49 protein-coding genes (1 of these 49 running past the window's edge) are annotated in these 57,671 nt (G+C 70.9%); 14 read left to right on the forward strand and 35 right to left on the reverse strand.

Features of this window, described 5'->3' with window-relative positions; genetic code table 11:
- The 14 genes from RAN62_RS15365 to RAN62_RS15430 all read right to left on the reverse strand — a co-directional run.
- On the reverse strand, window positions 1-2,268 hold a 2,268-nt coding region (locus tag RAN62_RS15365; protein WP_305785313.1), incomplete at its 3' end, for a DNRLRE domain-containing protein.
- A gap of 144 nt (window positions 2,269-2,412) precedes the next feature.
- Window positions 2,413-4,764: an ATP-binding cassette domain-containing protein gene (locus RAN62_RS15370; protein WP_305785314.1), complete on the reverse strand. Its 2,352-nt coding sequence runs from the start codon at window positions 4,762-4,764 to the stop codon at window positions 2,413-2,415.
- 80 nt (window positions 4,765-4,844) lie between these two features.
- Window positions 4,845-5,696, reverse strand: coding sequence for an FG-GAP repeat domain-containing protein (locus RAN62_RS15375; protein ID WP_305785315.1), 852 nt, complete (start codon window positions 5,694-5,696; stop codon window positions 4,845-4,847).
- A gap of 90 nt (window positions 5,697-5,786) precedes the next feature.
- Window positions 5,787-6,251, reverse strand: coding sequence for a hypothetical protein (locus tag RAN62_RS15380; protein ID WP_305785316.1), 465 nt, complete (start codon window positions 6,249-6,251; stop codon window positions 5,787-5,789).
- Between the two features lie 11 nt (window positions 6,252-6,262).
- Window positions 6,263-6,604, reverse strand: a complete 342-nt coding sequence (locus RAN62_RS15385; RefSeq protein WP_305785317.1) for a hypothetical protein — start codon at window positions 6,602-6,604, stop codon at window positions 6,263-6,265.
- Window positions 6,605-6,651: 47 nt separating this feature from the next.
- Window positions 6,652-7,185, reverse strand: coding sequence for an Rv1352/Rv1906c domain-containing protein (locus tag RAN62_RS15390; RefSeq protein WP_305785318.1), 534 nt, complete (start codon window positions 7,183-7,185; stop codon window positions 6,652-6,654).
- A 303-nt stretch (window positions 7,186-7,488) separates the two neighbouring features.
- Window positions 7,489-9,852 carry a galactose oxidase-like domain-containing protein gene (locus tag RAN62_RS15395; protein ID WP_305785319.1) on the reverse strand — a complete coding sequence of 788 codons (2,364 nt, stop codon included), beginning with the start codon at window positions 9,850-9,852 and terminating at the stop codon, window positions 7,489-7,491.
- A 2-nt stretch (window positions 9,853-9,854) separates the two neighbouring features.
- Window positions 9,855-11,921, reverse strand: a complete 2,067-nt coding sequence (locus RAN62_RS15400) for an alpha-amylase family protein (RefSeq protein WP_305785320.1) — start codon at window positions 11,919-11,921, stop codon at window positions 9,855-9,857.
- Between the two features lie 87 nt (window positions 11,922-12,008).
- Window positions 12,009-12,473, reverse strand: coding sequence for an SRPBCC domain-containing protein (locus RAN62_RS15405; protein WP_305785321.1), 465 nt, complete (start codon window positions 12,471-12,473; stop codon window positions 12,009-12,011).
- Window positions 12,474-12,482: 9 nt separating this feature from the next.
- Window positions 12,483-13,127 carry a dihydrofolate reductase family protein gene (locus RAN62_RS15410; protein WP_305785322.1) on the reverse strand — a complete coding sequence of 215 codons (645 nt, stop codon included), beginning with the start codon at window positions 13,125-13,127 and terminating at the stop codon, window positions 12,483-12,485.
- A 1-nt stretch (window position 13,128) separates the two neighbouring features.
- Complete coding sequence (locus RAN62_RS15415) at window positions 13,129-13,467, reverse strand: ArsR/SmtB family transcription factor (protein ID WP_305785323.1); 339 nt, start codon at window positions 13,465-13,467, stop codon at window positions 13,129-13,131.
- A 49-nt stretch (window positions 13,468-13,516) separates the two neighbouring features.
- A complete protein-coding gene (locus RAN62_RS15420) occupies window positions 13,517-14,431 on the reverse strand; it encodes a TIGR03619 family F420-dependent LLM class oxidoreductase (protein WP_305785324.1) in 915 nt (304 codons plus the stop codon).
- A gap of 183 nt (window positions 14,432-14,614) precedes the next feature.
- Window positions 14,615-16,117, reverse strand: a complete 1,503-nt coding sequence (locus RAN62_RS15425) for an MFS transporter (protein WP_305785325.1) — start codon at window positions 16,115-16,117, stop codon at window positions 14,615-14,617.
- 72 nt (window positions 16,118-16,189) lie between these two features.
- Window positions 16,190-16,969 (reverse strand): phosphatase PAP2 family protein, encoded by a 780-nt coding sequence (locus RAN62_RS15430; protein WP_305785326.1) that lies wholly within the window; start codon window positions 16,967-16,969, stop codon window positions 16,190-16,192.
- A 197-nt stretch (window positions 16,970-17,166) separates the two neighbouring features.
- On the opposite strand from RAN62_RS15430, the gene RAN62_RS15435 reads away from it, so the two are divergent.
- The 3 genes from RAN62_RS15435 to RAN62_RS15445 all read left to right on the forward strand — a co-directional run bounded on the left by RAN62_RS15435 (window position 17,167) and on the right by RAN62_RS15445 (window position 18,929).
- On the forward strand, window positions 17,167-17,817 hold the full coding sequence (locus RAN62_RS15435) for a TetR/AcrR family transcriptional regulator (protein WP_305785327.1): 651 nt from the start codon (window positions 17,167-17,169) through the stop codon (window positions 17,815-17,817).
- Between the two features lie 260 nt (window positions 17,818-18,077).
- Window positions 18,078-18,491, forward strand: a complete 414-nt coding sequence (locus tag RAN62_RS15440) for a hypothetical protein (RefSeq protein ID WP_305785328.1) — start codon at window positions 18,078-18,080, stop codon at window positions 18,489-18,491.
- Between the two features lie 297 nt (window positions 18,492-18,788).
- Entirely contained in the window at window positions 18,789-18,929 is a 141-nt protein-coding gene (locus tag RAN62_RS15445) for a hypothetical protein (RefSeq protein ID WP_305785329.1), read from the forward strand.
- Here the strand turns inward: RAN62_RS15445 and RAN62_RS15450 are convergent.
- From RAN62_RS15450 to yiaA, 7 genes are all read right to left on the reverse strand, one after another.
- Window positions 18,923-19,309 (reverse strand): GNAT family N-acetyltransferase, encoded by a 387-nt coding sequence (locus tag RAN62_RS15450; RefSeq protein ID WP_305785330.1) that lies wholly within the window; start codon window positions 19,307-19,309, stop codon window positions 18,923-18,925. The genes RAN62_RS15445 and RAN62_RS15450 overlap by 7 nt on opposite strands.
- A gap of 136 nt (window positions 19,310-19,445) precedes the next feature.
- Window positions 19,446-20,642: a non-homologous end-joining DNA ligase gene (gene ligD / locus RAN62_RS15455; RefSeq protein WP_305785331.1), complete on the reverse strand. Its 1,197-nt coding sequence runs from the start codon at window positions 20,640-20,642 to the stop codon at window positions 19,446-19,448.
- 57 nt (window positions 20,643-20,699) lie between these two features.
- Entirely contained in the window at window positions 20,700-21,899 is a 1,200-nt protein-coding gene (locus RAN62_RS15460; RefSeq protein ID WP_305785332.1) for a GAF domain-containing sensor histidine kinase, read from the reverse strand.
- Between the two features lie 118 nt (window positions 21,900-22,017).
- Window positions 22,018-22,623 (reverse strand): thymidine kinase, encoded by a 606-nt coding sequence (locus tag RAN62_RS15465; protein WP_305785333.1) that lies wholly within the window; start codon window positions 22,621-22,623, stop codon window positions 22,018-22,020.
- Window positions 22,624-22,664: 41 nt separating this feature from the next.
- Window positions 22,665-22,856 carry a hypothetical protein gene (locus tag RAN62_RS15470; RefSeq protein WP_305785334.1) on the reverse strand — a complete coding sequence of 64 codons (192 nt, stop codon included), beginning with the start codon at window positions 22,854-22,856 and terminating at the stop codon, window positions 22,665-22,667.
- Window positions 22,853-23,353: a SigE family RNA polymerase sigma factor gene (locus RAN62_RS15475; protein ID WP_305785335.1), complete on the reverse strand. Its 501-nt coding sequence runs from the start codon at window positions 23,351-23,353 to the stop codon at window positions 22,853-22,855. The genes RAN62_RS15470 and RAN62_RS15475 overlap by 4 nt, the downstream gene beginning before the upstream one ends.
- 120 nt (window positions 23,354-23,473) lie before the next feature.
- Window positions 23,474-23,929 (reverse strand): inner membrane protein YiaA, encoded by a 456-nt coding sequence (yiaA, locus tag RAN62_RS15480; protein ID WP_305785336.1) that lies wholly within the window; start codon window positions 23,927-23,929, stop codon window positions 23,474-23,476.
- A 94-nt stretch (window positions 23,930-24,023) separates the two neighbouring features.
- Between yiaA and RAN62_RS15485 the strand changes: the two genes are divergently transcribed.
- Window positions 24,024-25,019: a nitronate monooxygenase gene (locus RAN62_RS15485; protein ID WP_305785337.1), complete on the forward strand. Its 996-nt coding sequence runs from the start codon at window positions 24,024-24,026 to the stop codon at window positions 25,017-25,019.
- Here the strand turns inward: RAN62_RS15485 and RAN62_RS15490 are convergent.
- Complete coding sequence (locus tag RAN62_RS15490; RefSeq protein WP_305785338.1) at window positions 25,007-25,468, reverse strand: GNAT family N-acetyltransferase; 462 nt, start codon at window positions 25,466-25,468, stop codon at window positions 25,007-25,009. The genes RAN62_RS15485 and RAN62_RS15490 overlap by 13 nt on opposite strands.
- A 152-nt stretch (window positions 25,469-25,620) precedes the next feature.
- Between RAN62_RS15490 and RAN62_RS15495 the strand changes: the two genes are divergently transcribed.
- Window positions 25,621-25,917 carry a hypothetical protein gene (locus tag RAN62_RS15495; protein ID WP_305785339.1) on the forward strand — a complete coding sequence of 99 codons (297 nt, stop codon included), beginning with the start codon at window positions 25,621-25,623 and terminating at the stop codon, window positions 25,915-25,917.
- Here the strand turns inward: RAN62_RS15495 and RAN62_RS15500 are convergent.
- The 6 genes from RAN62_RS15500 to RAN62_RS15525 all read right to left on the reverse strand — a co-directional run bounded on the left by RAN62_RS15500 (window position 25,914) and on the right by RAN62_RS15525 (window position 36,536).
- Window positions 25,914-27,503, reverse strand: coding sequence for a methyl-accepting chemotaxis protein (locus RAN62_RS15500; protein ID WP_305785340.1), 1,590 nt, complete (start codon window positions 27,501-27,503; stop codon window positions 25,914-25,916). The genes RAN62_RS15495 and RAN62_RS15500 overlap by 4 nt on opposite strands.
- Window positions 27,504-27,576: 73 nt before the next feature.
- Window positions 27,577-27,759 (reverse strand): hypothetical protein, encoded by a 183-nt coding sequence (locus RAN62_RS15505; RefSeq protein ID WP_305785341.1) that lies wholly within the window; start codon window positions 27,757-27,759, stop codon window positions 27,577-27,579.
- Window positions 27,760-27,866: 107 nt separating this feature from the next.
- Window positions 27,867-28,313: a DUF4396 domain-containing protein gene (locus RAN62_RS15510; protein WP_305785342.1), complete on the reverse strand. Its 447-nt coding sequence runs from the start codon at window positions 28,311-28,313 to the stop codon at window positions 27,867-27,869.
- Between the two features lie 70 nt (window positions 28,314-28,383).
- Window positions 28,384-29,238 (reverse strand): NAD(P)-dependent oxidoreductase, encoded by an 855-nt coding sequence (locus RAN62_RS15515; protein ID WP_305785343.1) that lies wholly within the window; start codon window positions 29,236-29,238, stop codon window positions 28,384-28,386.
- A gap of 7 nt (window positions 29,239-29,245) precedes the next feature.
- Complete coding sequence (locus tag RAN62_RS15520) at window positions 29,246-34,960, reverse strand: Ig-like domain-containing protein (RefSeq protein ID WP_305785344.1); 5,715 nt, start codon at window positions 34,958-34,960, stop codon at window positions 29,246-29,248.
- A gap of 121 nt (window positions 34,961-35,081) precedes the next feature.
- Entirely contained in the window at window positions 35,082-36,536 is a 1,455-nt protein-coding gene (locus RAN62_RS15525; RefSeq protein ID WP_305785345.1) for an MFS transporter, read from the reverse strand.
- 86 nt (window positions 36,537-36,622) lie between these two features.
- Between RAN62_RS15525 and RAN62_RS15530 the strand changes: the two genes are divergently transcribed.
- Complete coding sequence (locus tag RAN62_RS15530) at window positions 36,623-37,174, forward strand: TetR/AcrR family transcriptional regulator (protein WP_305785346.1); 552 nt, start codon at window positions 36,623-36,625, stop codon at window positions 37,172-37,174.
- Window positions 37,175-37,411: 237 nt separating this feature from the next.
- On the opposite strand, the gene RAN62_RS15535 is transcribed toward RAN62_RS15530, so the two are convergent.
- Both RAN62_RS15535 and RAN62_RS15540 read right to left on the reverse strand, forming a co-directional pair.
- Window positions 37,412-37,873, reverse strand: coding sequence for an Asp23/Gls24 family envelope stress response protein (locus tag RAN62_RS15535; protein ID WP_305785347.1), 462 nt, complete (start codon window positions 37,871-37,873; stop codon window positions 37,412-37,414).
- 186 nt (window positions 37,874-38,059) lie between these two features.
- Window positions 38,060-39,550: an MFS transporter gene (locus tag RAN62_RS15540; protein WP_438874511.1), complete on the reverse strand. Its 1,491-nt coding sequence runs from the start codon at window positions 39,548-39,550 to the stop codon at window positions 38,060-38,062.
- A gap of 101 nt (window positions 39,551-39,651) precedes the next feature.
- Between RAN62_RS15540 and RAN62_RS15545 the strand changes: the two genes are divergently transcribed.
- From RAN62_RS15545 to RAN62_RS15555, 3 genes are all read left to right on the forward strand, one after another.
- Complete coding sequence (locus RAN62_RS15545) at window positions 39,652-40,335, forward strand: TetR/AcrR family transcriptional regulator (protein ID WP_305785349.1); 684 nt, start codon at window positions 39,652-39,654, stop codon at window positions 40,333-40,335.
- 127 nt (window positions 40,336-40,462) lie between these two features.
- Complete coding sequence (locus tag RAN62_RS15550; RefSeq protein WP_305785350.1) at window positions 40,463-42,868, forward strand: glycoside hydrolase family 95 protein; 2,406 nt, start codon at window positions 40,463-40,465, stop codon at window positions 42,866-42,868.
- Window positions 42,865-43,554: a GH12 family glycosyl hydrolase domain-containing protein gene (locus tag RAN62_RS15555; RefSeq protein WP_305785351.1), complete on the forward strand. Its 690-nt coding sequence runs from the start codon at window positions 42,865-42,867 to the stop codon at window positions 43,552-43,554. Before RAN62_RS15550 ends, RAN62_RS15555 begins: the two co-directional genes overlap by 4 nt.
- Window positions 43,555-43,613: 59 nt before the next feature.
- Here RAN62_RS15555 and RAN62_RS15560 read toward each other — a convergent pair whose 3' ends face one another.
- Together RAN62_RS15560 and RAN62_RS15565 are read right to left on the reverse strand one after the other, a co-directional pair.
- A complete protein-coding gene (locus RAN62_RS15560) occupies window positions 43,614-43,976 on the reverse strand; it encodes an STAS domain-containing protein (RefSeq protein WP_305785352.1) in 363 nt (120 codons plus the stop codon).
- Complete coding sequence (locus RAN62_RS15565) at window positions 43,973-45,193, reverse strand: PP2C family protein-serine/threonine phosphatase (RefSeq protein ID WP_305785353.1); 1,221 nt, start codon at window positions 45,191-45,193, stop codon at window positions 43,973-43,975. The genes RAN62_RS15560 and RAN62_RS15565 overlap by 4 nt, the downstream gene beginning before the upstream one ends.
- 150 nt (window positions 45,194-45,343) lie before the next feature.
- Between RAN62_RS15565 and RAN62_RS15570 the strand changes: the two genes are divergently transcribed.
- The 3 genes from RAN62_RS15570 (at window position 45,344) to RAN62_RS15580 (ending at window position 49,650) form a co-directional block, all read left to right on the forward strand.
- Entirely contained in the window at window positions 45,344-46,651 is a 1,308-nt protein-coding gene (locus RAN62_RS15570; RefSeq protein ID WP_305785354.1) for a pectate lyase family protein, read from the forward strand.
- Between the two features lie 73 nt (window positions 46,652-46,724).
- Window positions 46,725-48,029, forward strand: a complete 1,305-nt coding sequence (locus RAN62_RS15575; protein WP_305785355.1) for a neutral zinc metallopeptidase — start codon at window positions 46,725-46,727, stop codon at window positions 48,027-48,029.
- A 115-nt stretch (window positions 48,030-48,144) separates the two neighbouring features.
- A complete protein-coding gene (locus RAN62_RS15580; protein WP_305785356.1) occupies window positions 48,145-49,650 on the forward strand; it encodes a subtype B tannase in 1,506 nt (501 codons plus the stop codon).
- A 5-nt stretch (window positions 49,651-49,655) separates the two neighbouring features.
- Here the strand turns inward: RAN62_RS15580 and RAN62_RS15585 are convergent, their stop codons facing one another.
- The 3 genes from RAN62_RS15585 to RAN62_RS15595 all read right to left on the reverse strand — a co-directional run bounded on the left by RAN62_RS15585 (window position 49,656) and on the right by RAN62_RS15595 (window position 57,041).
- A complete protein-coding gene (locus RAN62_RS15585) occupies window positions 49,656-52,025 on the reverse strand; it encodes a phosphoketolase family protein (protein ID WP_305785754.1) in 2,370 nt (789 codons plus the stop codon).
- Between the two features lie 150 nt (window positions 52,026-52,175).
- The gene (locus RAN62_RS15590; RefSeq protein ID WP_305785357.1) at window positions 52,176-55,154 is read right to left on the reverse strand and encodes a COR domain-containing protein; all 2,979 of its coding nucleotides are present in this window, start codon (window positions 55,152-55,154) and stop codon (window positions 52,176-52,178) included.
- 690 nt (window positions 55,155-55,844) lie between these two features.
- On the reverse strand, window positions 55,845-57,041 hold the full coding sequence (locus RAN62_RS15595; protein WP_305785358.1) for a hypothetical protein: 1,197 nt from the start codon (window positions 57,039-57,041) through the stop codon (window positions 55,845-55,847).
- A gap of 91 nt (window positions 57,042-57,132) precedes the next feature.
- Between RAN62_RS15595 and RAN62_RS15600 the strand changes: the two genes are divergently transcribed.
- Both RAN62_RS15600 and RAN62_RS15605 read left to right on the forward strand, forming a co-directional pair.
- Window positions 57,133-57,594, forward strand: a complete 462-nt coding sequence (locus RAN62_RS15600) for a PNPOx family protein (protein WP_305785359.1) — start codon at window positions 57,133-57,135, stop codon at window positions 57,592-57,594.
- A 4-nt stretch (window positions 57,595-57,598) separates the two neighbouring features.
- Window positions 57,599-57,671, forward strand: partial view of a GlxA family transcriptional regulator gene (locus RAN62_RS15605; protein WP_305785360.1) — the beginning only. It continues 881 nt past the right edge of the window; the window shows 73 of its 954 coding nt (coding positions 1-73); its start codon is at window positions 57,599-57,601; its stop codon lies beyond the right edge, outside the window.

Consider the following 57,671-nt stretch of genomic DNA (forward strand, 5'->3'; position numbering starts at 1 on the left):
GGTGGTGCCGTAGGGCGCGTTGGCCACCCGCGAGGTCAGCTCCGGCTGCGGGACCGCGGTGACCAGGGTCGCGTAGGCGGTCGACACCTCGGTGGCGTTGTCCTTGACGAAGGCCCGCCAGACATACGACGTGCTCCACTTGAGCTTGGCCGCGGGGATCGTGTACGCCTGCTTGGCCTGGTACGCCGTCGTGGTGCAGCCGGTCGGGGCGCCCGCGGCGGTGATCCCGCAGTACTCGAACTTGTACTGCAGCGTCTGCTTCGGCGGGGCGTCCAGGTCAACGGCCTGCGCCCACAGTTGCGGCGTGAGGATCGGCGCCTGGTAACCGTTCGGCGGGTAGAGGTCGCCGACCACGGGGGCGATGTTCTGCACACTCAGCGCGATGCGGGCCGGGGGCACCGCCTCGTCGGTGAAGACCTTGCCGCCGGTCGTCGCCATGCTGAAGTCGAGCAGGTAGTCCCCGATCGGCAGCGCCTTGATGGTCGCCTCGATGCTGGTGGTGGCCCCGCGCGCCAGCGTGCTGCCGAGCGAGCCGGCGACGTACTGACCGATCTTGGCGCTGGTCTTCGCGTTGTAGAGCCGGTAGACCAGCTTGAAGCCGCTGGGCGTCCAGTCCATCGCGCTGGTGTTGGTGACGGTCACCTTCACCTTGCCGGCCTGGTTCTGCAGGACGGCCGGCTTGGGGGTGGGGCTGGGGATCGAGTACTTCGCGTTGTACGGGGTGTGGGTCACGTACAGCTTCGGCGGGTTGGCCGAGCCGGTGCCCGCGATGGTCTTCCAGGAGCTCTCGTCGCCGACGGGCGCCCGGAAGGAGATGCCGTTGTTCGCCTTGCCGTTGACCCAGCCCTGGACCAGGTCGCGGCCCTTGGCGCCGAGGTCGAGCACGGTGCCGGTGACCGGGCACTTCGACGCCGACTCGCCGAGCCCGACGTAGCCCTGGGCGAAGGACGAACTCGCCAGCGCGGCACCGACGGCCGGGCCCGGGTAACTGGTGTCGGTGGACGACGACCACGAGCCGGTGACCGGGTGCACGCTGAGCTGGCGGGGCTTGCAGGAGGGGGCGTCGTACGCGGCGAAGCTGAGCTGAGCGCTGAAGATGGTCTCGTGGTCGAGCCGGGACACCAGCCCGGGGAACTTGACGTAGGACGCCGAGCTGACGCCGTTGCGCCGGCCCACCGCCAGGTCGCCGCCGCCGTGCGACGAGCCGCCCTGCACGACCAGGCTCTCGGTCGCGGCACCGTTGGCGAGCACCGGCGGGTCCAGGCGCACGGGGTACGCGCGACCGGGCTCGTCCAGCCACGCGTCGCTCGCCGTCATCCGCAGCGCCGGGCCGCCCTCGTGCTGGATCAGCTCGTAGGCGACGGCGTCGGACACCTGCTCCTTCGCGTCGGCGAGGAAGCCGGCGGGGATCGTGGCGACCGGGGCGCCCTCGCCGTTGCGCAGCAGCACCTCGCCGTTCTTCAGCGCCGCGGTCAGCCCGGTCAGGCGCAGCGGGAAGACGAACGACCGGGGCGCCGCGGCCGAGCCGAGGACCAGCGTCTCCTTGACCCCACCGGCCTGGGCCTGCAGCTCGACGTCGGTCTGCGGCCACACGCCCCGATAGGTCGCGGTGTCGCCGGTGACGGTCCCGGTGACCGGCGCGGCGTCCGCGGCGCCGTAGGCCAGGGTCCCGCCGCCCGGCAGCGTCACCCGGACCAGCTCGGCGGCGTCGGCCCGCGCGGCCAGGTGCAGGCCCACCGAGTCCGCGGTACGCCGCCAGCCGCCCGCGGGATCGGCCGCGAGCGTCGAGTCGATCGGCGCCCAGCTCCCGTCGCCCCGGCGATAGTTGAGCGCCGACGCGGAGAACTCCGTGGTCCGCGTGCCGTCCGCGTTGGCCCAGGTGCGCTCGTGGGCGGAACGCTCGGCCGGCAGCTCCTGGCTGCTCGCGGCCCGGAACTCGCCGGGGGCCCGGCGCGGCGGAGTGACCATCGCGGCGACGTTGGCCGGGGCCTTCGGCGCCTTGAGCACGGGATAGCGCGCCCGCGTCGACTCCGGCCGATAGGTGTTGCGCGGGCCGTCGGCGACCGGGTTCAGCCCGGCGGCGTCGTCCCAGCGCTGCTGCGGCACCGGCCGGTCGTCGGCCGGCGTCTCCAGGGCGACCGGCCGGGGGTGCAACTGGACGGTGGTCGTGCCGTTCTGGGCGACGGACACGCCCAGCAGCACCGCCAGGCCGACGGACAGCCCGATGTGGACCTGTTTGCGGGCACGGCGAAGACCGGCTCGTGGCATGTGTGAACTTCCCCCGTGAGCACGCCCCATCGACGGATCTCGGTGGAGCGCCGCAAACATGCCAGCTTTGGAGTCACCTCGCAACCCCGCGTAACCATAGAGCCATGTGAAATTGGTGTGACAAGAATGACAGGCGACCCGGCGCTACTGTCCGATGTACGCCTTCAGGTGCCGGCCGGTCAGCGTCTTCGCCGACTTCACGAGCGCCGCCGGGGTGCCCTCGAAGACGACCCGGCCGCCGTCGTGACCGGCGCCCGGCCCGAGGTCGACGATCCAGTCGGCGTGGGCCATGACGGCCTGGTGATGCTCGATGACGATGACCGACTTGCCCGCGTCGACGAGCCGGTCGAGCAGCGCGAGCAGGTTCTCCACGTCGGCGAGGTGCAGGCCGGTGGTCGGCTCGTCGAGGACGTACACGCCACCCTGCTCCCCCATGTGGGTGGCGAGCTTGATGCGCTGGCGCTCGCCGCCGGACAGGGTGGTCAGCGGCTGGCCCAGCGTCAGATAGCCCAGGCCGACGTCCGCGAGCCGCTCGAGGATCTTGTGCGCGGCCGGCACCTTGGCCTCGCCCGCGGCGAAGAACGCGACGGCCTCGGCGACCGGCATCGCGAGCACCTCGCTGATGTCCCGCCCGCCGAGGTGATAGTCGAGCACCGACGCGTCGAAGCGCTTGCCCTCGCACTGCTCGCACGTGGTGGCCACGCCGGCCATCATCGCCAGGTCGGTGTAGATGACGCCGGCGCCGTTGCAGGTCGGGCAGGCGCCCTCGGAGTTCGCGCTGAAGAGGGCGGGCTTGACCCCGTTGGCCTTGGCGAACGCCTTGCGGATGGGCTCGAGCAGACCCGTGTAAGTGGCCGGGTTGCTGCGCCGCGAGCCCCGGATCCCGGTCTGGTCGATCGCCACCACGCCGTCGCGCCCGGCGACCTCGCCGTGGATGAGGCTGCTCTTGCCCGAGCCGGCGACCCCGGTCACGACCACGAGGACGCCGAGGGGAATGTCGACGTCGACGTTCTGCAGGTTGTGCTTGCTGGCATTCCTGATGGGCAGTGTGCCGGTGGATTCGCGTACCGCCGTCTTCAGCGTCGCCCGGTCGTCGAGATGCCGGCCGGTGAGCGTGTCGGCCTTGCGCAGCCCGTCGACCGTACCCTCGAAGACGACCTCGCCCCCCGCGGTGCCGGCGCCGGGCCCCAGGTCGACGACGTGGTCGGCGATCGCGATCGCCTCGGGCTTGTGCTCGACGACCAGCACCGTGTTGCCCTTGTCGCGCAGCTGGATCAGCAACTCGTTCATCCGCTGGATGTCGTGCGGGTGCAGGCCGACGGTGGGCTCGTCGAAAACGTACGTGACATCGGTCAGCGACGATCCCAGGTGCCGGATCATCTTCGTCCGCTGCGCCTCTCCCCCGGACAATGTGCCGGCGGGCCGGTCGAGACTCAGATAGCCGAGCCCGATCTCGGTGAACGAGTCGAGCGTGTGTCGTAGCTTGCCGAGCAGCGGCGCCACGGACGGCTCCTTCAGCCCGCGCACCCAGTCGGCCAGATCGCTGATCTGCATCTTGCAGGCGTCGGCGATGCTGATGCCCTTGATCTTCGAGCTCCGGGCCGCCTCGCTCAGCCGCGTGCCGTCGCAGTCGGGGCACGCCGTGAAGGTGATCGCCCGGTCCACAAACGCGCGGATGTGCGGCTGCATCGCCTCCCGGTCCTTCGACAGGAACGATTTCTGAATGCCCGGGATGAGGCCGGAATAGGTGAGGTTGATGCCCTCCACCTTGATCTTCGTCGGTTCCTTGTGCAGCAGGTCGTGCAGCTCGCGCTGGGTGAACTTGGCGATCGGCTTGTCCGGGTCGAAGAAGCCGCTCTGCCGGAAGATGCGCCCGTACCACCCCTCCATGCTGTAACCCGGAATGGTGATGGCGCCCTCGTTCAGGCTCTTGCTCGCGTCGTAGAGGGCGGTCAGATCGAAATCGGTGACCGCGCCGCGCCCCTCGCACCGCGGGCACATGCCGCCCGTGATGCTGAAACTGCGGCGCTCCTTGGTGGTGACGCCGCCCTTCTCCACGGTCACCGCGCCCGCGCCCGAGATCGAGGCGACATTGAAGGAAAAGGCCTGAGCACTTCCCACGTACGGTTTTCCGAGCCGGCTGAACAAGATGCGCAACATCGCGTTGGCGTCGGTGGCGGTGCCGACGGTGGACCGCGGGTCGGCCCCCATCCGCTCCTGATCCACGATGATCGCCGTGGTCAGCCCGTCCAGCACGTCCACCTCGGGCCGCGCCAGCGTCGGCATGAACCCCTGCACGAAAGCGCTGTACGTCTCATTGATCATCCGCTGCGACTCGGCGGCGATCGTCCCGAAGACGAGCGAACTCTTCCCCGACCCGGACACCCCGGTGAAAACCGTCAGGCGGCGCTTCGGCAGCTCGACACTGACATCTTTGAGATTGTTCTCCCGGGCCCCCTGCACCCGAATCAGATCATGGCTGTCGGCGACATGCATCGTCTCCCCCTCCGGCGGCTTCGGGCTACGTTAGCCCTGCCGCCGGAGGGTGCGCTTCTCGAATCCTGATCGTCACCCGGTCACCAGCCGTTACCGATCTGGACGCGGGGCTGGGTGCTGTAGCCGCGCTTCGACTCGCCGGGGTAGAGCCACAGGTCGCCGTCGCCGTCGCGGGTCACGATGTCCTGGTGCCGGTCACGGTCCCAGTCGGCGACGCCGGCGAAGTCGTAGCCCTGCCAGCCGTTGCCGATCTGGACCCGGGCGGCCGTACTCGGGCGGCGCTTGGACTGACCCCGATAGAGCCACAAGTCGCCGCCGCTGTCCCGCGCGACGATGTCCTGATGCCGGTCGCGGTCCCAATCTTCGACGCCCGCGAAGTCGTACCCCTGCCAGCCGTTCCCGATCTTCACCGGCCGGGCCGTGCTGTAGCCGCGCCTCGACTGCCCGCGATAGAGCCACAAGTCGCCGCCGCCGTCGCGCGCCACGATGTCCTGATGACCGTCGCGGTCCCAGTCCGCGATCCCGGCGAACGTGAATCCTTGCCAGCCGTTGCCGATCTGGACCCGGGCCGCCGTACTCGGGCGCCGCTTCGACTGACCCCGATAGAGCCACAGGTCACCGCCGCCGTCCCGCGCGACGATGTCCTGATGACCGTCGCGGTCCCAGTCCGCGACTCCGGCGAACGTGTAGCCCTGCCAGCCGTTCCCGATCCGCGCCCGCGCGGCCCCGCTGTAGCCCCGCCTCGACTCGCCCGGATAGAGCCACAGATCGCCCGCCGCGTCGCGGGCTATGACATCTTGATGCCGGTCCCGGTCCCAGTCCGCGATCCCGGCAAAGGTGTACGCCGGCACGTAAGCCGCCGCCGGCGACGTCATCGTCCCCGCCGCCACCACAGCCGCCACCAGCGCTCCCGTGAGCCTCCCTGCTTTCATGTCTTCACCCCCGTGTCGTCGCCCCGCGGCCACTCCGCGGAGCTGACGTGACCGAGGGTAGGCCCGATCCCGCTCAGACCCGGGCGAGAGTCACTTTTCCGGCCTAACGGGGGCAGGTGCCCACGGCCCGGGCTGCTCAGGCTCCTCGTTTTGCTCAGGAGCCAGCCCGAACCCGTACGGCAGGTAAAGCAGTGCGGCCCGCCGATCGTCATGCCGCTCCACGCCGGCCAGCTCGGCGGCGACTTCCACGAAGCGCCGCTGCTGGGCCGCCGGTAGCTCGCCGAGCTCGTACGCCACGCTTTCCAGCAGTTTCACGGCCACGTATTCCTCGACGTCCTCGTCCGGGCAGGCGTCGAGCCACCAGATCAGGTCGTTGAAGAGTCCCACGGCGAGCGGCAATCCGGCCGGCGCCCGCTCGATCAGCCAGTCGTTGCTGCGCCGGAACGCCGCCACCGCGGCCGGATCGACCTGCTCGGCCGGATAGTCGCCCAGCCACTCCAGCACGTCGAACACCTGGGCCCGCAGCATGCCAGCAAGATCGTCATCGGAACTCATGGCCCGCGAGCCTACGCCCGGCGCTCCCGGACCGGCGGCGCGATCTCGCTCAGCGACAGCAGCACCGGCAGCGGCGCGACCCCGGGCCCGCCCGCCCGCACCCACGCGACGACGTCGTCCTCCACGCCGCCCTCCACGAGCCCAAGCCACACCGGCCGGGCCCCGCCCCGCCGCGCGGACGGCGACGGCTGCACGATCACGACGTTGGCCTGCGAGCAGACGTCGAGGCACCGGCTGAGCCGCACCCGGTGCCCGGCCGCCGCCCGCAACCGAGCCGCCTGCCCGGCCGGATCGACGGGCCGTCGCCCGACCGCCACGCACTCCCCGCACACCGTTATCGCACACGCGCTCACGGTCCCACCATAGTCGCCGTGTGAGTCGGGACCGATTTCCTCCTGGCTCAGTAGAAACAGAGGAACCAGGCGTTGTATCTATTCTCCTTATTGTCCTGCGCGACTTCCTTCTTTGTTCGCAACGGGTCGCCCACGACCGTCTCCAGCTCGTCTTCCTCACGGTCGCTCGCCTTCGCCGCTTCGTAGTCCTCGTCGAAACAGGCCTTGTCAGCCTTTGACGCCGCGGCCACCGTGGCCTTGATCTCCGCGTCGGTCGGCTCGTCGCCCGTGGACGGGGACAAGTCAAGCTCCGCGACAAGGGACCAGGTGCCACAGCCGCGCGTAACCACCCCGTCACCTGCCGACCAAAGTTCGATGGTGACACCGCTGGGCGCATAGGAGACGAAATCGTTCGCCTTGGTTCGCCCGCCGGAGTCGGTCTCCTCCCAGTAGCAGTTCGAGACGCCCGGCGAGGTTCGGTAGGTTCCCGTCTTGATGTCCTTGTTCACCACCCACGTCCCCGAGCCGAAGGACGAGCCCGGTCCGGTGACAGCTGGCGTCGGTGCGGGCGCTGTGGTCCTCGACGTGGTGACCGCTGCCACGGTCCCAGCATGGCCTCGCGACACAGGCTGCTGCGCCGACGATCCGGCCCTCAGAGCCACGACCGCGCTGACCATGGCGACTAGCACCGCCGCGGCGACGGCCAGCGCGCGGGCGGGCACTATCGCGCGCCGAGTGCTCGGGTGACGATGAGCCGGCATCGAACTCCGATCGGGGAAGCGACTACTCCGCCCCTGCGATCGGTCGTCGGCGGGACCACCTGAGCGTCCGGGCCGGTCGGAGCACGGCCCGCTGATGCACAGCGGGCCAGGAGCCGACGGCGGATGCCGGCCCCCGGCCGCCGTTCAGTGACTTTCGACCTGGACCCAGCGCGCCTCGGACGGCACCCCGCCCGCGACCACGGTCAGCATGTAGAACCCCGGCGGCAGCAGGTTGCGCGACGCCGGGATCGACACCGTCAGCCGGCTGTTCTCCTGTCCGGTGATCGGCACGTCGACCAGCCGCTGGTCGGTGTTGAGGCAGTGCGTGGTGCTGCCGGCCCGGGTGAGGTTGACGAACTCGACCTCCCCGGCGGACGGGCAGATCAGTGACACCGTCTCGCCATGGTGCACGTGGTCCGGCGCCTCCATGACGACCGGGCGCGGGCCCCGGAAGAGGTACGGCGGGTAGTACCGCTCCAGCCGGTACTCCTCGTCCCCCCGGGCCGGGTTCGAGCCGGCCGTGACGACGCTGCCGTCCGCGAGCAGCAGGGCCACCGAGTGGTAGAGCCGGATCACGCGGGCGTGCGCGTGCAACGTCCACGTGCCGGTCGCCGGGTGGTAGATCTCGGCGCGCGTGGTGGCCCGCGGCCGGTCCTCGTCGCCCTCGCTGCCCCCGGTCACGAGCACGGTCCGGTCCGGCAGCACCACGGCGACGTGGTGCATGCGCGGCTTCTCGAGCGGGTCTTCCTGGCGATAGGCGGGGTGTTGCGCGTTGAGTGACACCCGGTTCACGGCGGCGATCGCGTGGCGGCCGTGGTGCCCGAAGTCCTCGCCCCCGCCGACGAGCAGCACCTCCTGGTCCTGGGCCGGGGGCAGCAGCACGCTCGTCGCCTGGTTGCGGTGATCGCGCGAGGCGTGCCCGTCGAGCCCGGGGACCTGGGTGAACTTGCGCGCCACGAGGTCCACGATCGCCGGGCCGAGGTTCTCGTTGCCGCCGTAGCAGCCGCCGGAGAAGAAGATCCGGCCGTCGGCCATCAGGAACATCTGGGCGTAGAGGGGAACGCGCCGCGTGCTGTCGTGCGGGTCCGCGTCCCACTCGCGCTGGTCGGGCAGCGCCGACCAATGACCGGGAGACCAGATTTCCGGTACGAGATTCAGCAGCGAGTCCTCGCCGAGCCCGGTGAACGTGGCGACATGCCCGTCGGCCAGCGTGACCAGCGTCGGGTACCACCGGCCGCCCGCCATGTCCGGCTGCCGGTCCCACGTGCCGGCGGATGCTTCGTACACCCACGCGTCCTTCAAGCCCCGGAAGGGATCGTACTCGCGGGTGCCGCCGGCGACGAGGAGTCCGCCGTCGGGGAGCTGGGCGTGGCCGGCGCAGAAGAAGTCGGCCGGCACGTGGGCGTCGGTCACCTCGTGCGTGACCGGGTTCCAGCGGGTGCCGCGGAAACCCCCGCCGATGTTCGCGGGGTTGTTGCTCGTACCGGAGAAGAACAGGACCTCGCCGGTGTGCAGGGCCGCCGCGTGGATCGCGAGGCTCTGTGACGTCTCCGCCTCCAGGCGCCACACCCCGTCGCGGGCGGCCGTGCCGGTGTCGAGGGTCAGGTCCACCGTGCGGTAGAAGCCGAGGTTGGGTCCCATCGGGGCGTCCGCCGCGACGATGACCAGCCCCTGGTGCAGGGCCACGCCGGCGCCCTGGTTCTCCCAGAAGAACCACTCGGGCACCGCCGTCCACGCGCTCCAGCCCTGCTCGGCGTGGCCGTCGGCGCCCAGCCGCCAGCCGATCTGATAGAAGGCGAGGTTCTCGCCGGCCGGGTTGTCGACGGCGAGCACGAGCAGCTCGGGCCGCCCGTCGCCGTCGAGGTCGGCCACGGCGATGCCCGCGCCCTGGTTCTCCCACATGAACCAGTCGGGGACCACGCGCCAGGCGTCCCAGCCGCCGTGCACCCGGCCGTCCGCGCCGAGCGCGTGCCCGATCCGGTAGTAGCCGGCGTTGGCGCCCGGCGGCGCGTCGACCATGAAGACGATCAGCTCGGGGCGGTCGTCGCCGTCGAGGTCGGCGACCGCGAGGCCGGCGTCGGCGTTCTCCCAGGGGAACCACTCGGGCACGTCGAGCCACTCGGTCCAGCCGCCGGTCACCTGACCGCCGGCGTCGAGCACCCGGCCGACGCGGTAGACGCCGCGGTTCTGGCCGGCGGGCGCGTCGATCTGCAGCACGATCAGCGCGAGCGCGCCGTCGAGGCGGGCGACCGCGATGTCGGCGCCCTGGTTCTCCCAGGCGAACCAGTCGGGCACGGCGATCCACGGGCCCCAGCCGCCGGTCACCTCGCCGTCCGCGTCGAGGTCGAAGCCGACGCGGTAGAAGCCCTGGTTCTGCTGCGGTCCGGCGTCGACCCGCAGGACGATCAGGTCCGGGCGGCCGTTGCCGCTGACGTCGGCGACGGCGGTGCCGGCGCCCTGGTTCTCGAAGGACTGCCACTCGGGGATGTCGAGGAACTTGGTTGCCATGATCAGCTCACTCTCAGCAGTTCCAGGACCTGGATCTGGTACGGCTGCAGGCCCACGCCCAGCCCGGTCTCCAGCAGCGTCTTGGCGGGCTCGGGGCGCCGCCACAACAGCCGCTCCGGATCCAGGCCCAGCAGGTCCCGGACCTGGATGTGGGCGTCGGGCTCCCGGTCGAGCCAGGCGCGGGCCTGCTCGCCCAGTTCGGCCGTACCGGTGAGCCAGTCCTGTCTGTCCAGGTTGGAGAAGCACAGCAGCGGCACCGCGGTGGGGTCGTCGCCGCTGCGGGAGAACGCCAGCAGCCGGTCGGGACGGGCCACCTCCCGCCACTGCAGGCGTGCGCGCCGGGTGCCGCGCAGGGCCGGATGCCGGGTACGCAACAGCCCGCCCCGCGCGATCCAGAACGCCAGCTGCGTGTTCGCCCCGGGCAGCGTGTTCTGCCGGAACTGCCACAGGGTCGGGATGCCGCCCCGGGCCTTGAACCGCAGCTTCTGCGACTCGGCGTACTCGTCGCCGGCCAGCATCGTCATCGGGCCGCCGAGCAGGTGCATGGTGATGACCGCGTTGCCGTACGCGAGCAGGTCACCGGCGAAGAACTCCGCGCCGCGCACCTCGTCGTGGTTGCCCGTGCCGGTGAACTCCTCGGTCAGGAACGGGTTGCCGACCCACGAAAAGATGCCCTCCACGTTCTGGTGCGTGAAGGCGTCGAGGAGTTGCTCGTACCCCTTGGACTGGATGACGTCGCCCACCCGGGCCGAGTAGTCCTTCCGGTCGTGGTCCTCGGGCACGATCAGCAGCGAAGCGCCGGGCCCGCGGGCCTCGCGGACCTTCATCTCGACCCACGGCAGGGTCTGCTCGAAGAACTCGTACGGCATCCCGAGCGCGTGGTCGATGCGGAACCCGTCGGCGCCGAGGTCGGTCGCCGCCCAGGCCATGGCCCGCCCGATGTACGCGAGCACCCGCGCGTTCTGCTGCGTCCGCGCGTGCCAGATCCGCTCCCCGGGGTGCCCGCCGTGGTTCAGGTGCTTCACGTCGGGCCACGTCCCGTACCAGTCGGGTGAGTAGGTCTCGCGCACGTCGGCCGCGCCGAACGGGTTGTAGTGCCCGTCCGGGAAGCGCCCGGCGTACATCTGCGGCAGCATCCACTCGGCGTAGTTCTTGATGCTCTCGTCGACCGGGCCCTCGAGCCGCTGCCGCACCTGCCCGAGCTGCCCGTCGTCCACGGCTACCTGGCTGTAGTCGCGGCGCCGGACGTCGCCGTCCGGGAAGTGGTCGCGGAAGACGAAGTTGTGCCCCACGTGGTTCGGGGCGATCTCGAAGAGCACCTTCATGCCCAGCTCGTGCGCCCGGTGCACGAGCCGGCGCATGGCGTCGTTGGCCACGGTGCGCTGCCGGTCGAGGTCCCAGGCCGGGACCGCGCGCGCCTGCTCGGACAGCTCCGGGTCGATCGCGAACCAGTCCGTGCTCGCGTAGTCGCTGCCGGCGTCGTCGACCGCGGCGAGCCCGTCCCACAGGTCCAGCCGGTAGGGGACCTGCAGCCACACGCACCCCACGCCGTCGGCGGCGAGCTTGTCGAGGGTGTAGAACCCGCCGTCGGGGCGCAGCATGTCGTCGATGGTGGAGATGTCGGTGCTGTCGGAGCGGGCGTTGGCCTTGTCGATCGGGACCTGCCGGACGTACAGGCTCGCCACCTCGGGGTCGCGCACCCGGAAGACCAGCCGGTTGCCCAGGTCGTGCGGTCGCGGTGCGCCGTGGTCGGGCGCCCAATGACGTACGCCGCCCAGCTCCACGAACGCCGTCGCGACGTACGTGCCCCGCTGGGCCGGCGGCAGCGTCACCCGCCACGCGGCCTGATGCTGGTCCTCGGGCTCCACCGGCGTCATCGGCTCGGCCCGGAACTGCCGCGGATCCGGCGCGTTGTAGTTCGTCCACACGAACCCGGCGGCACCGTCCAGTTCGGCCGGATCGGTCGCCGTGGCGCCCAGCCCGACGGTCAGCTCCTCCCCCGGACCCAGCTCGACCCGGTCGGTTCCCGGGCGTACCTGTGCGGTCCCGAACCCCATCGCCACGATCACGGCCGGCCTCCTCCTGCTCAGGCATTCGCCCCCAGGATTCGCCCGCGCTGGTCCCGTGTCTTCCGGCAACTCCCTGATTCGGCGTGCCTATCCGGCCAGGTACGTGCCCAGGGCGTCGAGCAGTCCGCGGGTGCCCTTCTCACGGCCCGGCCCGTCGGCCGCGAACCGGTCGTAGAAGACGCCGTACTCGGCGTGCGTGAACCGGGTGCCCTCGGCGAGCGGCTCGAACTCCAGCGCCGCCACCGACGTCGACATGTGGATCCCGTCGAGCCACATGTCGTACGTGGTGACGATGCGCACGTGCTCGACGATGTCCGCGTAGTCCGCCACATAGCGCGAGACCGGGCCCTCGTGGAAGGTGCCCTCCGCGATGTCGCGGCCGCCGGGGCGGAAGTCGAACGCCCACTCGGCGGGCTCGACCGCGTCGCCGCCACCCCACCAGGCGCGCTTCCGCCGCTCCTCGGCGAAGGCGGCCCAGACGTGCTCGACGGGGACGGGATAGTCGCGGGTCAGGGTGAACCCGGCGTGGGCGAGCCGGCGCTCGATGGTCATCGGCGGGTCCTATCGCGTGAAGGTGACGTGGATGGTGCCGCTCTCGGCCACTTCGCTGGTGACCTTGTGGGTGCGGTCGAGGCCGCGCAGGTCGTCCCACAGCCGGCCGCCCCGGCCGAGCAGGACCGGCGCGATCATGACGTGCAGGTGATCGACCAGCCCGGCGCGCAGGAAGTCGCGCGCGGTGCCGACCCCGCCGCCGACCCGGACGTCCTGCCCGCCGGCCGCCTCGGTGGCCTCGGCCAGCACGTCCGCGATCGCGCCGGTGCGGAAGTGGAACGTCGTGCCGCCCGCCATCGGTATAGCCGGGCGCGGCGCCGTGTGGGTCAGCACATAGACCGGCGTGCCGAACGGCGGCTGCTCGCCCCACCAGCCCTGCCACTCCGGGTCGCCGGGGTGCGCGTGCAGGCCGAACATCGCCGCGCCCATGATCTCGGCCCCGATGCCCTCGAAGTGCGCGGCGGCGTAGGTGTCGTCGACGCCGGTCGTCCCGGCGCCGCTGGTGTCGCCCAGCACCCGCTCGCGGAACGTGCGGGTCGCGGCGTAGGCCGCCGTGAGGCTTCCCCAGTCGGCGCCCATCGGATTGTCCGGGGTCGGGTCGCTCGAGGCATAACCGTCGAGCGAGGCGAAGAGGTCGATGCGGACACGGGTCATGTCAGGTCTTCTCCTCCAAAGAGCGGGTGAGATGGATGCCCAGCCGGTCGGCCTGGCGCTCGGCCGGAGTCCGTTGCTCGTCGAGCCACAGGTGCAGGACGTCGAGGGCGCCCGGGCGCAAGCTCACGGTGCGGACGCGGCCCTGCTTCTCCGAGGTGACCAGCCCCGCGGCCTCGAGGACGCGCAGATGCTGCATCAGCGACGGCAGCGCCATCGAGAAGGGCGCCGCGAGCTCGGACACGACGGCCGGCGACTTGGCCAGCCGCTCCACGACGGCCCGGCGCGTCGGGTCCGCGAGGGCGCGGAGCACGGCGTCGAGCTCGTCGTGATACTTAGGCACGCGCCTTACTATTGCCGACGGGGCCGCCCCGGTCAACCACCCCGGCCGGTCAGGCCGGCTGGACCAGGGCGATCAGGTCCTCGTAGAGGCGCAGGTTCTCGTCGACGCTCTCGGACGGCGGGTCGCCCAGGATCACCTCGGTGACGCCGGCCTCGGCGAGCGGCTTGAGCTGCTCGGCGATCTCGGCCGGGGAGCCGCCGAGGAAGGGCCGGTCCGGGCCGAGCGCGTGCGCGCTCATCGGGGCGTAGGCGCGGACGACCACCGGCAGCGCGGACGGGTCCCGGCCGTTGGCGGCGGCGGCTTCCCGGAAGGTACGCACGGCCGCCGCGACCTGGTCGAACGAGAACCCGGACGGGTTGATCCCGTCGGCGATCCGGCCGGCCCGGCGCAGGCCGCCCTCGGAGTTCGCGGCGAGCAGGATCGGCAGGTGCTCCTGGACGGGCTTGGGGTTCACCTCGGACGCCTCGATCGCGTAGAAGCGGCCCGCGTGCTCCACCGGGTCGGGACCCCAGCAGGCGCGCAGCGCGGCGACGAAGTCGTCCATGCCCGCGCCGCGCCGCTGCAACGGGACGCCGGCGGCCGCGAACTCCTGGGGCAGCCAGCCCTGGCCGAGCCCGGCGACGACCCGGCCGCCGCTGAACTGGTCGAGGGTGGCCAGGCGGCGGGCGAGCATGACGGGCGTGTGCAGCAGCGCGACGAGACAGCTGGTCCCGAGCTTGACCCGGGTGGTCGTCGCGGCGACGTGGCTGAGCGTCTCGAGCGGCTCGTAGGTGAGCCGGTAGGCCTCGGGCAGCCGCTCCAGGGCGCCGTCCGGGCCGGGCAGGGCCGGGGCGATCGGGCGCAGCAGGCGTTCGTACGTGTAGACCGTGCTGTAGCCGAGCTCGTCGGCCGCCCCCGCGACGCGGACGATGGTGTGCGGCGACGCCAGGGGGCCGGAGGTCGGCAGCGCGATTCCGAGTTCCATCCCGGCAATCTCGCACCGGCCGCCCGCCGGCCCCCTGGGTCTGTCGGCTCCCCGACTGTTACTTGGGCCGCGCGGGCCCCCGCACCGGCCCTTCCCGGCGGCGCGGGGGCTCGCGCCCGTCCTCCTTGGCCGCGTGGGCCCCCGCGCCGGCCCTACTTGCCCGCGTGGGCCCCCGTGCCGGCCCTACTTGGCCGCGTGGGCTCCCGTGCCGGGCAGGTGGATCTCCTCCGGCTCCGGCGGGAGGTCGCTCACCCCGTGGGCGACGGCCTCGTCGTGCCGCTTGCGCGCCGACGGCAGGGCCAGGGCGGCCCCGATGGCCAGGACCGCGACGCCGGCGCAGGTCCAGAAGCCGTACGTGAAGGCGTCGTCGGTCGGCAGGCCCTGCGGCGTCGTGTGCGAGGTGATGACCGCGGCGACCACCGCCGTGCCGATGCTGCTGCCGATCGTACGGGCAATGGTGTTGACGCTCGTGGCCTCGCCGGTCTGGGCCGCCGGCACCGCCTCGATGATCGCGTTGGACATGGCCGCGAAGGCGAAGCCGATGCCCGCGCCGGTGAGGATGCCGGACGCCAGCACCTGCCAGATCTGGCCGTGCGCGAGCGCGGGCAGCGTGAAGGCGGCCACCACGAAGACGGCGCCGAGGAACATCGGCAGCTTCGGGCCGTACTTGCGGTTGAGGATGCCGGCGATCGGACCGAAGATGACCATCATGACGACGGTCGGGAGCAGGAAGAGACCGGCCTGCGAGACCGACTTGCCGAAGCCGTAACCGGTCGCCGCCGGCAGCTGCAGCAGCGTCGGGACCAGCAGGAACGTGCCGAACATGGCGAAGCCCAGGATGAGGGCGACCAGGTCGGTGGCCCACACGCCGCGGATCTTCATGAGCCGCATGTCGATCAGCGGCTCCTTGACCCTGAGCTCGGCGAAGACGAAGCCGATCAGGCCCACCACGCCGAGGATCAGCAGGCCGACGGTCTTGCCGTCGCCCCAGCCCCACGCCTGGCCCTTGCTGATCGCCAGCAGCAGCGCCACCAGCGACACCGACAGGATCACGGTGCCGAGGATGTCGAGCTTGCCCGGCGTACGCACCGGGGACTCCTTCATCCCGAAGATCGCGCCGATCAGCGCCACGATCACCAGGACCAGCGGCAGCCAGAACAGCCAGTGCCACGACAGGTGCTCGACGATCGGGCCCGCGGCCACGATGCCGATGCCGGCGCCCACGCCGAAGATCGCGGAGATCAGGCCGACCGTGGTGGCGACCCGCTCGCGCGGCAGCTCGTCGCGGACGATGCCGATCGACAGCGGCAGGATCGCGCCCGCCGCGCCCTGCAGCACCCGGCCGGCGATCAGCACGGCGAGGTTCGGCGCGAGGGCCGCCACCACCGTGCCGGCCGCCAGGATGGCGAGCACCGCGATGAGGACCTTGCGCTTACCGGCCATGTCACCCAGGCGGCCCAGGATGGGGGTCAGGACCGAGGCACTGAGGAGGTACGCCGTGACGACCCAGCTGACATCGCTGGTCGACACCTCCAGCTCGCGCCCGATGGTGGACAGGGCCGGCGACACGAGCGACTGGAGCACCGCGAACGCCAGGCCGCCCAGCGCCAGGTACAGCACCAGGAGCCCGCCGCCCTTGGCGTGGTCCTGCTCCGGAACGGTCCGGTTCTCGATGGTGGAGGTCATGATTCCTTCAGCGGTCGATGTAAACGCGTGCTGACTTATTATCGACCGCGGACCGGCTAAGTCAACAAGTGCTTACGTGGCGCGGGTCACTGTGTCATGCACGCTTTGCGGTCCCCTCTGCCGCGGGATCGCCGGCTTGGCCACACGCGGCACGAGCGCGGCGACCACGGCCAGCAGAGCCACCGCCACCAGGGCGTCCAGCCAGTAGTGGTTCCCGGTGGAGACCACGACGAGCAGCGTGATCACGGGATGGGCGAGCCACAGCCAGCGCCACTTGGCGGCCGGGCCGGCCGCGGCCATCAGGGCGAGCGCGATCACGAGGGCCCAGCCGACGTGCAGGGAGGGCATGGCGGCGTACTGGTTGCTGATGGTGTCGGTGTCCGGCGGGCCATAGACGGCGGGCCCGTACAGGGAGCCGGTGTCGACCATGCCCGTGCTGTGCATCAGCCGGGGCGGCGCCAGCGGGAAGGCGATGTGCAGCGCGAGCGCGGCCGCCGTCAGCCCGGCCAGGATCCGGCGGGTCCGGAGATAGACCTGCCGTCGCCGCAGGTAGAGGTAGATGAGGCAGATGGCGGTCGCCGGGAAGTGCACGTACGCGTAATAGCTGTTGGCCGCGACCACCAGCCAGCCGTGGTCCAGCAGTGCCTGCTGGAGCCCGTGCTCGCCCGGCAGGTGCAGCAGGCGCTCGAAATCCCAGACGCTGCCCGCGTTGGCCATGGCCTCGGCGGTGTGCCCGGTGGTGAGGATCCGCCCGGCCTTGTACGCCATGAACAGCGCGACGACCAGCAGCAGCTCGCGCAGCGCGGCCCTCCCGCGGACCATTGTGGAGCGTTGCGTCAGCGCTCTCGTCATGAACCCCTCCCCCGCCGTCCCCCGCTGGGGTAAACGCTTGCTGACTTACAACGTAGTAACCCGCCGGTCGTTGTTCACTACGATGTGAGCGGGAGAACACCTCCCTCCCGTATCCTCGTTCCCCCTCGCAAGTCAACGACTGTTTACACTTCGTTGCGGGCGCGTTACGCTGCAGGGAGGAGATGAGAGGACGGTCAGTGGCTGCACGATCCGCCGCACCCGGCGCCCAGGACGCGCCCCCGGCCGGCGCCTGCCCCGCCGAGGCGCCCCGGCGCCGGCGCAACGCCTCCCAGACCCGGCAGCTGCTGCTCGAGGTCGCCAGCACCCGCTTCGCCCGCGACGGCTACGCCACCACGACCGTCCGCGACATCGCCGACGCGGCCGGCGTCAACGTCGCCCTGATCAACCGCTACTTCACATCCAAGGAAGGCCTCTTCGAAGCCTGCCTCACCAGCGCCTTCCTGGCACTGAAGAAGGAAACGACAGGCATCTCCCGCACCCGCATCGCCGAAGGCATCGCCCGCCGCGTCCTCGGCTCCGCCAGCGACGAAGGCCTCCACGAAGCCATGCTGTTGCTGCTGCGCTCCTCCGGCGACGAACGCATCGACGGCATGCGCCGAGCCCTCCTCCACTCCATGAGCGAACGCCTCGCCGAAGCAGTAGCCGGCCCCGGCACCTCCACCGACGACGCCGTCCTCCTCCGCGCCCAGATCATCCTGGCCACCACCCTGGGCATGACCATGCTCCGCGCGTCCCTGTCCACCGACCCCCTGGCCTCCGCCACCGAGTCCGACCTGGTGGGCCCCCTGGACGACCTGGTCCGCGCCCTCCTCCCGCCCCAAGACTGACCCGGCAACCGGTGACCTGCAGCATTCCCCGGCCTTTGTCGAAATATAAGTCGATGTTGCCCGAGCCGCCATCGCCCAGAACAGAGCTGCGCATCCAGCCTTGCCGAGCGACCTTGATCCTGCCTTGAAGCGTTCCTCGATAAGGGTGAAAAAGCATCCTGTCGTCGCAGGAGCAACACGTCGAACCGGTTGCGTAGTTCAGTTGGCATGAGTTCGGAGTCGTCTTTCATGGCCGGACCGAAGCGGACCTGGGGAGCGAAGTGGGCGCACAACAAACCTGGAGTATTGCCGCGTCCATCGCCGCCGTCATAGGAGCCGTCGTTGTAGTCTGCGCCGCCCTGCTCACGATACGCCAGCTGCGCGAGATGACGAAGGCGCGGCATTTGGCAGCAATGCTGCAGATCTACGAACTGATAGGTTCACCGGATGCCCGGGCAGCCCGACGGCGCATATATCGCGAACTCAAGTCGGAACCCTCGGAGGTGACGAACCGTGAACGAGAAGCCATCGACGACGTGGCCATAATTCTTGATCGAGTCGGCCTCCTCGTCAAAGCCGAACTCGTGCCTGCAGAAATTCGCCCGCCGCGCCGAGGCTTATATCGCCAAGAGAGATTCATCGATGACGCGGCACGCAGCGAACTCGGTCTCATAGCTCAACCAAGAAGATTTTGATCATCACTGCAGCGGTCCTATTTCTCCCATTTCCGCATCGCGCTCGCCCGGGCAGCGCTCATCGCGACGATGACCCCGGCGAGTATGGACCCGCTGCCCGTGACCCTGCTGGTCGTCTGCCCCGCGCCCGACGTGGCCGCGGCAGTCGTGGACGCACGCACCGCCCGAAGTGCCACCCGAGCCGACATCGCCACAGCACGCCGGCCGCCGTCGTTCTCGCCGTCGCGAGCGCGTCCGGCGCTATGGCGGTTCAGCGGGTGCGGGGCGTCTGGTCCATCGCCGCGGAACTTGTCTGCCTTGGCGTTGCCGGTCCGGCTCACCCTGAAGGGGCGGAAAACCGAGGCGGCGCTGGGCGGACGGTTCGGGCAGGCCGGCCATGTCGATGCCGGCCTGGTGCGGCAGCCGCCCGGCCGCCGCAAGGGCCGCTCCGGTCAGTAAGTGATCCAGTAACGCCGCTTACGCCCGACAGCCGTGTCCCGCACGTCCTCCAGCACCCCACCGGCCCGCTCGATGATCCGCGCGGACGCGCTGTTCTCCGGCGAGCACGTCAGCAGGACCCTGTCGAGGCCACGCGCCCGCGCCCGGCCGAGGACCGCCGCGAGCGCCCACGTCGCGATGCCGCGCCCCCGGTAGCCGGGGCGCACGCTGTAACCGATGTGCCCACCCGCGTCGAGCAGCAGCGGATGATCGAGGTGGTGCCGCAGCTCGACCGACCCCAGCACGGCGTCGCCCTGCGTGACCCACCAGTAGGTCGAGTGCGCGACGTGATCCGGCGGCAGCGGCTTGTGCGGGTCCGCGCAGTCCCGCAGCTTCGCCACCCAGGCAGCGGGCGGCGCTCATCACCTCGATCGGCTCGGCGAGCCTCGAGCCGCTGACCGTGACCCTGCTGGTCCTTTGTCCAGCGTTCGACGGGGCCGCGGCTGTCGGGGCTTCTCCTCCTCGCCGCGGTGCGGCTCATGCTGAAGGGGCGTAAGGCTCAGGCGGCGTGACGGCGGACGGTTCGATCAGGTCGGCCATGTCGATGCCGGCCTGGTGGAGCAGCCGTTCGACCGTCGCGATGACCAGCCCGTCGATCGTGTTGTCGCCGTGAATGAGCCGGTAGAAGCGGTCGCGGCCCCGGCGCACCGCCTCGACGCGCCAGCGGCCGTCGGGCGTCTGGAGGGCGCCTTCGATCGTGCCCTGGGACGGTGGGGGGATCACCGGGCGGGCGGGCCGGTCGGTGCGCAGGCCGCGCCAGACGGGGTGGCGGAGGCGGCCCTCGGGGGTCCAGGTGCGGAAGGCGACCTCGCCGATGAGGACCGGTTCGACCCAGTGGGCGTGGCGGGCGTGCTCGCGGGGGACGTCGGGCAGCGGCGGGGTGGTGCGGGCCAGCGGTTCGAGGCGGCGGGACAGGGCGCGCAGGCCGGCGTCGGTGAAGCCCGTGCCGACGTGGCCCGCGAAGGACAGCCGGTCGCTGTCGTCGAAGACCCCGAGGAGCAGCGAGCCGAGGGTCCCGGCACGTCGCCCGGCGCCGGCTTTCCAGCCCACGACCAGCACTTCCTGCGTACGGATGAGCGGTGTCTTGGTCCAGTCCGCCGACCGTTTCCCGGGCCGGTACGGGGCGTCGCGCCGCTTGGCGACGACGCCCTCCATGCCCGCCAGCGCGGCCACCTCGAGCACGTTGTCGCCGCCGAGCAGATGGGAGGTCCGGACGGCCGTCCCGCGCAGGCCCAGCTCCTCCAGCACCGACCGTCGCACGGACCACGGCGACTCGCGCACCGGGGACCCGTCGAGATGCAGGACGTCGAACACGTAGTAGACGACCGGGACCGTGGCGAGCAGGGCCGGCGACGGCAGAGCCACGTGCATGCGCTGTTGCAGGCGGGCGAAGCTGGGCCGGTCGCCGGGCTCGAGCGCGACGATCTCCCCGTCCAGCACGGCGGACCGGTCGCCGAGAAGCGCGCCGAGCTCGGCCAGCTCGGGGTACGTACCCGTGACGGTGTTGTTGTTGCGCGACAGCACCCGCAGGCCGGCGCCGTCGACGTAGCTGATCGCGCGGACGCCGTCGTACTTGAACTCGTAGGCCCAGGACGCGCCGGCCGGCACCGGGCCGCCGGCGGCGAGCATCGGCGGGATCAGCTCGGGCACCTCCACCTTCCCAGTGACCCTCACCAAGAGCATCGGGTCAACCGGAACGACGAAGATCACCAAATCACACCGATGTCATTCTCACGCCGCCGGCAGCGTCACCGCCACGGTGGTGCCCTCGCCCAGCACGCTGCGGACCTCCACGGCGCCGCCGTGCTGCTCGACGATGGCGCGGACGATGCTCAGGCCGAGCCCGGCGCCCGGGATCTCGGTGCGTTCGGCCTCCGCGCCCCGCCGGAACGGCTCGCACAGGCGCGCCGCCTCGCCGGGGGCGATGCCGATGCCGGTGTCGGCCACCTCGATGATCGCGCCGGTGCCCGCCGCGCGGACGCGTACGGTGATCGTGCCGTGCGGGGTGAACTTGACGGCGTTGAGCAGAAGGCGGTCCAGGGCCTGGCGCAGCCGGTGACCGTCGGCGCAGGCGATGACGGGCAGCTCGGCGTCGACCACGACCCGCAGGCCCTTGGCGGCGGCCAGCACCTGGTTGCCCGCCGCCACCTCGCGCGCCAGGGTGCTGACGTCCGTGGCGGAGCGGTGCAGGCGGATCGAGCGGGCGCCCAGCTCGGCCGCGAGCAGCATGTCGTCGACCAGGCTGGTGAGCCGGTCCGAGTTGCGCCGGATCCGGTCCAGGAAGGTCGCCGCGGTCGCCGGCGGCAGCCCGTCCTCGAGCGCCTCCAGATACCCGTTGATCGAGGTGAGCGGGGTCCGCAGCTCGTGGTTGACCCGCGCGATGAACTCGTCCTTGAGGCGGTCGGCGGCGCGCAGCCGGTCGTTGGCGGCGACGGCGCTCCGGGCGTACTGGCGCAGCTCGAGCTGGCCCATGACGTGCCGCGCGAGGGTACGCAGGCCCTGGCGCTGCGCGGGAGTGAGCAGCCGCGGCCGGTGGTCGATCACGCAGAGGCTGCCGAGCGGCTGGCCCTCGGGCGACACCAGCGGCGCGCCCGCGTAGAACCGGACATGCGGCGCGCCGAGCACCAGCGGGCTCGTGGCGAACCGCGGGTCGGCGAGCGCGTCGGGGACCTGCATGACGTCGGCGCTGTGCATCGCGTAGGCGCAGAAGGAGCCCTCGCGGGCCGTCTGGCACACGTCGAGCCCGACGCCGGCCTTGAACCACTGCCGGTCGCTGTCGACCAGGCTGACCAGGGCGATCGGGGCGTCGCAGAGCTGCGCGGCGAGCGCCGCGATGTCGTCGAAGTCCCGCTCACGCGGCGTGTCGAGCACGTCGTACGAGTTCAGGGCGGCCAGTCGCTCCGGCTCCCGGCGGTCCAGCAGATCCAGCATCAGCGGCGATCCTTCGCAAGCTCGAGGCGCAATCCGTTGCACCTGACTTCCCGATCCGTCTGACCAGTCGGCGCCGCCGCGCGGCCGCTGAACGCGAACGGGGTGCGAGGTGGTTGCGCTATGCGGCCACGGCCACCTTCGGCGCGTACGGCTGACCGGCGCGGTGGTGGCGGCGGCACAGCACGACGTAGCCGACGTCGGCGTCCATGTCGCCCACGACGACCGTGTCGCCGTCGCGGACCATCTCGCCGCCGACGACGCGGGCGTTCATCCGGGCCTGCTGCCCGCACCAGCACATCGGGTAGACCTGCAGCGACTCGACCACGTCGGCGAGCACCACCAGCCGGGCGGAGCCGTCGAACTGGCAGCCGCGGAAGTCCGACAGCAGCCCGAACGTGAAGACGTCGATGTCGTGCTCGTCGACCAGGGTCGCGAGCTGGTCGACCTGCTCGACCGAGAGGAACTGGGCCTCGTCGACGATGACATGGTCGACGGGCGCGCCCGGGGTGGACAGCACCACGTGCGCCAGATCCGTCGTCTCGCCGAACTCGAGCGCGTCCGCGGCCAGGCCGATGCGCGACGACACTATCCCGGCGCCGGCCCGGTCGAGGCGGGTCATCAGCAGGCCGGTGCGGCCGCAGGCGGCGTACGTGTGCCGGTACTGCAGGACCATCGTGCTCTTGCCGCTGTTCATCGCCGCGTACCGGTAGTGCAGTTGTGCCACCGCGCGTTGCCTCCCCCGAAATCGTGCCCGGGGGATCCTATCTATTCAACATCGTCGCTCACGTCCAGGTCCGTGCCGCCCGAGCTCACGACCTGCACCGGGTACGCGTCCCGCCCCCCGGATCGCCGCAAGGCCACCCGGGTGAACCGGCTGAGGATCGCCTCCCGGTCGGGCACGTGCGCCGCCGCCAGGGCCCGGATCGCCCGCCGCACCTCGTCCTCGGCGAGCCTCACCGCGCCGCCTCCCAGCCGTCGAGCTCGACGCCGCCACCGAGCAGGTCGGCCAGTTGCCGGGCACCACGCGACGTGGCACTCTTCACGGCGCCCACGGAGATGCCGAGGACGCCGGCCACCTCCTTCTCGGAGAGGTCGAAGGCGTACCGCAGCACCACGCAGGCCCGCCGCCGGTGCGGGAGCCGCCGCAGGGCGCTGCGCACGTCGAGCACCGCGGGCACGTCGGACTCGGGAGTGCGCCGGAAGGGCTCCAGCAGCCACAGGCGCTCGCGGCTCTGCCGCCGGACCCACTGCCGGGCGAGGTTCATCACGATGCCCCGGCCGTACGCGCCCGGACTGTCCGCGCTCTCGACCCGCTCCCAGTGCCGCCACACCTCGGCCAGCGCGTCCGCCGCGAGGTCGTCGGCGGCCGTGGCGTCCCCGGTCATCAGGTACGCCAGCCGGGAGAACGCGGCGTGGTGACGCTCGAAGTACGCCGCGAACGCGTCGTCGCGCATCGGCACCCTTCTGCTCGGGACCTCCACTGCGGCATCGACGACCCTGCGCGTCTGTGTGGCGTTCACAGCCCTCTAGTGGCCGGTCGTCACCACAAGGTTGTCTCGATGACGGATGTCACATTAGGCGCTGATGCCGTTCCCCGCCGAGTAGCGCTCCGTGGCGTACGCCTCGGGCAGCACCTTCGGACCCTCCTTGGCCATCAAGGTGTCCCGCACGTTCTTCTGCACGGCGACCGCAGCGAAGAGCGTCAGCGCGAACGACAGCCCGTAGAAGCCCTTCTCGCTCAGCGTCATGCCGCTGTTGACCAGGCCGACCGCCAGCATGACAAGCGCCAGCACCACCACACCCCAGGACAGACCCTGATAGAGCGCCGAGACCGGCAGGCCCTCGGCCCGGTCCCGCACCGACTTCTGCAGAGACACCGCCGCGTACGCCCCGAGCACCAGCACCGCGGCGTAGAAGCCCTTCTCACTCGCGGTCATGCCGGCGTTCCAGAGCCCGACGACGAACGTGACGACCCCGAGCAGCAGGGCCGCCCAGGAGGAACCGACAAAGGCGGGGGTGGGCTTGCTCATGACGCATCTCCTTCGGGCTGTGGTCCGACCAGCCTCGCCGACCGCCGCCCTCCGCTCCTGAGTATCGGTACTCAACCGGGGTAGCGTCGTAGCCGTGCGTGACCTGCTGCCCGATCTCGTCGTCGCCCCGATGGCCGGCGGCCCGTCCACACCCGCCCTGGTCACCGCCGCCGCGCAGGCCGGAGCCCTGGGCTTCCTGGCCGCCGGCTACCAGACGCCTCCGGCCGTCGAGACCGCGCTGCGAGCCGTCGCCGGAGTCCCGCACGGACTGAACATCTTCGTCCCCACGCCGCCGGCTGCGCCCGAGCCGATCGAGCGCTACCGAGACCTGCTGCAAGCCGAGGCCCAGCGCTACGACATCGAGCTCCCACCCGTCCGCCTGTCCGACGACGACCACTTCGCCGCGAAGATCGAGCTGGCCGAGGCGTACCGGGTGCCGCTGGTCAGCTTCACCTTCGGCGTCCCGGACCGGCGGATTGTCGCCCGTCTCCAGGCTGCGGGCTGCCGGATCCTGATCACGGTGACGTCCGCTCGTGAGGCTGTCCAGGCGGTCGCCGTGGCCCCGGACGGCCTGATCGCCCAGGGCGGCTCGGCCGGAGGTCACGCGGCAACTCTTGATGCGGCCCGGTATCGCGGTGATTCTTCTGCCGGGTCGGTGCTGGCGGCCGTACGCAAGGTCACAGATCTGCCCGTCATCGCCGCCGGCGGCACGGGCAGCGCTGCCGACGTGGCCGCCCTGCTCGACGCCGGGGCCGTCGCCGTGCAGGCGGGAACGGCGTTCCTCCTGGCCGACGAGGCCGGCACCCGCCCGGCTCACCGTGCCGCCCTCTTGGCCGGGGAAGAAACCGTCGTCACGCGCGCCTTCACCGGCTGGCCCGCCCGGGCCCTCCGCAACCGCTTCACCGACACCTACTCCGCGGCCGCCCCCATCGGCTACCCGGCCGTCCACCACCTGACCGCCCCCATCCGAGCCGCCGCCGCGGCCCGGGGCGACGCCGAAGCCCTCAACCTGTGGGCGGGCACCGCCTTCGCCACCGTCCACCCCGGACCCGCCGCCGACATGATCGCCCGCCTGCGTCAGCGGACGTAGTGGCGCAGCCGCACCGCCTCCCCGCGCGGCCCCGTCCAGTCCGCGGTCGTCGTGTGCGTGTACCGCCAGCCCGTCGCCTCGTAGAACGCGATCGCGGACGAGTTCGGCTTCTCGACCACGTCGAGGATCAGGCGGCCGCCGGACCAGACGGTGACGTGGTCGAGGAGGGCGCTGGCGACCCGGAGGCGGCGGGCGGCCGGGGCGACGAACAGGCGGGTGACCTCGCGGCCGTTCTGCACGGCGACGTGCCCGTCGATGACGCCGGGGGTGCTCTGGGCGACCCAGGCCTGGTCGAGCTGCGGGTGGTCCAGCCACGCCCGGGGGTCCGCCGGCCACTTCATCGGGTAGCCGCTGGCCAGGCGCACCTCGCGCAGCACGTCCACGCACTGGTCGAGGTCGTCGGACCGGCGGGCCCGGATGGTCAGGGGACGGATGCTCAGGTCGCTCACCCGAGCAATGATGATGCACCGCCCCGCCGGCGTGGTGTGATGCTGCTGACCATCGACGGGGGACGAGGGTGGCGCCGAGTTCCGGGGACCGGCCGGGCGGGACGACGACCGGCTGATCGTTTGGGGGCGGCGGCTCGGGGAAATCGGACGGCATGCAGCCCATCGACACGACGCCCATCACCCAGGTCGAGCCCGGCATGACGGTGGTCGACCCCACCGGCGCCAAGGCGGGGACCGTCACGGCGATCCAGCAGCCCGGCACGACCACGCGCCCCGACCTGGCCGCCGGGATCGCGGAGCGGCTGATGGCCACCGGTTACGTGCGGATCGACGGGACGGGTGAGCTGTCCAACGACACGTACGCGTCCGCGGAGCAGATCGCCGCCGTCGCCCCGGGCACGGTGTCGCTGCGGGTGAGCCGGGGCGAGCTGTTCCGTACCGAAAGTTAGTGCCGGAAGCGGGCGACCACCTCGCCGAGGTCCGCGGACGTCCGGGTCAGCTGCGCCACCGTCGCCGTCGCCTGGGCGACTCCCTCGTCGGTCTCCCGTGCCGCCGACGCCACGCCGGTGATGTTGCGGGCCACCTCGCCGGTGCCGGTCGCGGCCTCGGTGACGCTGCGGCTCATCTCGGCGGTCGTGGCCGTCTGCTGCTCGACCGCCGAGGCGATCGTGGTCTGGAAGTCGCTGATCCGCGAGATGACCCGGGTGATCTCCTCGATCGCCTCGACGGCGCTGCCGGTGTCGGTCTGGATGGCCTGGACCCGGCGGGAGATGTCCTCGGTGGCCTTGGCCGTCTCCTGGGCCAGGTCCTTCACCTCGCCGGCCACGACCGCGAAGCCCTTGCCCATCTCCCCCGCCCGCGCCGCCTCGATGGTCGCGTTGAGCGCGAGCAGATTGGTCTGCTCGGCGATCGAGGTGATGACCTTGATCACGTTGCCGATCTCGGCCGAGGACTCGCCCAGCTTGGTCATCGTGGTGGCCGTCGTCGCGGAGAGCTGCACCGCCGCGCTCGCCACCTGCGCGGCCTCGGCGGCGTTCTGGGAGATCTCGCGGATGGCGGCGCCCATCTCCTCGGCGCCCGCGGACACGGTGTCGACGCTGCGGGAGATCTCCTCGGCGGCCGAGGAGACCACCTGCGCCTGGGCGGTGGTGCGGCCGGACGCCGCGGCGATGGTCCCGGCGACCCCGGTCATCTGCTGGGACGCGCCGGCCAGGGTGGCCGCGGAGCCGCCGATCGCGGCGACCGTGTCGCGCAGCTGGTGCACGGCCCGGTCGAGGGCCTGCGCCATGCGGCCGGGCTCGTCGCGGGTGGTCAGGCCGGCCGTACGCGTGAGGTCGCCGTCGGCCAGGCCCTCGCACACGTGCTGGACCCGCTGCAGCGAGCGGATGATCCGGCGGGCGACCAGGATGCCGAGGCCGAGCGCGGCCAGCGAGCCGGCGACCAGCACGACGATCGAGGTGGCGCGCCCGGTCACGTAGTCGGCGCGCGCCGCGGCGGCCGTGCTCGCGGCGCCGGCCTCCTCCGTGCTCTTCATGCGGTCGAGGTCGCCGCCGACCTCGTCCATCAGCGGCATGACCTGGTTGTCGCGGATGCTCTCCCACGCGGTCAGGTCGTTGCGCTCGCCGGCCGGGATCAGGCTGCCTTCGACCATGCCGCGATAGGCCTGGAAGTCGTCGGCCAGCTCGGCCAGCTCACCGTCGGGGACGGCCGGGCCGCTTCTCCGGTACGTCTCCAGCGCCGCGACCAGCGCCGCGATGTCCTCGGCGAACGCCGCCGCGAAGGGCGCCTTGCCGGCCGGGTTCCGCGAGATCATGTGGTTCGCGGTGTCGAGCCGGGCGTCGGCGAGCAGCGCCCGGATCTCGCCCAGGGCGGCGATGCTGCTCACGTTGTCGCGATAGATCCGCTCGGAGGCGGCGCTCGCCCGGGCCAGCGCCACGAGGCCGATGACGCCGATGACGACGCCCACGACGACCGCCACGCCGATGGCCGACACGATCTTGGTCCGTACGCTGAGGTTCGCGACTCGGGAACGCATGCTAACGACGATATGACCCGATGGCACCGCCTCTGGCCGGAATTACACCTTCTTGCCCCATACAGTGATCAGGTCAGGCGCGCCCCTCGAGGGCCTGCCGGATGCCGGCGAACATGCGGAACACATCCATCCGCCCGTCGAGGAAGCCCCGCCGGTAGTCGGCCCCGGTCACCGGGTGCTCGGCGCGCACGGCGTCCCGGCTGCCCTCGAGCGCGTCCGCCCGGCCGGCCCCGTACGCCAGCAATGCGTCCTCCATCAGCACCTCCCCGGCCCCGCCCGCAAGCGCGCACGTGGAAGCCGGCGCCTCCCCGCGCGCCACCCTCGCACGCGCGGCCGGACGGCGGGCACCGGCCGATCGCCTGATCAGTGGTGGTACTGGTGGACGACCGCGTGGCCCTTCCCCCGGCCGATCAGCCAGCGGTTGACCGGCGTGGTCAGCACGAAGGCCACCGCGAGCGAGCCCGCGAGCGACGCCCAGAAGAGCACGCTGGTCAGCCCCGCGTCCATGGCCCCGGGCACCGCCACGACGACGGCGTTGTCGATGATCTCCATCACCGCGATGGAGACGGTGTCGGCGGCGAGCGCGACGCGCAGGGCCGAGCGCAGGTCCACCCCGGCACGCAGGACGCCCCGCATGGTCAGCCCGTAGCCGAAGACGAAGGCCAGGACGATCGACAGGACGACCGTCGCGGCGTTGTGCAGGCCGGCGGACGTGCCGATCACCATGCCCAGCACCTCGCCGATCGCGCAGCCCGTGAGGCAGTGCAGGGTGGCGGAGATCGCCGTCCGCCACGAGGAGTCGTGGTCCATGTCAGGAAGCATACCCCCCGGGGGTACGCAATCCATCGACGAGAATCGCGCTATCGGCTGACGGCGCGGGTCAGTACGCGTGGATGACCGCCGACATGTCCTCGTCCCCGTGGCCCGCGGCCGACGCGGCGCCGACGCGGTCGATGACGGCCTCGATCAGCGTGGTGTCCGTGCCCGCCGCGCGCATGGCGTCGGCGATCAGGCGCTGGTCCTTGCCGACGCCGTCGAGGGCGAAGGCCGGGTCGAAGTCGCCGGCGATCATGGCCTTGCCCTTCGCCTGGACGTACGGCGAGTCGACCGCGCCGCCCGCGACCGCCTCGAGGAACTGCGCGGGGTCGAGCCCGAGCCCGCGGGCCAGCGCGACCGACTGGGCGACGCCGTTGACGACGACGCCGATCCACGCGTTGGCGACCAGCTTGAGCTTGCTGCCGTCGCCGGGCTCTTCGCTCACCCACTGGGTGCGCGCCCCGATCGCGTCGAGCACCGGCGCCACCCGCGCCCGCAGCGCCGACGGGCCGGAGGCGAGGACGACGAGCTGACCGTTCTCGGCGGGCTGTTTGGTGCCGAGGACCGGCGCGTCGAGGAAGTCCACGCCCGCGTCGGCGGCCAGCGCGGCCAGCCGGGCGACACCCTCGACGCCCACGGTGCTCGACTGCACCCAGACCGCGCCCGGCTTCCACGCGGACAACAGGGGCGTCACCGTGGCGGCGACCGAGTCGGCGTCGTAGAGCATGGTGATCACGATGTCGGCCCCCGCGACGGCCTCCTCGGGACTGGAGGCCACCGTGGCGCCGTCGGCGGCCAGGGGTGCGGCCTTGTCCGCGGAGCGGTTCCAGACGGTCACGTCCAGGCCCGCCCGCAGCAGGCTGTGGGTCATGCCGGTGCCCATGATGCCGGTGCCGAGCACCGCGACGGAGAGAGTCATGCCGTCGTCATGCCCGCCGGCGGCCGCGTTGAACGCGCCGGTGCCGCCCGATGACCTTCGCCACAGCGGGGTGCCGGCTGCCGGCGACACCGAGGGCGACGAGCGCCGCCCCGGCCAGCACCACGAGCAGGCCTCCCCCGGCCAGCGTCATCACGTCGGCACCGGTCAGCGGCAGGCTGACAGCGTCGTCCGGATCGTCCGTGCCGGTCACCGAGATCGTGATCGTGCCGGTGGACGCGTTCCCGTCGGCGTCGACCACGGTGTAGGTGAAGGAGTCGGCGCCCACGTAGTCGTCGACCGGCGTGTAGGTCACCGTGCCGTCCTTGTTCACCTTCACGGTGCCGTGGCGGGGCCGGCTGACGCTCTTGAGGATCAGCTTGTCGCCGTCGGCGTCGGTCGCCTTGTCCAGCACGTCGACGGTCGTCTTCGTACTCCGGGGAATCTGCACCGCGTCGTCACCGGCCTGCGGCGCGGCCGGCACGCGGACGTCGATGCTGCCCCGGGCCTCGTTGCCGTCCTTGTCGCGCACCACGTATTCGAAGGAGTCGCGGCCGGTGAATCCCGGCTTCGGGGTGTAGGTGACCGTGCCGTCGTCGTTGAGGACCACCGTGCCGTGCGCGGGCTGCGTGACGCTGATCAGCTCGACCGGGCGGCCACCCTGGTCCTTGGCGGGCATCATGACATCGACGGGCTCACCGGGTCCGGACTTGACCGCCTTGTCGGGTACGGCCGGCGCGGGCGCGACGGTGATCGTGACCGTCGTCGTGGCGGTGCCGCCGAAGCCGTCGCTGATCGTGTACGTGAACGTGTCCTTGCCGTCGAACCCCGCCTCCGGGGTGTACATGAAGCCGGCCGACACGGTCCCGTGCGCCGGCTGCGTACGCGAAACGATCGTCAGCTTGTCCCCGTTGGGATCCGTGTCGTTGCGCAGCGCATCCACCGTCACCGGCTTCAGATACGGCGTGCCGGCCGCATCGGGAACAGCCACCGGCGCCGCGTTGGCCACGTCGACGGTCACGAGCGCGGTGGACGGCTGCCCGTCCGGGTCGACCACCGTGTAACCAAAGCTGACCGTGCCGCGGAAACCGGCCGGCGGCGTGTAGACAACTGTCTTTCCGTCGGTCGTGACAGTTCCCCGCGTCGCCCCGGAGGAGTCGAGCGGCGGGTACACGGTCTTGACGACAAGGGCGTCACCGTTGGGGTCGGTGTCGTTGCCGAGGACATCGATCGTCACCGGGGTGCCGGCGGCCGCGGACGCGCTGTCCCCGGACGCCTGCGGGACGTCGTTGTCCACCAGGACGGTGACGACGGCGGTGTCCGTACCCCCGTGTCCGTCACTCACCGTGTAGGTGAACGTGTCCGCGCCCTTCCACGTCCCCGCCTTGTAGGTCACGACCCCGGGCGCGGTGATCTCCGCCGTGCCGTGGGCGGGCCGGGTGACGCTCACGACCCGCAGCGTCTGCCCGCCGGCGCCCACGTTGGCGTCGGTGTCATTGAGCAGCACCGAGACGTCCACAGAACCGCCGGGCTTGGTGCTGTAACCGTTGTCCGGCGCCGCCACGGGCGCCGCGTTCGCCACGGTGACATCGACCGTGGCGGAGCTCGTGCCGCCGGCCGGGTCGGTGACGGTGTAAGTGAACGAGTCCGGGCCGCTGTAGCCGGTCGCCGGCGCGTACACGATGGTGCCGTCCGGGTTGACGGCGATCGAGCCGTGTGCGGGCGGCGCGCCGGCGCTCACGGTGAGCGTGTCGTTCTCGGCGTCGGTGTCGTTGGCGAGCACGTCGATCGTCACCGACTGGTTCGTCGGTGTGCTGCGCGGGCCGTCGTCGGTGGCCACGGGCGCGGCGTTGACGGTGACCGTGACGACGCCGTTGGCGGTGCCGCCGTTGCCGTCGCTGACCGTGTAGGCGAACGTGTCCGTGCCGTGGAACCCGGCCGCCGACGTGTAGACGACGGCGTCGCCGTCGGCGGTCACCGTGACCGTGCCATGCGCGCCGGCGGTCACATTGATCACCACGAGCTGGTCGTGGTTCGCGTCCGTGTCGTTGGCGAGCACGGTGACGCGCGTCGCGGTCTGCGGCTGCGCCCGCACGGCATCGGGTACGGCCACCGGCGGCGCATTTAGCACGGTGATGTTGATGACCGCGGAGTCGTAGCCGCCGCGCCCGTCCGTGACCGTGTAGGTCGCCGTGTCCGTGCCGTGGAAGCCCGCGTCCGGCGTGTACGTGACCGTGAGCCCGTCGGTGGACACGACGCCGTGCGCGCCTCCGGTGACCGCCGTGACGGTCAGTGGGTCGTTGCCCGCGTCGCTGTCATTGGCCAGCACCGGGATGTCGACAGCCGTGTCCGTAGGCGTGGTCGCGGCGTCCGCCCCGGCGACCGGCGGCGTGTTCTGCACGGTGATCGTGACCGTGGCGAGCGCGGAACCGCCGTGGCCGTCGCCGGCCGTGTAGGTGAACGTGTCCACCCCGAGGAACGTGAACGGCGGCGTGTAGACGAGCTGCGTCCCGGAACGCACGACCGTGCCGCCCTGCGCGCTGACCGCGTCGAAGGCGGTCACGGACAGCACGTCGTCCGGGTTCTCGTCGGTGTCGTTGAGCAGCACCGGCACGGTCACCGCGTGACCGGCCTCGATGGTGCGCGCGTCGCCGGTGGCCACGGGCACGGCGTTGCCGACCGTCACGGTGACCGTCGAGGTGGCCGTGCCGCCGCGACCGTCGCCGACCGTGTAGGAGAAGGTGTCCGTACCGGAGAAGCCCTGGTCCGGCGCGTAGCGCAGGGTGCCGTCGGGCTGGGAGGTGACCACGCCGTGCCCGGCCGGCCCGGCCGAGGTGACGGTGAGGGTGTCGTTGTTGGCGTCGGTGTCGTTGGCCCGCGCGTCGACGGTGACGGCCTGGTGGTACGGCGTGGTCGCGGTGTCGGCCACGGCGACCGGCGGCGCGTTGGCGACCGTCACCGTCAGGGTCGCCGTCGAGGTGCCGCCCTTGCCGTCGCTGATCGTGTAGGAGAGCGTGACCACGCCCGAGAAGGTCGCCGGCGGCACGTAGGTGATCGTCGAGCCGTCGGTGCTCGCGGTGCCGCGCTGGGTGCCGCCGCTGTCCCGGGGCACGGTGATGCCCGTGATGGACAGCGGGTCGTTGTTGGGGTCGGTGTCATTGGTGCGCACCGGGACGGTCACATTGGTCAGATACGGCGTCGTCGCGTTGTCGTTGACGGCCGTGGGAGCCTGGTTCGCCACGGTCACCGTGACGGTGCCGACCGAGGTGCCGCCGTCACCGTCGCTGATCGTGTACGTGAACGAGGTGCTGCCCCCGAACGAGGTCGACGGCGTGAAGGTCAGCGTGCCGTTGCCGTTGTTGACGACCGTGCCCGTGGCGGCGCCCCCGGACGGCTGGGTGATCGACGTGACGGACAGCGTGTCGCCGTTGGGGTCGGTGTCGTTGGCGAGGACATTGATCGTGGCGGCGGTGCGGGCAGCCGTACCCGTGCTGTCCGCGACGGCCGTGGGGCCCGCGTTGGCGACCGTGACGGTGAGCGTGCCCGTCGCCGTTCCTCCCCGCGGGTCCGCGACCGTGTAGGTGATCGTCTCGACGCCCTTGAACCCCAGATTCGGCGTGTACGTGATCGTGTTGTCGCCGTTCACCACGGCGCCACCGTGGGCCGGGGTGTTCACCGACTGCACGTGCAGCGCGTCGCCGTCCGGGTCGGAGTCGTTGCTCAGAACCGTGCGCGTGACGGCGACACCGTTCGTGGTGCTGCCCGTGTCCGCGCCGGCCACCGGGGCGCGGTTGACGGCGAGCGCGATCGAGGCCGTGTTGCTGGCGGGCACGGAGTCGGCGTACTTGCCGGTGACCGTCGCCGTGGCGGTCGACGGATCCGCGGCGGAGTTGCCCGCCGTCGCGTCGATGTGGGTGGTGACCGTGGCGCCCGTGGCGATGGTGCCCAGGGCGCAGGTGACGACCTGCCCGGACACGGCACACGCGCCGCCGGACGACGGTGTCACCCCGGCGGGCAGGGTCAGCGTCAGCACCGAGTTGAGCTGCGCGTCCGGGCCGTTGTTGACGACGGTCAGGTCGTAGCCGACGGGGTCGGGCGTGCCGTCCTTCTGCACGCGGGCCGGGGTGACCGAGCCGGTGACGGCCAGGTCGGTGGCCGCCGCGGTGACGGTGATCGTGCTGATGTTGCTCGCCTGGTTGACGGTCAGCGGCGGGTTGGAGCTCGCGCCCTTGGCGGACATGTTGGCGACGTTCGTGATGACGTAGCCGCCGGGCGTGTCCGGGTCCACGCGCACCTGGTACTTGATGACCGTCGTGGATCCGATCGGCAGCGCACCGCCGGCGGACGCGGTCGCGCCGGATCCCAGCCGGAAGGTCGCCGTGCCGGCCGAGAAGTCGGCCTGGTCGTCGCCGGAAGCGTCGGTCCGGGCGGAGCCGTCGACCTGGAGCGAGCCGGGGACATAGACCGTGCCCGCCGGGATCGCGTCGGACACCAGCAGATCCGTGGCGCCGTCGTTGCCCTCGTTCTTGACCGTCACCGTGTACTCGATGACGTCGCCGGGCTTCACCGAGCCGCCGTTGAGATCGGTGGGCGTGACGACGGCGTCGATGTCGGGGGCGAAGAGGTCGGTCGCCATCGTGACGACACCCGGATAGAAGGTGTCCTGCGACGTCGACAGGTTCAGCGTGGCGCTCGTCTTGCCGTTGCCCAGCGCGGTGGTCGTCGTCACCTGGTCGATGTCGACGGCCATGAGATTGGAGAAGTTCGGGTTGCGCGCGGTGTCGCGCACGCCGTCGTCGCTCACGCTGGAGTTGAAGTAGTTGTTGGCCGGGTTCGCCGCGTCGGACAGCGTGACGCCGTCCAGCTTGAGCGCGTCGCCGGTGATGCCCAGGTCGCCCTCGTACGCGACCGTGCCGATCTTCGACTTGACCGTGCCCGTGGGCGGCGTCTGGAAGCCGCTGACCGTGATGTCGACGCTGGGCGTGGCGGGCGTGCCCGAGCTGTTGATGTAGCCGAAGCCGTCGAAGATGCTCAGGTTGCGGACCGGCTCCGCCGGGTTCCGGTACGCGATGACGAGCGCCCAGCCCGCGTAGCGCGAGTCGTTCTGGGTCGCCTGCACGTTCGCGACCGTGTAGACGCCGCTGCCGGCCGCCGCCACCCGGGACGTGACGTCGGCGAAGCCCTGGTAGAACTCGCGGCCCGTGATGGTCGCGCTGTCGACGCGGCTCGCGGTGATGTCCGCGTACGCGCCGCCGGGGACCTTGAATTTGACCTTGTCCTTGTCCGCCACGCTCGGCGTGGGGATGGGCACGGCCCCGTTGTTGGTGTTCGTGGCCGACTCGGTGTCGCCGCTCCAGTAGAGCCCGGCCCACAGCACGCTGCTCCCGGAGGCCAGGGTCAGCGTGCTGCTGCTGGAGTTGAACGTGCCCGCGTCGCCGTCGATGTCGACGTACCGCATCTCGAAGTTGTCGTTGTTCGTCGTCGTGCCGTTGGACCCGTTCTGCGCGGCCGTGCATCCACTCGCCGTGGTGTCGCACGTCAGCAACGTGTTGCCGCGCAACAGGATGCCCCCGTTGGTGTTGGTGCCGAACCGCATGCCGAACGCGGTCGTCACGTCGGCCTTCGCGTCCGGGCTGAACACCAGGGCCATGCCGGCCAGGAGCAGCACGATGACGTACAGGGCGAGTTCCCGGTCCGGAGACCGGCGTGTCCGTCGTCGCTGCATCGTGTGTCCAGGCCCCAGCCGCTCGCATCCACCTCAGGGCGGAGGGTCCCTGAGTTCTCCGAGTCTGGGGACCGCCGGGTGCAGTCCGGGTGCAGGACGACTGCACCCGGGATGCAACGCGCTACCGGCGGCGCTCCGCCGTGGTGACCACCACCAGCAGACCCGCGACGAGCGTGACCGCGGCCGCGACCCGCAACGCCGTCGCCGCGGCCGGGACGAAAGCATCGATGACGGCGGCGTGGTCGGTGGTCGCGGCCAGGGCGGCGGCGACGGTCCGGGCCCCGGTCACATGCTCACTGAAAACGGCCGTGGTCACGGTGCCGACGACGGCGACGCCGAGGGCACTGCCGAGCTCGCGGGTGGCCGACTGCAACCCGCCCGCCACGCCGGCCTGCTCGGCGGGCACGGCCGCGGTCAGCTCGGCGGTGAGCGCCGGCAACGCGAGGGCGAAGCCGAGACCGACGACGACCGACCAGGCCGCGTACGCGGGGTAGGGCGCGACGGCCGTCCAGGACAGCCCGGCCAGCCCGGCGCCGATGGTGACGAAGGCGGCGGCCAGCGTGCGCGGGATCCCGATCCGGGCGACGAGACGCGGCACGAACCGCGAGCCGACGAGCAGCGGGACGGCGAGCGGCAGGATCGCCAGGCCGGCCCGCAGGACCGAGTAGCCGCGGGCGTACTGCAGCAGTGAGGCGTTGAGGAAGAACAGCCCGAAGCCGCCGAACCACGTGACCAGCATGCCGAGGCTCGCGCCGCTGAGCGCGCGGATGCGGAACAGGCGCGGGTCCAGCAGGGGATGCGCCGCCCGCAGCCCGGAGCGGACCCACAAGACGCCGAGTACGACACTCAGCCCGAACGCCCCGAGCACGACCGGACTGGTCCACCCGCGCTCCGGCCCCTCGACGATGCCCCCGAGCAGCGCGACAACCGTGGCGACGAACAGCAGCGTGCCGGCCGGGTCCAGGGACCGATCGTGGCGACCGCTACGCCGGACTCCCAGCGCCACCCACAGCGCACAACCCAGGGCGATCGGCACGACGACCGCGAAGAGGGCCCGCCACGAGCCGGAGCTGAGGACCGCCCCGCCGCCGAGGTTGCCCACGACGCCGCCGAGGCCGGAGACCGTACCCCAGATGACCAGCGCCCGGCCGCGGCGCTCGGGCGCGGTGGCGTGCACGAGAACACCGACGCAGTTGGGCAGCACGAGGGCCGCGCCGACGCCGGTGACCACCCGCCCGGCCAGCAGCACCGCGACGGTCGGCGCGACCGCGGACAGCGCGGCGCCGGCGGCGAACACCAGCAGGCCGGCGAGGAGAATCCCCTTCCGCCCGAAGCGATCCCCCGCGGCGCCGCCCGGAATGACAAGACACGCGAAGACGACGACGTAGGCGTCGACGATCCACAGCAGCGCCGCCGCCCCGGGACGCAGGTCGCTCGCGGCGATCAGCGGGGCGGCCAGATTGATCGCGGCCACCAGCCCCACCACCAGCAGCGTGCACACCGACACCCCGACGAGCACACCCCGACCGGTTGCCACGGGCCGGTGCGGCTCGAGGACATCATTTCGAGTCATCATGTCTCGGAACACTAGCCTAAGCGAGGCACGGTGTCTCGTAATGGAGGTCACAAAATCGGCACATGGTGTCTCGGTATGCTGACGGCATGACCGAGCGAAGCGGCGCCGGCCGCCCGCGCAGTGAGCAGGCCCGCCAGGCCGTTCTGCACGCCGTCGACGACCTGCTGCTCGAGGTCGGCTACGCGGCGATGACGATGAAGGGCATCGCCGAGCGGGCCGGCGTGGGACGCCAGACGGTCTACCGCTGGTGGAACACCAAGGCCGAGGTCCTCTTCGAGGCCAGCGTGCTCGACGCCGGCAAGGAGCTGACGATCCCGCCGGCCGGCTCGCCGCTCGCCGACCTCACCGCCTATCTGGACGCCCTCGTCACCTTTCTCGCCCGCTCCCCCGCCGGCGCCGCCTATCGCACCCTGCTCGCCGCCGCCCAGCACGACCCGGCCGTCAAGGACCTGATCGCCACCAAGGACGTCCTCGACGACAGCGCCCGCACCGTGCTCGACCGGATCGGCTCCCCGCTGCCCGCCGACCAGGCCGTCGCCCGTCTCACCGGCCCGGCCGTCTACTGGATTTTGAGCGGCCGCGACCCCGCCGCCCTCGACACCAAGGCCCTGGCCCGCGACTTCCTCGCCGCTACCTGATCGGACCGGTGTCGTGGGTGGCCATCTGCCGCCCGTCCAGCGTCAGCATCGTCCGGACCGTGTACGGCCCCTTCTTCTTCGGCAACGGCAGCCAGAAGTTCACCACTCCGCCGGTTCGGGCCGCACCGGAACCAAGGCGCGACCTTGGAACTGACTCATCACGCCCTCCTCTCCACCTGGGACGAGGAGCGACGCACGGGACGAGATACCCCGGACACGCGGGGTAACCGGAAAGGGTCAGACCGCGTCGTCCATGCGGATGTCGTCGACCTTGACGTCGACGCCGGCGACCTGGAGGCCGTAGTTCTCGACCTCTTCGATGATGCGGATGCGGACCAGGGAGGTGACGTCGCTGACCACCTCGCCGGCCGCGATCACCAGGACGACCGTGATGAAGACATCTGTGCCCTGGACCTTGGCGGAGACGCCGCGCCGGGCGTCGCCGACCTCGTCCAGGCCGACCTTGTCGAGGACGGCGTTGAAGAAGCGGGCCACGTCGCCGCCGAGCTCGGCCACGCCCGGGACCGAGCGGGCGGCCGCGGCGGCGATCTTCTCGACGACCTCGGGGTGGACCTTGGTGGCGCCGCGGAAGGGGGCGGCCTCGACGACCAGCGCGCCGCCCTCGGCCGGGGGCACGCTGGGGACCACGGCCGGCAGGAACAGCTCCTGGGTCTGATCGGCCCGGAATTCCTCGGTCATGCCCGCCCCCTCGCCATGGTCCACTTCGGCCACGCGGCAGCCTACCCAATGGCGAAGCCCGGCCGCGCATCGCGACCGGGCTTCTGATCTTGCCGGGGTGACCAGCGATTGTCCTGCCCATCGTCGGCAGGCCAGATCCCTGGTGCACCGGCGCGCGCGGCGCGTCCGGGCCGACGCCGAGGTGGGTCAGTGCGCCATCGCGGGCGGCGCGTCCGGGTCGACGTCGAGGGGGCCGGTGCGGAAGAGCACCGCCGCCACGATCGCGGCCAGCACGAAGAAGCCGGCCGACCACCAGAACACCGTGTGATAGCTGGCCAGCTGCGCCTCCATGGCGAGCGTGGGCGTCGGGGTCTTGCCCTCGGCGAAGTCGGTGGCCGCGGTCGCCGCGAAGGAGCTCAGCAGCGCGGTGCCGATCGAGCCGCCGATCTGCTGGACCGTGTTGATCATCGCCGAGGCGACACCGGCGTCGCGGTGCTCGACACCCGAGGTGGCGGCGTTCTGCGTGGGCGCGAACACCAGGCCGAGCCCGAGACCGACAACGATCAACCCCGGCAGGACCCCCGACGCGTACGTGGAATCGAGGTCCAGCCGCGTGAGCCAGAGCATGCCGGCCGCCGCGATCAGGGCGCCGAGCGGCACCAGGGGACGCGGGCCGATCCTCGGGGTGAGGATCGAGCCGGCCGTGGTGGCCGTCAGCATGATGCCGCCGAGCATCGGGAGGAAGGCGAGCCCCGTGCGGACGGGCGTGAATCCGAGCACCGCGGTCAGGTAGTACGTCAGGAACAGGAAGATGCCGAACATGCCGGCGCCCGCGATCGCGATGGACGCGTACGAGCCGCCGCGGTTGCGGTCGAGCACCACGCGCAGGGGCAGCAGCGGGCCGGCCACGCGCCGCTCGACGAGGACGAAGGCGATCAGGACGACGACGCCGACGACGATCGGGCCGAGCGTCCAGCCCGCGGTCCAGCCGTCGGTCTCGGCGTTGGCCAGGCCGTAGACCAGGGCGACCAGGCCCACCACGGCGGTCAGGGTGCCGGCGATGTCGAGCTTGCCGTGCTTCTGGACCGGCTCGTCGTGCAGCTTGACGAGGGCGCCCACCACGGCGATGGCGGCGATCACGAGGTTGACGTAGAGGCACCAGCGCCAGGACGCGTACTCGGTCAGGACGCCGCCGAGCAGCAGGCCCATGCCGCCGCCCGCGCCGGAGATGGCGCCGAAGATGCCGAAGGCCTTGCCGCGCTCGGCGGGCTCGGTGAACGTGGTCGAGAGCAGCGACAGCGCGGCCGGGGCGAGCGCGGCGCCGAAGGCACCCTGCAGGGCCCGGGCGACGATCAGCAGCTCGAGGTTCTGCGCGGCGCCGCCGAGGGCCGACGCCAGGGCGAAGCCGACCAGGCCGATCAGGAACATGCGCTTGCGCCCGACGAAGTCGGACAGGCGCCCGCCCAGCAGGAGCAGGCTGCCGAAGGCCAGGGCATAGGCCGTGACGACCCACTGCCGGTCGGCGTCCGAGAAGGCCAGGTCGGCCTGGGCGGTGGGCAGCGCGATGTTCACGATCGTGGCGTCGAGCACCACCATGAGCTGCGCAAGAGCGAGCACGACGAGGGCCCACCAGCGTCCGTCGTCCTTGGCCGAATGCTTCGGCACCGGCGTTTCGTGCCGATCAAGAGCCGTTGTCATGCGTTTCCTACTCCCGGCGAAAGTTGAGGTTCGTCCTCCACTTCGGCAGCCTAGCCGGTCAAGTTGAGGAATCACCTCCACTTGGATGTAGTCTTCGTTACATGACAGGCAGCACGGTCCCGGTCACAGCGGCGGACGAGACCCGTCCGCTGCGGCGCGACGCGCAGCGCAACCGCGAGCGGATCATCGCCGCCGCGCACGAGGTCTTCGCCACCCGCGGCTTCGCGGCCACCCTCGACGACGTGGCGCACCACGCGGGCGTGGGCGTGGGCACGGTCTACCGGCGCTTCCCGACCAAGGAGGAACTGGTCGCGGCCGTCTTCGCGGACCGCATGCAGGACGTCGTCGCCCTCGCCGAGCGCGCCCTCGCGACCGAGTCCGCCTGGGACGGCCTGATCCTGCTGCTCACCGAGTCGGTCCGCATGCAGGCGCGCGACCGCGGCCTGCGCGACCTGCTGCTCACCGTCGACAAGAGCAACCTCCCGGCACTCAAGGGCCGGGTGCCCGAGCTGGCCACCGCGGTCATCGAGCGGGCCCGGGCCGAGGGCACACTGCGCCCCGACTTCGAGCCGACCGACCTGCCGATGATCTTCACCATGCTCAGCGAGGTGGCGCGCACCTGCGGCGACATCCGCCCCGACGCGTACGAGCGCTATCTCACCCTGATCATCGACGGCCTGCGCGCGGGCTCCGCCCGGGGCGACCTCGGCGCACCCCTGACCATCAGCTGCGTCCAGGACGCGCTGACCAAATGCGTCCCGCCGCTGGAGCCCCGCCGCCGCTAGAGGGCCACACTTCTCTACCCCGCGTCCGCCTGACGGAAAGTCGCGGGTAAGCGCTTGCCCGGACGCTGCCCCCGGCCGTACCGTCGAGAGCCATACGTATCGAAGCGCTTCGATTGGTGGCGACGGGATGGACCGGCGGACGGTGTTGGCGGGGTCGGGGGCGGCCGTCGTGGCGGGGCAGCTGGCCCTCGGAGCGGCAGCCGCGGCGGCGGAGCCGGGGTACGACGCGAACCTCCGGAACGACCCGGGCCCAGGGAACGACCCGAGCCTGCGGAACGGCCTCGATCCTCGGAACGACCTCGGCCCCCGGAACGACCTCACCCTCTGGTACGACGAGCCGGGCACCGACTGGGAGAGCCAGGCCCTGCCGATCGGCAACGGCATCCTCGGCGCCTCGATCCTCGGCGACCCGGCGGCCGACGCGATCGTGCTCAACGAAAAGACGCTGTGGACCGGTGGCCCCGGCTCGCCGGGCTACGACTTCGGCAACTGGCGCACGCCCCGCCCCGGCGCCGTCGCCCAGGTCCAGCGGGCGATCGACGAGCGGGAGCGGGTGCCCCCGGAGGAGGTCGCCGCCGTTCTCGGCCAGTCCCGCGTCGGCTACGGCAGCTACCAGTCCCTCGGCACGCTGACCCTGGCCACCACGCCGGGGCCGGTGGAGAGCTATCGACGGGAACTCGACCTCAGCACCGCCGTCGCCCGGACCCGATACGTCGCGAACGGGATCCGGTACACCCGCGAGTACTTCGTCAGCCACCCCGACCAGGTGCTCGTGGTCCGCCTCGCCGCCGACCGCCCCGGCGCCGTCGACGTCGCTGTATCCCTGACCGTCCCGGAGGGACGCACCGCGGCGACGACCGTGTCCCGGGGCCGGCTGACCGTGTCCGGGGCGCTCGACGACAACGGGCTCCGCCACGAGACGCAGATCCAGGTCGTCACGCGCGGCGGCACCCGGACGGACGAGGCCGCGGGTGTCACGGTCAGCGGCGCGGACTCCGTACTCGTCATCGTGGCCGCGGGCACGGACTACAGCGACCGGTATCCCACCTATCGCGGGCCGGATCCACACCCGCGCATCACGCGGACCCTGCAAGCCGCGCTGCACCGGCAGGACCAGCTGCGCGACGCGCACATACGCGACCACCGCGCGCTGTTCGACCGCGTACGGCTCGACCTCGGCCGCCGGCCCGCGGATCGGCCGACCGACGAGTTGCTCGCCGCGTACCAGGGCGACGATCCCGCGCTCGAGACCTTGTTCTTCCAGTACGGCCGTTATCTGCTCATCGCGTCCTCCCGCGCCGGCACGCCGCTGCCCGCGAACTTGCAGGGCGTCTGGAACCCCTATGCCGCCGCGCCATGGAGCGCCGACTACCACGTCAACATCAATCTGCAGATGAACTACTGGCCCGCGTACGCGACGAATCTGAGCGAAACGACAACGCCGCTGCACGATTTCGTTCACGCGTTGCGCGCGCCCGGCGCCGTGACCGCCCGCGAGATGTTCGGCGCGAGCGGCTGGGTCGTGCACAACGAGACGAACCCGTTCGGCTTCACCGGCGTGCACGACTGGCCGACGGCGTTCTGGTTCCCCGAGGCCGCCGCCTGGATCGCCCGTCACCTGTACGAGCACTACCTGTACACACTCGATCAGACGTTCCTGCGCGAACGCGCATACCCCGTGCTGCGCGACGTCGCCCGGTTCTGGCTCGACGAGCTGCACACCGACCCCCGGGACGGCCGTCTCGTCGTCTCGCCCAGCTACTCCCCCGAGCACGGCGACTTCTCCGCCGGCGCGTCCATGTCGCAGCAGATCGTGCTCGATCTGTTCACGTCGGTGTCCCACGCGGCCGGAGTGGTCGGCGACGGACGGTTCAAGAAAGAGGTCCAGGCGGCGCTGCAAAGGCTCGACCCGGGCACGCGGATCGGTTCGTGGGGCCAGCTGCAGGAGTGGAAGGGCGACTGGGACGACCCGGCCGACGACCACCGGCACGTGTCCCACCTGTTCGCCTTGCATCCCGGCCGGCAGATCACGCCGTCGGGCACGCCCGCGCTCGCGGCGGCCGCCGAGGTCTCCCTGCGCGCCCGCGGCGACGGCGGCACCGGCTGGAGCAAAGCGTGGAAGATCAACTTCTGGGCGCGGCTGCACGACGGCGACCACGCGCACCTGATGCTGAGCGAGCAGCTGCGCACGAGCACGCTGAGCAACCTCTGGGACACCCACCCGCCGTTCCAGATCGACGGCAACTTCGGTGCCACCGCCGGAGTCGCCGAGATGCTGCTCCAGAGCCACGCCGGTGAGCTGCACATCCTGCCCGCACTGCCCACGGCCTGGCCGGAGGGGCGCGTCACCGGGCTCCGCGCCCGCGGCGACCTGACCGTGGACATCACCTGGGCGGACGGCGCGGCCACCGAGCTCACCGTCCGGGCCGGGCACGGCGGCCCGGTCACCGTCCGCAGCTCGCTCGTTCCCGGCGGGCTGCACACCTTCACCGCCCGCGCCGGCGGGACCTACTCCTGGAAGGGATCTTCATGAAGACCGTCCTCCGCGCTCTCACCGCCCTGGCCGCCACCGTGGCCCTGGTGCTGACCGCGGCCCCCGCCCAGGCCGCGGTGTGGTCGTCCACCGACCGGTGGGGCACCTGGTCGAGCAACGGGTACACGCTCTACAACAACGTCTGGGGCTCCGGCTACGGGCCGCAGACGATCTGGGCCAACTCGGCCTCGAACTGGGGCGTCTGGGCCAACCACCCCAACACCGGCGGCATCAAGAGCTACCCGAACGCCACGAAGTACATCGGCAAGAAGGTCAGCGCGCTCGGCACGACCACGAGCAGCTTCAATGTGACCGTGCCGACGAGCGGGGTCGCCTTCACCACCGCGTACGACATCTGGAGCTCGGACAACGCCCACGAGATCATGCTGTGGATGAACAAGTACGGGGCCGTCGGTCCGCTGGGCACGTTGCAGACCACCGCCTCGGTCGGCGGGCACACGTGGCAGATCTACCGTGGATCCAACGGGGCGAACCAGGTGTACTCGTTCGTGCGCACGTCGAACACCAGCAGCGGCACCGTGGACATCCGCGCGATCGCGCAGTGGATCCGCACGCAGGGCTGGTTCGGCGACGTGACGATCGGCAACGTGCAGCTGGGCTACGAGATCACGTCGGCCTCGGGCGGCAAGGACTTCGTCACCAACTCGTTCTCGGTGACGGGCTGAGCCGGAAGCGCAACGCCGCGCCGGGAGAAAGTCCCGGCGCGGCGCACAAACCCGAACGCTCACTCCCCGGAGCGCACGGCGTGCAGCGCGGCTTCGAGGGTCGGGTCGAGGTACAGCAGCCGGTCCAGGTTGCTGATCTGCAGCGCGGTCAGCACGATCCCCTGCGCGCACGCCACCCGCAGCACGCCCCCGGACGCGGCGGCCCGCCGGTGCAGCCCCACGATCAGGCTCAGCCCGCTGGAGTCGCAGAAGGTCACCCGCCCCACGTCGAGGACGATCCGGTCCCGGCCCCGCCCGAGCGCGTCGTCGGCCGCGACCGCCAGAGACTTGACGGTGTCCCGGTCGAGCTCGCCCGACGCGGTCAGCACGACGATCCGCGCCTCCGCGTCCTCGGTGCGCACCACCAGAATGTCGTCGTTCACGCGTCGTTCCCCCTGTCCGCCACCGGTACGGTCCGCGCGGCCGCCGCACCCGACCACTGCACCAGCATCAACGTCGCATCGTCCGCGAGGGCGCTGCCCTGGTGCTCCGCGATCGCGTGCGCCAGCCGCCGCACCGTCTCGGGCGCCGGCAACCCGGCGTCGGCGTGCCGTTCCACCAGGTCGACCAGGCGCCCCACCCCGAAGCGGTCGCCGCCGGCCGTCCGCGCCTCGGTCACGCCGTCGGTGTGCAGCAGCAGCCGGTCCCCCGGCTGCAGCATCTCCACGGCGACCTCGGTGGACGTGGCGACCCCCGCGGACGAAGCAACACCCAGCGGCAGCCGCACCCCGCCGGTCAGCTCCCGCACCGACCGCCCGCCCCGCAGCACCAGCGGCCGCGGATGCCCCGCGTTGCAATAGCGCAACCGCCCGCTGTCCACGTCCAGCTCGGCCAGCACCGCCGTCACGAACCGCACGTCGGCGAACTGCTCGGCCAGCGCGGCATCGGCGGCCCGCGCCTGCTCGGCCAGGTCACCTCCGGCCCGGCGGGTGGCCCGGATCGCGGCCAGAGCGACCGCGCAGGCCAGCCCGGCGGCCAGACCCCGCCCGACCGCGTCCATGATCACCAGGTACGCCGTCGAGCCGTCCAGCACGTAGTCGAAGCCGTCCCCGCCGACGTCGTAGCAGGGCCGCACCACCGCGCTGATCACCACGCTGTCGCTGCTGGCGGTCAGCGGGGGCAGCAGCCGCCAGAGCAGCTCGGACGCGGGCGACATGGGCTGCGAGCGCCGGACGACGTCGAGGTGGTCGCTGCGCGGGGTGGTCGTGGCGATGAGGTGCCCGATCAGGCCCGCGACCAGCTCGCACCGCTCGACCTCGCCGGCGCCGGGGACCCCGGTGAACTCCATGACGCCGATCCGGTCCGTGGCGTCGACCATGGGGACGTACCAGTGGCCGTCGCCGGCGGGCAGGCTCCGCACCCGGGCAAAGGCCCGGCCCGCGAGCGACGAGTCGATCGGCAGCGGCTCCGCGGGTTTCGCGCCGGCGGAAGGCAGCTCCCGCAGGGTCACCTGCTCGTAGTCGGCGAGCCAGATCCGGCTGCTCAGCCCGACCGGTTCCAGGGCCGCGGAGACCTGGGCCGCGAGCCGCTCCGGGCGCCACAGATGCGCGGCCGCGAGGATCTCCCGCAGGGCCGCGAACCAGCGCGAGTCACCGTCCATGGTCCCAACCTAGAGGCCGGGGATCCGCCTGACCCGCCGGGGCCACCGGGACTGCAAATTTCCTGCACGTGCCCGCCCGTTGACCCGGCTCCCGGGCCGTGTGACCGTGACCGGGTAAGCGCTTTCCCCCGCCCCCGGAGGCCTCCCGCCGTGCCCTCGAGCCTGTTGACCGCCGCCCTCGCCGCCGTCCTGACCCTGCCCGCCGGGGTCGCCACCGCTGCCCCCGCCGTTCCTGCCGTGGCCCGGGACGTCCTTCCGCCGGGTGACGGATGGGCGTCGGCGGGCCCGGGGACGACCGGCGGCGCGGCCGCGGACGACGCCCACGTCAGCGTGGTCCGCACCCGGGCCGAGCTGCTGGCCGCTCTCGGCGACGGCACCGGCGCCACGCCCCGGATCGTGGTCGTCGCGGGCCGCATCGACATGAGCGCCGACGCGTCGGGCCGGCCGCTCGACTGCGCCGCGTACGCCGATCCCGAGTACGACCTGGCCGCCTTCCTGGCCGCGTACGATCCCGCGGTCTGGGGCCGGACGGCCAAGCCCAGCGGCCCCCTCGAGGACGCCCGGGCCCGCTCGGCGCGTGTCCAGGGCGCCCAGATCCGCATCCCGGTCGGCAGCAACACCACCCTGATCGGGGCCCGGGGCGCCCGGATCGACCACGGCAGCCTCACCCTGACCAATGTGAGCAACGTGATCGTGCGCGGCATCGAGTTCACCGACGCGGCCGACTGCTTCCCGGCCTGGGACCCGACCGACGGCGCCGAGGGCAACTGGAACTCCCTCTACGACCTCGTCTCGCTCAGCGGCGCCACGAACGTGTGGCTCGACCACAACACGTTCAGCGACGGCAACAACCACGACGCCGATCAGCCGCTCCACTTCGGCCGGCCCTACCAGGTGCACGACGGCGCCACCGACTTCATCCGGGGCTCCGACCTGATCACGGTGTCGTGGAACGACTACTACGACCACGACAAGACGATGCTGATCGGCTCGACCGACACCCCGGGCGTCGACGTGGGCAAGCTGCGGGTGACCATCCACCACAACCGCTTCGGCAACGTGATCCAGCGGGCGCCCCGGGTGCGCTTCGGGCAGGTCGACGTCTACGACAACTACTACACGGCCACCGACGAGGAGTATCAGTACTCCTTCGGGGTGGGCGTGCAGTCGGCGATCTACGCGGAGAACAACTACTTCGTCCGCAGCGCCGATCTGCCGGTCGCCGACATCGTCAAGGACTGGAAGGGCACGCGCATCACGACCAAGGGCACCCTCGTCCGTACGGGCAGCGGGCCCGCCGTCCCCGTGGATCCGGTCGCGGCCCACAACGCGGCCTACGACCCGGACCTGGATCCCGACGCCGGCTGGGTGCCGACCTTGCGGACCGGAGTGGATCCGACCGTCGCGGTGCCGGTCGTGGTCGCCGCGGGCGTGGGAGCCCGGCGCCTGCCGAGGTGAATAACCTTCTCCCCTCCCGGGTACGCACGCACGGCGCACCGACAACCCCCGGTGCGCCGGAAGGGGAACACTCGTGCGTGCGTACCGGATCCTGGCCTCTGCCCTGCTCGTGGCCCTGACCAGCGGTTGCGTGGTCGTCTGGGGCGAGGACGGAGGCTCGTCGCAACGGCCGGCGCCGACCGGCGGCAAGGACGTGGTGACCCCGGCGCTCAAGGACGTCGAGCGCTTCTGGCAGGGCAAGTTCCCGGCGCTGGCCGACGGCAAGCAGTTCCAGCCGGTCCAGGGCGGCTTCCACCCGTACACCAAGCAGGATCCACCCCCCGCCTGCGGTGACCAGCCGGGCGAGTACCAGCCCAACGCGTTCTACTGCCCGGCCGGGGACTTCATCGCGTGGGACGCCCAGGTGCTGATCCCGCAGCTGCAGAGCCAGTTCGGCGACCTGCTCGCCGGGGTCGTCATGGCCCACGAGTACGGGCACGCGATCCAGACCCGGCTGGGCCGCACCGACGATCCGACGGTCGTCCTCGAGCAGCAGGCCGACTGTTACGCCGGAGCGTGGACGGCCGACGTGCTGGCCGGGAACTCGACGGCGTTCAAGGACGTCACGCCCGAGCAGCTCGACAACACCGTCGCCGGGTTGCTGCTGCTCCGCGACCAGCCGGGCACCTCGGCGGCGGCGGAGGGCGCGCACGGCAACGCGTTCGACCGGGTGCGCGCCTTCCAGGACGGCGTGGAGGACGGCGTCGCCACGTGCGCGGGCTACGACGCGAACAACCTGCCGGTCACCGAGGTGCCGTTCCGGACCCGTGACGACGCGGCCAGCGGCGGCGACCTCGAGTACTCCGAAGCGGTCAACTCGCTCGCGCAGGACGCCCAGACGTACTGGACCAGCACCTACCCCGATCTCACCGGGCAACCGTGGCAGCAGCTGCGGGTGACGGCCTTCGAGGGCGACGCGCCCGCCTGCCAGTCCCCCGACGAGGCGGCCCCGAACCGGGCGTTCTACTGCCCGGACGGCGACTTCGCGGCCTTCGACAACGAGGAGCTCGGCCCGCAGCTCTACCGGCAGATCGGCGACAACGCGATCGGCATGCTGATCGGCGACCTGTTCGCCCGGGCCGTCCAGGACCGGCGCGGCGTCTCCACCCGCGACCGGGCCGGGCAGCTGGCCGTCGACTGCCTGGCCGGCTCGTGGACGTCGAGCATCCTGACCCGCGACCCGTCGGACGGGCTGACGCTCTCGCCGGGCGACCTGGACGAGGCCGTGACCGCGCTGCTGGCCTTCGGCCGGGCGGGCGACGGGTCCGGGACGACGGCCTTCGACCGCATCGCCGCCTATCGCGACGGTGTCCTGGAGGGCCTCACCGCCTGCCAGTGATCCCGTCACTGTAGGCCGCGCGCCGGTGGCCGGGGCGATTATCGGTGAAGCTCCGGCCACCGCGACGGGGATGGGATAGACCGGTTCCCGGACACCCACGGGGATCGGAGTGAGCGTGAAACGCAGGACAGTGCTGACCGGCCTGGCCGCGGCGGCCGGCGCGGCGGCGGGGCTCGGCCTCCCGGCGACAGCCCGCGCGGCCGGCCCGGCCCCCTTCGACCTCGACGCGTACGAGGTCCGCGAGACGACCGTCGCGGGTGACCGGGTCGTGCGGTACCACTTCTGGCGGGCCGTCCCGTACGTGGCCTCCCCGGTCGACGTCGTCCACCAGAGCCTGAACATCAGCGTGCCGGTCAAGATCGACGGCCGGGCCGTGGACGCGAAGCAGGCGCCCATCCTGCTCGCCAACGCCGTCGCCGGCTACCTCCCCTCCTCGGTCGCCGACGCCACCGGCATCGGCGGCGGCGCCACGAGCACCCCGCCGGCCGACCCCGACGAGGTTCCCGAGCCCGAGCCCGAGCCGGACCAGCCGGGCGAGGCGGGACCGGCCGAGCTCGCCCTCGCCGCGGGCTACGTCGTCGTGGAGGCCGGCGTCCGCGGCCGCACCCTCGTGGACGACGCCGGCACTTTTTACGGCACGGCGCCGGCCGCGATCGTCGACCTCAAGGCGGCAGTGCGGTACCTGCGCGCGAACAAGGGCCGCGTCCCCGGCGACACCGACAAGATCGTCGCCACCGGGGTGAGCGCGGGCGGCGCCCTGGCGGCCCTGCTCGCGGCGTCCGGGGACAGCCCGCTCTACGAGCCGTACCTGCGCCGGCTGGGCGCCGCCCCGGCGAGCGACGCGGTGTTCGCGGCCGGGGCCTGGTCGCCGGTGACCGATCTCGAGCACGCGGATCTCGCGTACGAGTGGTGCTGGGGTGACCTGCCCACCGAGACCGGCGAGACGGTCGATCCCGACATCACTCAGGACCTGCGCATGGGCTTCGCCGACTATCTGTCGGAGCTGGGCCTGCAGGGGCGGGACGGCTTCGGGCCGCTGACCGCCGCCACCTACGACGACTATCTGCTGCGCGCCTATCTGCGCCCGGCCGCGACCGCGTACGTGAACGCCCTGCCCGAGGGCGACCGGCCGGCCGCCCTCGACGCGAGCCCGCTGCTCGCCGATCCGGCGTTCACCTGGTCCGCCTTCCAGCAGCACGTGGGCTCGCGGCGGAAGGGCGCGCCCGCTTTCGACGCGCTCGACCTGTCCACACCCGAGAACAACCTCTTCGGTACGGGCACCATCCCCGCGCGCCACTTCACCACCTACAGCCTGCGCCGCGCGACCGCCAACGAGTACGCCCGCCTGGACGCCGACGTGGACGCCAAGCTGGCCCTCATGAACCCGATGCCGTTCCTCACCGCCCGCCACCCCGCCCGCGCCCGCCACTGGTGGCTCCGCACCGGCACCCGGGACACGGAGACCTCGCTGACCACCCTGACCAGCCTCGCGACCGCCGCCGAGAACGCCGGGGACGACGTGGACGCCGAGCTCGTCTGGGACGCGGGCCACGGCGCCGGCGCGGACGCCCCGGCCTTCCTCGACTGGATGGCGGGCATCACCGGCCACCCGCTGCGCTGACCGTCCTACTCGGCCCAGTCGCCGAGGGTCCAGTCGCGCACCTCCGGCATGTCCTCGAGGTGCTCGACGACGTACGTCTCGTGCCGCGCGAGCTGGGCCTCGCACCACGCCTTGAGCTCGGTCGCGCCGCGGGGCAGCCGCTTGGCGTTGTTGATCGCGTCCATGACCAGGTGATAGCGGGACGCCTTGTTGCGCACGGTCATGTCGAACGGCGTCGTGGTGGTGCCCTGCTCGATGAAGCCGCGCACGCGGAAGCGGTCGGCGTCGGGGCGCCCGTGGACGAGCTGGTGGATCGCCCCCGGGTAGCCGTGGAAGGAGAACACGACGTCGACCGTGTCGGTGAAGAGCTCGGTGAACATCGTGGAGCTCATGCCGTGCGGGTGGTCCTTCGGGCGTACGAGGGTCATGAGGTCGACCACGTTGACGACCCGGACCCGCAGGCCGGGCAGCTTGTCCCGCAGGATCCGGGCCGCCGCGACCGTCTCCATCGTCACGACGTCGCCCGCGCAGGCCAGCACGATGTCGGGGTCGCTGGTGCCGTCGTCGGTGCCCGCCCAGTCCCAGATCCCGGCGCCGCGCGCGCAGTGCTCGACAGCCTCGTCCATCGTCAGCCACTGCAGCTGCGGCTGCTTGTCGATGACGATCAGATTGAGGTACGAGCGGGACCGGAAGCAGTGGTCGGCCACCGACAGCAGCGTGTTCGCGTCCGGCGGCAGGTAGACGCGGGCCACGTCGCCGCGCTGGGTGAGCGCGACCTGGATGAGCCCCGGCCCCTGGTGCGAGAAGCCGTTGTGGTCGTTGCGCCACGCCGTGGAGGTGAGCAGGATGTTGAGGCTGGGCACCTTGGCCCGCCACGGCAGGCGCGCTGCCTCCTGCAGCCACTTGCCGTGCTGCACGGTCTGTGAGGCGCTGACCATGGCGAAGGCCTCGTAGGTGGCGAACATGCCGTGCCGGCCGGTCAGCGTGTAGCCCTCCAGCCAGCCGTGACAGTTGTGCTCGCTCAGCACCTCCATGACCCGTCCGTCGCGGCCGATCCGCACGTCGGCGTCCTCGACCCGCTCCATGAAGCCGCGGTCGGAAGCCTCGAAGACCGCGCCCAGCCGGTTGCTGTTCGTCTCGTCGGGGCAGAACAGCCGGAACGTGTCCGGGTTGCGCCGGTAGATGTCGCGCATGAACTCGCCGAGCCGCCGGGTGCTCTCCGCGCGCTCCTCGGCCGGGCTCTTGACCTCGACCGCGTAGTCCCGGAAGTCCGGCAGGTCGAGATCGCGGGTCAGCCGGCCGCCGTTGGCGTGCGGGCTGGCGCTCATCCGCAGGTCGCCCTCGGGAGCGGCGGTGACGATCGGCTCGACGGGCCGTCCCGCCGCGTCGAAGAGTTCCTCCGGGCGATAGGACCGCAGCCACTTCTCCAGGATCGCCAGGTGCTCCGGGTTGTCCCGCACCCCCGACAGCGGCACCTGATGCGAGCGCCACGTGCCCGTCACTTGGACGCCGTCGACCTCGTCGGGACCGGTCCAGCCCTTGGGCGAGCGCAGGACGATCAAGGGCCATTGCGGGCGTACGCCGTCCCAGTCGCCGTTGCGTGCGGTGTCCTGGATCGCGCGGATCCTGTTCCACGCCCGGGCCAGGGCCTCGGCGAAGCGATGATGCATCCCGGGCAGGTCCGCGCCCCCGACCTCGATGACGTCGTAGCCGTGGCCGCGCAGGAGGGCGCGTACCTCCTCGGGATCCTTGCGGGCCAGCACGGTCGGGCCGGCGATCTTCGCCCCGTTGAGGTGCAGGATCGGCAGCACGGCGCCGTCGCGGGCCGGATTGAGGAAGGAGACACCCTTCCACGAGCCCTCCAGCGGCCCGGTCTCGGCCTCGCCGTCGCCGACGACCGCGATCGCGAGCAGATCCGGGTTGTCCATGACGGCCCCGAACGCGTGCACGAGCACATAACCCAGCTCACCGCCCTCGTGAATCGATCCGGGCGTGGTGACGGACACGTGGCTCGGAATGCCGCCGGGCGCGGAGAACTGCCGGAACAGCGTCGTGAGCCCGGCCTCGTCCTGCCCGACGTGCGGGTAGACCTCGGAGTACGTACCCTCCAGATAGCCGGCGGCGACGAGCGCGGGCCCGCCGTGACCGGGCCCGGCCAGATAGATCGCCTGCTGCCCGGTCTCCCGGATCAGCCGCGACACGTGCGCATAGACGAAGGCCAGCCCCGGGCTGGTCCCCCAGTGCCCGAGCAGCCGCGGCTTGATGTCCCCGGCCGTCAGCGGCCGCCGGAGCAGGGCATTGTCCCGCAGATAGATCTGCCCGATCGTCAGATAATTGGCGGCGCGCCACCAGGTGTCCAGCTGCGCGACCTCCGCCTCGTCCAGCGTGGTCCTCATCTGCGTGTCGACGGTCACGGTCGGTCCCCTCGGCTCTCGGGTGGGTCCCCCCGACCGTACGGGCCCGGGCCCGTCCGGGGCAGGGACCAAAGTCCCCCGTCAGTTACACCGCCATCCCAATGGCCATCGAGGGTGTGACCGCTTGAACTGTCACTCCTCCGTTCGCTTTTGCCCTGCTCTCTCCTCGACCGTGGCCTCCGACCTCCCGTGAGTCGACCCCGAACGTTGTCTGATAAGGGACGTCGCCGTTGGCTCGGCTTCCGCGAAGTCGCCTTCTAGAACCGGCAAGCCGGGATCATATAGCGGGTAGTGCGAGGAACAAACCCACAGCAAATCTCCTGCCGCCGAATGGACCCTCCGTAAGCCACCGAATGACTGCTGAGGATCGATAAGGAACAACTGACGACGAAAAGCTCGGAGGCTCTCCCCCTCCGCCACAGAAAGTGATGTACGCGCTGGCAGCAACGCTGCCTTGTCGCCTTCCTCCACTGCAGGCGGAAGCTCCTTGAGCACACCACTCATCCCAGCAATCTCCGTCTGCGCGAAGCCAGAGTCGACAGACACCAACCCGGTGTCCACAACGGTCCCAGAAAGAGCTCCAATCAGCCGCAGAGAGCGCAGAACAACTGACGCGTACGGTTTTACCGCCGACCACCACTGGCGATCCACCGGAAAGTCGTAGTGATGGTCTACCGGATGCCACTCTCCCGGGTGCTCACACCAAAGGGTGAGTCGCACAGGCATCTGCCCCACCCTCATGACAGATTTTATGGTCCGCTTGCCTTCCCGCAGAGAAAATATCCGCGGGCAATCGGTCACCTCTGTGCCGACCGCCTTCAGGACCCGGCGGACCGAGTTGGCGGAGTCCGCGGCGAGTGCCTCGACCCGACTGACCCCTCCTGATACCTCCACAAGCTGCTCTTGCAATCGTTCGAACTCCTCCTGTCGCGGTGCGCCCGTATTCGCAAAGCCAGTCAGCAAGGCGGCCACGTCGTGGTCCTGCACGCAATCCTGACAAGGAAATAAGGTCCCGCCTCGTTGGCGATACCGGAGCAACGCGTCCAAGCGAAATTGTCCGTTGCAGGGCGATCCGGCCGAAGTCCGAGTCGGACATGGCACAGAGAGCCGATAGTTAAGACCTGGCCAGCGGGAACGCACCAAATCTTCGACACTGTCCCGCAGGACATTGAAGAAAAGGTCTGGAGATGGTGCACGAACGTCTATATGTAGCCGACGCTCGTTACGTAGCTCAATCAATGCCTCGGAGCTGTAGGCCGCGACGGGATGCCGCAGAAGGACTCCAGTACGCCACTGATGTCCGGTCGCCGCGCGGTGATGGCGCACCGTCAGCCATGCGACGAGCCCAGGCGCCGGCTCGCTCAGCTCGCAAACCAAGGAAAGCGACCTCAGTCCTTCCGGTAGGGGCGAGGTTCGCGTCCACGAAAGCTGGGGCCGGTCGGCAGGAACCAACTGAGCCACCAGACTCCTCTGCTGATCGACCTCATCAAGGCGATACGAGACGTCGAACTTCTCCATGAGCCTAAGGAAGTAAGGATGATGCCGCCGTTCGTACGACTGCTTCCCGGCCTCGTTGTCCAGCCAGATATCTTTGAGCCGACGGTGGTCCAGGACCCCGCCGGATTCACGAGTCGTCGCGTCTTCGAGCACGTAACCGATGGCCTTGGTCAACCACTCGGGATTGAGAACAACAATGTCTTTCAAACCTTCGTCGTCACCATAGTAGATGATCTGTCCGAGATCGTGCAGGAGTTCGGCGAACGTTACGATCTCGAAGCCACCTAGACCCCGCAGGGCACAGATCTTCGAAAATTCATCATAAGATATCTGGGGTGCTGTTTTCGCCAGTCGCAGCACGTCGTTTCGCGCGTCGATCCAACGACCACTCAGCAACTGTCCCACCTGCGGAAGATTTGCCGCCTCTGCGGTGATAGTGCTACGCAACTGCGGGATTCCAGTCCCTGACTGATTATCTACGGCAATGTTCCCCTGGAGCATCCCGGGAAATTCTTCTCGCAACGCCGGGTAATTTATCTCCGGTCGCCTTTCATCGCCATGGGTGGCGACTAGAAGAGTAGGCGCCTGCGAACCGACACGCAGACGGATCCGGCGCAGCCAGCCTTCCACCTCGTTCTGCTCGACGCCTTCCCTCGGATTCCAGACGACCAGGTACAAAGCCCGGTCACTGAAGAAAAATTGATGTGTCACACGGTAGACTTCTTGCCCGCCGAAATCCCAGGCGCGCAGCGTGAGCGGAGCAGGTAGATCTGATTTCACAAATTTGAGTGTGTGAATTTCAATTCCGTGAGTGGTGGGACGATTGACCACAAAAGGCTCATTCAACAGGGCCGACACCAGTGAACTTTTTCCCACATTACCCTCACCTACGAGCAACACTTTCGCCTCATACATAGGGTATGCGTCACCCAGGCTCTCCAGGTAAGTAGCGAGTGCTGCCGCGCCGCGGGAGACAAGACCCTGATAGGTGACCGGCAGCGGAGTGTCCACAATGCGCACCTGCAACGCTGCCCGGAGCAGCGGAGCCAAGCGGCGTGGCAAGTCCTGAATCTGCGAGTAGCTCAGATTAAGCAGTTGCAGGTTCGCTAGGTCTCCGACACTTGATGGCAGCTGCCTGATGCTGCTATGTGCGAGGTTCAAAGTCTGCAAAGATCGCACAAATCCGATCTCGTCCGGAAGGGAGTCGAATCCGGAGCTTTCCAAGGACAGTGAGCGCAAAGCCGGCATCTCGCATACTACCGCTGGCAAACTTTGAAATTTTTGCTTTCCGCTCAGATCTAGGCTCGTGAGGTGCTTGAGATCCGCTAGTTCGGACGGGAGGCTTCTCAACTCGTTGTAATCAAGCCGGAGTTCTTCCAGGCTGGAAAGTTCTCCGATCCACGACGGCAGTTCGCTCAGCCGATTTCCTTGTAAATGCAAAACTTTGAGGCGCCTCATACGGCGCACTTCAGCCGGAATCTCCTTGATATCAGTGTAGGCGAGGTCCAGAGAGAACGCCGCATCCGCGAATGCGGACTTGAGGCCGTCCAATCCTTTGATCCAGGATAGGGCCGTGGGAGAGGCGGGAATGCTATCGCTCGAGTTGTGCGTCAAGATCGACCTTTCTCTGCGCCGTGAGCTGATAATACCGAGTGATGCAAAGAGCGGCACCTAGCATCGGCACCATGACGAGGTGCCCCTGACAGGGAGACGCGGCAGAAACGTTCAGTCCACCGCACACTCGCGCAGGAAAGATCGACCTTCGCAGTCACCGTGACAACTCCGGCCAGGCGGCGCTGGGCAATTGTCCGGAGCTGCCCTTCCAGGAGTTCTATCTGTATCGGAACGCGAACTTGAGTGACTGATCCGAGCACTGGCCCGGCAACGGCCCGGCCGCGCTGGACCCGGCTGTCCTCGGCCGCCTGCACCCCGGCGGCAGTGAGCTGCGCGATGCCATGTCTGGCGCCTGGGCGCGCGCACGCGCCAACGATGCCGAGTACCGGCAGCAGCGGCCGCCGTTGCAGGTGACCGGCGGGTGGTGGTGCTGCTGCTGCTGCTGCTCGACGATCAGCCCATCACCGGCACCACCGTGTGCTCGGCGGCGCGTTTCCTGCAGGGCTCGAAGCCGAGCCGCCTGATCGCGGCCGCGCCCGCCCCGGCCCGCGCCATGCTTGCCCACTGCGCCGACGACATCGTTCGGCGACGCGCCCGGGCGACGCTCGCCGCCCCGACCCCCGGGACGCCCCGGGCAGCCTGGCCGGGGCGTCCAGCAGCCAGGGCGGCCTCCCGTGATGGTCCGGCGGCTCAGGCTCCGGTGGTGAACTGGAAGAGGTTCTGCACGACCGCCGCCAGTCGGCCGCCGGCATAGTCGAGGGCGGCACCGATCGCGCCGTCGCCCAGCCCCTGGTGGCCGAGGACATGGAGGGTGTCGTCGGCGGTGCCCATCCAGAGGGCGCCCTCTTCCGTGCCGGCGAACCAGCACGGTCCGCCGGAGTAGCGCCCCCATTTCACATCGAAGTTGAAGGACTGGATCTCGGCCGGGTCGATGATCAGGTTGACGCGGTCGCGCAGGGTCAGGGCGCCGGTGGCCGGGTCGACCGTGAAGTACCACAGGTTCGCGTCGTCGGCGCCGACCGAACAGTTCGCGACCAGCAGCTTGGTGCCGAGTACCGACACGCTGTTGATGCCCCGCTGCGCCGACGGGTTGAAGACGGTCTGGGACAGGACCGTGCCGGAGGGAACTCGGACTACGGAGACGTACCCGTCATCGGAGCCGGCCACGACGGTGGTGCCGGGTCCCGCTGCGACGAGCGGGGTGAGCCCGTAGATCGTGTGCGAGCCCCACGGGTTGACCGGCGCCGGATTGCGTACGTCGATGGTCGTGGCGAGCCGCAGCGTCCCGGCCCGGGCATCGTGCGACCACAGCGAGAGGAAGCCGGAGCTGTGACCCACCACCAGCGTCGGCGCGAGCCAGGCGCCGCTCGTGGCCGCCCCGAGCGCCGGGTCGTAGGGCACCGTGGCCCGCAGCCGCAGCTCCGTCCAGCTGCCGCCGGTGGCGCGCCAGAGCAGCAGGGAGCGGTCGTCGTTCGAGGTGGCGAGCGCGTCGCGGCCCAGCTTGGTGACCATCTGGACGCCTTGGCCGGCCGGGTTGTTCACCGCCTCGGTGATCATCGGCCCGGTGAAGGGCGCGGTCTCGAAGTCGAACACGCTCATCGTGCCGTCCCACCGGCCGACCACGAAATGCTCGGCGTCGAGCCAGCGGACGACCTGCGCATAGTTGTAGGTGGTGGCCAGCTGCGTGAGCGGCAACTCTTGTCGCGCGGTGCCCGCCTGCAGCGCCTGCCGCGACCGGATCGACGGCGGTACGGGCGGCTCCCCGCCGTGGCTCGGCAGACGGGCCGCCGCGGGATGTCCGCCCGCGGCTCCCGGGAACAGAGCGAGGGCACCCGCACCCGCCAGCAACGACCGCCGGTCGACTCGTGCACGCTTCTGGGAATCCACAACGGCTCCTCCTTCCAGAAAAAGAACCGGGGAAGGAAACGGTAGCCCGTCCGTGGCTTGTTCTCTGTGGACGGAGGCGGAGAATGCGGGAATGAGTGACGAGGAGCGGCCACGGCCCATGGTGCTGCAGCCCGTGGCCAATGTGCTCGTGCGGGGACTGCTGAGCACCCCGGGCGTCGCGCGCGGCATCGGGAAGCGGCTCATCACGCTGTACGTGGTCGGGCGCAAATCCGGGAAACGCTACACCGTGCCGGTCGCCTACACCCCGTACGAGGGAATGCTCTTGATCGGCACGCCCTTCGCCTGGGGGCGGAACGTGCGGCCGGGGCAGCCGCTGGAGGTGCGTCATCTAGGGCGGAAGCGGGTCGCCGACGTCGAGGTGGTGAGCGACGAGGCGGGGGTCGTGCGCGACTATGCGGTGATCGCGCGGGCCAACAAGAACTTCGCCGGGTTCAACAAGATCGGTTTCGACGAGGCGGGCGAGCCGCGGGCGGCGGACCTGCACCGGGCGTGGACCTTCGGCGCCCGCGTGCTGCGGCTGACCTTACGCTGAGGCGGTGCCGCCCGACCGCCTGCATCGCGTCGCCGTCCTCGTGCTCGAGGGCGCGAAGCCGCTCGACGTCGGCATCC

The organism is Symbioplanes lichenis, from assembly GCF_030709675.1.
GTDB classification, from domain to species: Bacteria; Actinomycetota; Actinomycetes; order Mycobacteriales; family Micromonosporaceae; genus Actinoplanes; species Actinoplanes lichenis.

What these genes read in the sequence shown, in the direction of transcription:
- RAN62_RS15370 (WP_305785314.1), bottom strand. Translation starts at nt 4,764, where the DNA reads ATGCATGTCGCCGACAGCCATGATCTGATTCGGGTGCAGGGGGCCCGG.
- RAN62_RS15375 (WP_305785315.1), bottom strand. Translation starts at nt 5,696, where the DNA reads ATGAAAGCAGGGAGGCTCACGGGAGCGCTGGTGGCGGCTGTGGTGGCG.
- RAN62_RS15380 (WP_305785316.1), bottom strand. Translation starts at nt 6,251, where the DNA reads ATGAGTTCCGATGACGATCTTGCTGGCATGCTGCGGGCCCAGGTGTTC.
- RAN62_RS15395 (WP_305785319.1), bottom strand. Translation starts at nt 9,852, where the DNA reads ATGGCAACCAAGTTCCTCGACATCCCCGAGTGGCAGTCCTTCGAGAAC.
- RAN62_RS15405 (WP_305785321.1), bottom strand. Translation starts at nt 12,473, where the DNA reads ATGACCATCGAGCGCCGGCTCGCCCACGCCGGGTTCACCCTGACCCGC.
- RAN62_RS15410 (WP_305785322.1), bottom strand. Translation starts at nt 13,127, where the DNA reads ATGACCCGTGTCCGCATCGACCTCTTCGCCTCGCTCGACGGTTATGCC.
- RAN62_RS15420 (WP_305785324.1), bottom strand. Translation starts at nt 14,431, where the DNA reads ATGGAACTCGGAATCGCGCTGCCGACCTCCGGCCCCCTGGCGTCGCCG.
- RAN62_RS15425 (WP_305785325.1), bottom strand. Translation starts at nt 16,117, where the DNA reads ATGACCTCCACCATCGAGAACCGGACCGTTCCGGAGCAGGACCACGCC.
- RAN62_RS15430 (WP_305785326.1), bottom strand. Translation starts at nt 16,969, where the DNA reads ATGACGAGAGCGCTGACGCAACGCTCCACAATGGTCCGCGGGAGGGCC.
- RAN62_RS15460 (WP_305785332.1), bottom strand. Translation starts at nt 21,899, where the DNA reads ATGCTGGATCTGCTGGACCGCCGGGAGCCGGAGCGACTGGCCGCCCTG.
- RAN62_RS15475 (WP_305785335.1), bottom strand. Translation starts at nt 23,353, where the DNA reads ATGCGCGACGACGCGTTCGCGGCGTACTTCGAGCGTCACCACGCCGCG.
- yiaA (WP_305785336.1), bottom strand. Translation starts at nt 23,929, where the DNA reads ATGAGCAAGCCCACCCCCGCCTTTGTCGGTTCCTCCTGGGCGGCCCTG.
- RAN62_RS15495 (WP_305785339.1), top strand. Translation starts at nt 25,621, where the DNA reads ATGCAGCCCATCGACACGACGCCCATCACCCAGGTCGAGCCCGGCATG.
- RAN62_RS15500 (WP_305785340.1), bottom strand. Translation starts at nt 27,503, where the DNA reads ATGCGTTCCCGAGTCGCGAACCTCAGCGTACGGACCAAGATCGTGTCG.
- RAN62_RS15505 (WP_305785341.1), bottom strand. Translation starts at nt 27,759, where the DNA reads ATGGAGGACGCATTGCTGGCGTACGGGGCCGGCCGGGCGGACGCGCTC.
- RAN62_RS15510 (WP_305785342.1), bottom strand. Translation starts at nt 28,313, where the DNA reads ATGGACCACGACTCCTCGTGGCGGACGGCGATCTCCGCCACCCTGCAC.
- RAN62_RS15515 (WP_305785343.1), bottom strand. Translation starts at nt 29,238, where the DNA reads ATGACTCTCTCCGTCGCGGTGCTCGGCACCGGCATCATGGGCACCGGC.
- RAN62_RS15520 (WP_305785344.1), bottom strand. Translation starts at nt 34,960, where the DNA reads ATGCAGCGACGACGGACACGCCGGTCTCCGGACCGGGAACTCGCCCTG.
- RAN62_RS15525 (WP_305785345.1), bottom strand. Translation starts at nt 36,536, where the DNA reads ATGATGACTCGAAATGATGTCCTCGAGCCGCACCGGCCCGTGGCAACC.
- RAN62_RS15530 (WP_305785346.1), top strand. Translation starts at nt 36,623, where the DNA reads ATGACCGAGCGAAGCGGCGCCGGCCGCCCGCGCAGTGAGCAGGCCCGC.
- RAN62_RS15535 (WP_305785347.1), bottom strand. Translation starts at nt 37,873, where the DNA reads ATGACCGAGGAATTCCGGGCCGATCAGACCCAGGAGCTGTTCCTGCCG.
- RAN62_RS15540 (WP_438874511.1), bottom strand. Translation starts at nt 39,550, where the DNA reads ATGACAACGGCTCTTGATCGGCACGAAACGCCGGTGCCGAAGCATTCG.
- RAN62_RS15545 (WP_305785349.1), top strand. Translation starts at nt 39,652, where the DNA reads ATGACAGGCAGCACGGTCCCGGTCACAGCGGCGGACGAGACCCGTCCG.
- RAN62_RS15550 (WP_305785350.1), top strand. Translation starts at nt 40,463, where the DNA reads ATGGACCGGCGGACGGTGTTGGCGGGGTCGGGGGCGGCCGTCGTGGCG.
- RAN62_RS15555 (WP_305785351.1), top strand. Translation starts at nt 42,865, where the DNA reads ATGAAGACCGTCCTCCGCGCTCTCACCGCCCTGGCCGCCACCGTGGCC.
- RAN62_RS15565 (WP_305785353.1), bottom strand. Translation starts at nt 45,193, where the DNA reads ATGGACGGTGACTCGCGCTGGTTCGCGGCCCTGCGGGAGATCCTCGCG.
- RAN62_RS15585 (WP_305785754.1), bottom strand. Translation starts at nt 52,025, where the DNA reads ATGAGGACCACGCTGGACGAGGCGGAGGTCGCGCAGCTGGACACCTGG.
- RAN62_RS15600 (WP_305785359.1), top strand. Translation starts at nt 57,133, where the DNA reads ATGAGTGACGAGGAGCGGCCACGGCCCATGGTGCTGCAGCCCGTGGCC.